This is a genomic window from Binatus soli (SeqCode) (assembly GCF_050015535.1).
GTDB classification, from domain to species: domain Bacteria; phylum Desulfobacterota; class Binatia; order Binatales; family Binataceae; genus Binatus; species Binatus soli.
Window position 1 is genome coordinate 1 of sequence record NZ_JBEKBF010000004.1, and the last position, 57671, is coordinate 57671.

Here is a 57671-nt window from a genome sequence, read left to right on the forward strand (position 1 = left end):
TTCCGCTTCCTCCGAATGCGTATCTGCTTTCGATCTCATCTCCGCTCCTTTTGGGGTTAAGATGAGCCAAAAACCCTCTCTTCCTCAATCGCTGCAAACTGTCCAACTTGTGCTGACGGGGAACAGCCAGGACGAACCTCGATGCGTTAGCGATCGCCTGCGCTACAGGGCGAAGCTGGCTATAGACATCCTTATCCTAGGTGTCAAAACGGAAATTCCGGCTTGGTTCGAGCGGACGACGCGCGAGTGAAGAACAAAGTTGTTGCGGACAGTGTCTACCGCTTCAAGGGTCTAGAACGTCCTGTGGTGATCGTTACGGACCTTTCGTTGCGTGGCCAGGAAGATGAAGTGACGCGGCGGGCTAAGATGAACGTGGCAATCACACGAGCTCAGTCGTTTCTGCGTATCATTGACACCTGGGAAGCGATTCGGAGGGAACCAGAGCTCAACGGCCTTTGCTCTTGAGAGAACCTGTCGATTCTTCGGCGCGAAACAATCGCGATAGGCGATTAGCCCGGATTTCCGTTTTCTAACTAATATGAAAACATTTCATTGACAAACAGTTGCGATTTCTCTACCAGTCGTGGACAGAACATCTCACGCACAGCCGGGACAAGCGGTTGAGACTCGCCGCGCCAATTGCGGCGCGACCCCATTCGGGACTCTAACCGGGAAGGAGCTTCGATGAGTACCCATTCAGCGCCTTGCGGGAGTCTCTTCGGCGGCCGCGGAATTGGACTGGCCGGCGGCATTCTGGTCGCAGCACTGCTGGGGCCGATCGCATTCGCGCCGGCTTCGGTCGGCGCCGCCGCCATCACGCCCGTGATGACATGCGCAGATCTGGCCAGCCTGTCGCTGGCCAAGACCCAGATCATAAGCGCGTCCGAGTTCATTAGCGCCAGCGGCAACTACTGCACTGTCATCGGGGTGATCGACAAGCGCGTCAGCACCCAGGATCCCGACCATTTCACCTACGGTATCGGATTCGAGCTCAACCTGCCCGATAGCTGGGTTGGCCGCTTCGAGATGGAGGGCGGCAGCGGCACCGACGGATCCGTCACAAGCCCGCAAGGAAGCGCCGGCACCGAACTGAGCCAGGGCTGGGCGGTCGCCGCGGATGACGGCGGCCACGAGGACGCACCCATAAACCCCGCGTTCGACTGGGCCGACGACGACGACAGCAATAAGGGAGGCACGGCTCATTTCGGCATCGATGAGCAGGCACGGGTGGACTACGGATACAAAGGCATCGAGCGGACCACGGCCATCTCCAAGCAAATTATCGCGCGATACTATGGCCAGGGTCCCCGATACTCATATCTGTGGGGCTGTTCGAATGGCGGACGCGATACGATAGTCGCGGCGTATCGAGACCCGGAGATGTTCGACGGCCTGGTGGCGGGAAATCCCGGCTTCGACCTGCCCCGCGCAGGGATCGCCGAGGCTTGGAACGAGCAACAGCTTGCGCCGCTCGCGACCGGCATGGACAGCAATGGCCAGCCTTTACTGCCGCCAACATTCCCGACGCAAGATCTGGAGGTTGCCTCGGCCGCGATTCTCAGCGCATGCGACGGGCTCGACGGGCTCGTCGACGGCATCATAGACGACTACACGGCATGCACTAATAAACTGGTCTACCCGGCGCTGGCGGCGTACACATGCAGCCCCGGCGGCGCCCATGGCAATACGCCGCACGGCGGCCAGTGCCTTACGGCGGCGCAGGTGGCCGCGCTGAAGCGGATCTACGCGGGTCCCACGAACTCGCATGGCAAGCCGCTCTACTCGAGATGGTTTTGGGACGCCGGCATTTGGGATCCGCTCTCGGAAATTGTCTTGGGCTGGGGAGCCTGGAACGTCGCTATCCCGCAATTGCCGCCGACCACCAACACGGCCAAAAACCTCACGCAAGGGGCCGGGGGGATTGCCATGGTCTTTACGACGCCACCGGTGGTGACTCCTGTTGCAGGTCCCGACTCCCAGGAGGCCTTCGCCTTCAACTACAATTTCGATACCGACGCGCCGAAGATATTCGCGACCACGTGCGGCTATCTGAAGAGTTCAACGGATTTCATGACCGGGACTCCCTCGGGGCCGTCCCCATTCCTTTTCCCGTTCCGCCATCGCGGCAAGATGATCATGTACGACTCGGTAAATGACGGCATCTTCTCGGGCGTTGACCTGATTAACTATTACAACAAGGTGAACCTGGCGATGGGTGGCCATGCGCAGGACTTCGCCAGATTGTTCATGATCCCGAACATGGCGCACTGTGGCGGCGGGCCGGCGACCGACAGCTTCAGCGCCAACGTCCTGACCGCGATTACGAACTGGGTGGAGGACGACAAGGCGCCGGATAAAATTATCGCCGCGAACACCAATACCTCTTCGCCGTTTCCCCGCGGTGCGCCGTTCGATCCCCGCGTTGCACAGAACTTTCCGACCGGGGGAACTCGCCCGATTTGCCCCTATCCGCAGCAGACCCGCTACAATGGTACCGGCGCCACGAAAGACGCGGCCAACTTCGTTTGCGTATCTCCCCCGTCCGCGGCGCCGCCACCTTGATCACGATGACGGTCATGGCCACGGTCATAGAGGTGGCGATGATTGAGTTGTAACGGCCGCGACAACCCAGCGATACTGAACACGGTGGCGGGCGACTGTGCCGCCCGCCACCGCTTTGCGAAGCGCAGTCCTGTCAATCGGCGCTAAATATGCTCGCATCGAGTGATAACGCCTAACGGAAAGCAGCCGGATATTGCGCGCTGCGGCGAAGGGCCCACGGAAGGCGCACCTAATGCGCTGTCGATTTTGTAAAAGATGAAAAAAGGTGTTTCACCAGCGTGTTCATTGATATCGACGACAACGAGCTGTTCCAGTGAGGCAGGATGAGATTGTCGGAGGACGCGGGCTTACGAAATTGCCTCCTTTGAAATTCCAATTGGCATAAAATTAGAGAGCGATGAAGAAAGCACTTATTGTTGTCTTGATTGTGGTCCTGAGGGGCGGGGCATGGGCGGCGACCTCCTCGCCGGGGAACGCGGCGCCGCTGAGAGTGGTCATTTACGTCGACCCGCCGTTCGTCGCCAGAACCTCGACTGGCTTTGGCGGCTTTGCAATTGAGCTATGGGAAACGATTGCGGCGGCGAAAGGCTGGAAGATCGAATACGTGGAAGCCAAAACGCTGCCGCAACTAATAGACATGGTGAGCGAAGGTCAGGCGCAGGTAGGGGTGACCGATCTTTTTATCACCAGCAGTCGTCTCAAGAAAATAGATTTTTCCCAGCCCTACTTTGAATCCGGCCTTCAGGTGATGGTCAACTCCAACCGGGGAGCCGGCCTTGCTGAACTTTTCAGGGGCCTATATGAATGGGGCCACATGCGAATCTTCGCCATCGCGTTCGGCGCCATGATTGTAGCGACACTTGTACTGGCGATTTTCGACCGCAGACTGGACCCCGAATTTCCCCGTGACTGGCTGAGCGGATTGGCGGAATCATTCTATCACGTCATGTCGACGTCCGCGGCCGGCAGTTCATCTCACAAACGTTTGATACCCGGACCTATCGGCCACTTGCTGGCAGGGATCTTTCTGGCGTCCGGCGTGATCGCGATCGCTTACATCACATCGAGTATGACCAGTGTGATGACGATCGACAAAATCCGCGGTCATATAGTCAGCTTTCAGGATTTAGCGGGAAAAAAGGTGGGTAGCATCGCGGGCAGCACCGGCGAGGCCTACTGCGAATCCGCAGGGCTTGACACGCAGACTTTTGACGCCCTCCAGGGCGCCGTTCAGGCGCTCACGGAGCGCCGGATTGATGCGATCGTGTACGATTCGCCCATCTTGCGATACTACAACAAACAGCATCCCGAGCTGCAGCTCAACGAGGTTGGCTCTGTGTTCGAGCCCCGGCAATACGGATTTGCTCTGCCGTTGAACAGCCCGATTCGCAGGGCGATCGATGAAGAACTGCTCAAACTAAGCGAAGATGGGTACACGAACAGCCTCAATCGGAAGTATTTCGCTGATACCAAATAGACTAGTCAAAGGGCCGTGCGCGCGGCTGGCGCGGGAGCAAGAGAAAACCTGTTGCCCCGCTTGGGGCGTGAAGCGCCGCATCTGCGTACGGCTCGACAAATTAAAGCGCTCGAACTCGTTGAGGGTCGATTTCCAGGGTGCGCGAGTGACTTCCGATGGTGGTTTGATTCTGGCGCGCGAGCTTGACGAACGTCTGGGCTTGAGCGCGCTCATGCAGCGGCACTTGACCGATTCGCGCCGGGGCAAGAACACCCAGTTGCCGCTGGCCGATCTGCTGCGGCAGTCGATATAGAGCCGATTGGCGGGGTATGAGGATGTCAACGACGCCGAGCGCCTCTCCCAAGATCCGGCCTTCCGGCTCATCGGGTCACAGAAGATATGGGAGCGCGCGGCGGCGTTGACTTCGTGCTTGCACTCGTTTGAGACGGTGTCTCCACGCGCGTAAAGTAACTATTTGTTTCCACTTCCGATGACAAAGGAGTTCGTGCAGTTGAATAACATTACCATTGTACGGCCGCTGTTCCTGGTCCTTGCCCTGACGCTGCTCGCAGGATTCGGCGGCTCATTCGGTGCCAATGCAACAGCGGCGTCAACTCCCGCTCCGCTGAGCGCCGACAACCTCAACCTGATCTTCGTGGTAAGCGAGGATTTGGCTTACCAAGCTCCCGGGGACCTCAATCCAGCCACGGCAAACCTCACCAATCGGGGTCTACAGCGGTCGCTCCGGATGGCCACGTTCCTGCGACGGCGCGTACTGGGGAGCAAGAATGTAACCGGCATCTATGTGCTCGAACCGATGACCCATTTGCAAACCCCCAGCAATTACCCCGATATGGCGGCGCCTGAGACCATTCAGCAGTTCGCCCTTCTCAACCAGATCACTCTGTCCAGCGTGCTCCCTCCCGAATATTTCCCATATACCGGCAACAGCTACCCACTCAATGTATCGTATGCGCCAGGGTCGGTACCGACCGGAGTTGCTACGCCGACAGCATACTGCCCGAATTGCCAGGGTCTCGATTTCAACGATCAGGAAGACAACAACGAAACCCTGGTAGCCGGTATTGTCACGGCAGAAGTACCGGGCTTTTATGTCTTCTCAGCGCCTTGGGAGACCACCAAGGCGCTGCTGGCAAATATCAACGATATCGAAGATTATAACCTGAGTCTTCCGGCGAGCTATCAAGGGCCGAACTATATTTATGCGATCTCGATCACGCCGTCGGGAATCCCGCGCTTGATCACCTACAACAGCCATGTAAACCCGGGTTCGAAATACCCTGCGCTGCCCGCGCCGAAGCCGAAGATCGGCACTCAATGCACGGGACAGGCGCCTTTTAGCCTTGACGTGACCGGCGGCGATGACCACGCCGTGGTTCCCCAGGGAATCAACACCAACGAGACCCTTTACATAGTTCGGCACGCAGACGCGCATCCGCTGCCATATTGGAGCGACGGCAACTATGTCTGCGCGGGGCAATGGCGCGCGCTGGATCTCCCGAACGCGCTGCGCGGCAAAGTCAACCCCGGCGTGGTCTATTCGAGCGACCCCGCTCAGACCAGCCTAGGCACAGAGGGTTTCTCGTGGTCGGGTGTTGCGCCGCCATTGACTGTCGAACCATATGCAATCGCCAATAACCTGCCCTTTGATCTGGCCGCGAGCTTCAATCTCTCCGACGAGAATGCGTGCCAGGAATCCAGCGATTTTTTCTTCGGTACTCACCTCACAGACGTCACCAGCCCCGGCCTTTCCAATCAGACCGTGCTATTGGGGTGGTCGTATCAATTCATCCAGCCGATGGTAAATTCGTTGATCTCGAGCTATTTCCCGCCCAACACCTGCTCACAGGTGCCCAGCCCCTGCCCACAGGCGCCCGCTTGGCCGAGTACCGACTACGACACTGTCTGGACGGTGAAGCTTGACGCCGAGGGCAACTTGACGGTGAACAATATGAAGTGCGAAGGCATCGACTCCGCGAAGCTGCCGGCCACGTGTCCTCACTTCTGACCGTCTCTACGGCGGCGGTGATTTATGAGGGCAACACACAAGCGCAAGGTTGAAGGGTCGGTCGGCTACGCGCGGCGCAACTTCATGGTGCCGATCCCTCATGCGGCCAGCTTCGCTGAGCTCAACGCGCAGATATAATCACGCGCCGAGTCAGGCATCGGCGCGTGATTTAGAAGACCATTGAGCGCGTCATTCCCAATGGTCAACCGCGACCGTGACCGCTCTCATGTCCGCCGCCTCCGTGTCCACCACCCGCATGCGCTGCAGATGCACGGCCATTGCCACCGACCGAACGACCACCACCGAATGAACGACCACCAGCGCGTGCATTGCCACCGACATTATGTCCGCCGGCGAACGCATGTGCGCCGCCATAGACGCCATGATTCAAGCCACGGTCGGCATAGAAGCCGTGATTCCAATCATGGCCACCGCCCCATCCGCCATTCCCGCCCCAAAGAGCAGGTTCATACACAGGGTGTCCGCCGCCATACGCGTACGACGGACCCAAGCCGATGCCGGAATATGCACGAGGTCCGTATCCGCCACCGTAGCCGTATCCGGGAGCCAAGCCGTAGCACCCTTGAAGCGCCAACATTCCAAGCGCTAGAAGAGGCGCGCCCAATGACATCAAAATTTTGCGCCTCATTTTCATTTACCTCACTTATTAAGACGTCGAATCAGAGCTGCTCGATACAGTCGCAAATGAGGGCTGAGTCGTTGCGATCATCGTCTTCAAGGAACGCGAGCAGCGAGCAAAGCCTGCGCGAACAGCGCGGAACAATTTCCTGAACGTTTATTCAGATTGTCAAAGCAGGAATTCCTTTACGTTCTCCATCCCGGAGGAAAACGGGCGCCGCATCGTGGGTTAGGCTCGCCTGACCAGGTGAGCGCGCGGCGCGGACATCAAACGGTGACAGTGGTCCCACGATAGTAATGCTGCAAGATTTCTGTGTAAGTCTTGCCCTCATTTGCCATGACTGCCGCGCCGATCTGGCATAGGCCGACACCGTGTCCCCAGCCGGCTCCTCTCAAGAGAAAGCGGCCAGACTCTTTGTCTACGACGAATGCAGAGCTGTAAAGATGCGTGCCCGATAAAGCGCGGCGAATTTCCAGTTCTTTACCGATGATGATGTGGTCGCGTTCCCCGGTGATCTTCAGCCGATATATTCGGCCTGAAGGTCCGCGCGCGAGCGCCTGCACGTCGCGAATCGGACCAAGATCCGCGCCAAGCCTGGATCTGATCAGATCGGCGAGTTCTTCGGGCGTGTACGCGACCCGCCAGCGATAGAAATCTCGGGTCTCCTGATCGAATCCCGGGAGAACGCGTGAGAGAAGCTCCGAATCGTCCGCATTGCAGTAAGCCGGCGGGCTTGAGCGTATCCATGTCTCAGGACTGTAAGAGCATGATTGCGCCGGACCGTCGTAGATAGATTCAAGATAGGGAATATCTTCATCTTCCCAAGCGGTCGCATAGCGCTCGGTTATTCCGCCGCAGCATTTGGAAAACCGTGCGTCGCAGATAGTGCCCTTGTAACGGAGAAACTCGCCGGCCGTGGCGCGAACCGCTTCGGCTGCGGCTGGAGAGAATGCTTTCGTGATGCCCTGATACCGCTGGCAGTGGTCGTCGGCACACACATCGAAATCCGGATGCGCTTCGCGGCCGTACCAGCGAAGGATTTCGTGAGAATTGAGACGCTGCCCTCTCCCGGAGCGAGAGGGATTTGCTTTAGGAAACCACAGCCAGCTGCGCGAAATCACCGCGTGAGCTTTCAGCAGTTCGAGCGGACAGAACGCGCTCATCTCGGATGAAATCACGCTCGTGACGTAGTCTTCGAGCGGAACATCATTGATCACCGTCAGCCCGGCCTCTAGTTTCATGAGGCGAAAAACCCCGCGGAATACCTGGCGCTCCTTGCGTTCCCAATGAAATCCGATTCCGATCGTGACGTCGTTCAGCGCAAACGCGCACGATGCCAGATCCGACGGAGTGAGCGTAACTTCAGAAATAAATCTGTAGCGCCCGGGGGTGTATGGCTTGCCGGAAGTATCCGTAAACGTACCCGTCAATTCGACTTCGGCAGCGGATTGTCCTTCGATCAGCCCTACCAATACGTTCAACGCTCACTCTCCAGCTTGCCGGCGATTTCCTGAAACTGACCGTCAGGTAAAGTGACCTCTCGAAAAATTGCGGCGATGGCGTCACCCGTGATTCTATCGAAATGCTGTGCCAGCGGCACGACAAATATTCCACACAAATCAATCGATGCCGGACTGACCGTCAGTTCGCCCCTATGAAAGACCTCTGGCCGGTGTTTTCCTCGCGGAAACAGATATGTGACCCACTCCCCTCTCTCATGAAAGACCGCGATGTTGACCAGCGGTTCTGCCCGTTTGCCCGTCGTTTCCGCGAGCAGATCGATGGCACGATCCATTCGATGGATCAAAGCAGATCGATCCCGCCCACGAAGCAGGAACACATTTCTTCCGTAATTTGGAACAGTGACGCCAGTCAGTCCAGCGGTGTCCTTCTCGATCGGAAACAATCGTCGCGAGCCTGCCTGAAAGTGCATGTGGTCTGGTGCGGATGCTCCGCATTCCGGACCGTTATAGACGACGAAATATCCAGGGAGGGCTGCAGCAATGTCGAGCATATTTCCGAACTGGTTAGCGATGCGCTGCAAGCCGTGTTCTCGGTGAGCGATTGTCAGGTGATGATCCACGATTGGAAACGGATTGCAGTAGATCGTGAAGTCCTCATCGAACCGCAGACCCTCTTCCTCCGAAGGCAGATTCCCCGCACATAGGAAGCAGGGACGTTTCGCAACCGACTCCCGGTCGACCGACGCCGTTGTGCTAGCCATACGATGGGGAATGTGACGGATGAAGATGTCGAACCAATCGATCCGTACCGGCCGTGTCTTCGCCCGCGCAAGGCCTTCAACGCCTTTCGCGAGCTGCGGCCATGCCCGCGCCTGCCGTTTGAACAGTTCTTCTATTTCGTGGATCATTCCCGCATCCGAACCTGAATCTCGATAGTTCGGAGCCAGTCCTTGTACAGATCGTATCGATTCGCAACCTCGAGAGGCAGCGCGCTATCGCTATTGCCTTCCCAACGGCGGCAAAGATAGAGGGACTCGTAGATCCGGGCGATCTCGTAGTCACGGCTGATCCGCAACGCTACGGCGTAATCCTCGCCATAGCTGACATTCGGAAATCCGATACGGCGCAAAACCGAGGTATTGAATGCGCGCGGCGCGCCGAGACCATTGACACGGAGTGCATTGTTTCTTCCGTTCTCGCGACTCCACTCGCGATGGTCGATTAGACCGGGCGGAATCTCTTTCAAGGAAAAATCGACCATCGTGTAGGAGCCTATGACCATCGCATAAGGTCCGGCTTCAATTTCTGCAACAATCCGGCGAAGGACGCCTTCATTGATGTACAGGTCGTCAGAATCAAGTTGGATGGCGTATTGTCCGCATTCCCTTGAGTAAATCGCCTCGTTCCAGCACCCGCCGATTCCAAGGTCCCGGCTTTCGGGAACGATGTGCTTAACACGCGAATCGCTAATAGCGCGCAGGATTTCTGTCGTGCGATCCGTCGAATGGTTATCAACGACGATCACATTGAATTCGAAATCGGCGCTCTGGACGAGGGCGCTTTGAACGGCGTCGAGAATTGTCCGCTCGCGATTCCGGACCGGGATCATGACGCTGGCTTTTACTGGAAATGTTTCCGCTGCGGCTGGAACTTTCTCGAAGTGCGGCTGCAACCAGGCGCCGATTCGTTTGAGATGCGCCGTCGCGATGCGCTCCATTTCGATTTGGTAATCGCGATTGCGCGGATCCACATAATCGAATTGCTTTTGACCCGTCGGCCGCGCATCAATCATCGACGCGCTGTACAACGGTTCGGGAATCCGCACGATAGCGTGTTTTTCCGAAATCCTTAACCGTAGGTCGTATAGTCCTCCCCATTTCCAGGTGCTGTCGATTCCTGACTGACGCGCAGCCCGAACCGACACACCGACTACCGGGCCAAAGTCGAAACTGTCGCGGATGCTCCCGCTTTGATAGTCGATACGAGGATGGCTTACTGCGTCGGCATAAACCCAGCCGCCGCCGGTTTCACGTATGACCTGCGCCATTCGATCGAACATGCGCGGTCCGGGCTCGATGTTTACGCGCGGATCACCGAGAAAGAGGACATCGGAATCGGCAGCGTCGAGGAGTCGTTGAATACTTGCGGACGAGTAGTCCTTTGGATGGACGATGTTCACACTCCACCCCGCCGCGTCATCTTAGCTACTGACTGCAATGCGTCGCGTCACCCTTGCGGCCGCACGACAATGACGCCAGCCATCCGATTTGCCTTCAGAAACTCGCTCAATTCCTGTTCCACGACAGAGCCCTGGCTGCGCGACGCGTGGCGCATGAAAACTTTTTTGCCATCGCGCACGATGATTCCAGCATGAAACACATCGAGATTCTTGCGTGTCGACGCAAAAAAAATCAGGTCACCGCTTTGCAGATGCGGTTCGAGCCGTGGTACTGCCGGCTTCGGTACACATTTGACGCGAGTCCGCTGTGCAGCGAGTCCAGGTACAACATTCAGAACGCGTTCCCTGCTGAGTATCGGGACAGTCGGCATTGAAACCGGCCTGATTATCCCTTCGCGTACATTGTTGCGAATCCAGAGTGTCATATAGTGATTCCGCCGTTCCCATTGAATGCGGCCTCGTTCATACCGAATCCTTCGCAGCCACTCGGTGAAGTCATCAACGTTGGAAGCGCGGGCGAGCGCTACAATTGTTTCAATGTACGTGACACAGTCGAATCCATCGAGGGAAGCCGTGAACACTTCGACTGTGTCGGCCGATCCAATCAGCGGATTTGGTTTGTAGGAATGTCCAAGGAAGTGGCGGGAAAGAACGTCAATTCGGCTACCGGCGGAACGATCATGCTTCGTTTCCGATAGAAGCTGCTCCACGCGCCGCCGGCTGAGACCTCGTGGTTGCGCGTGCTTCATCAGAATTTCACTCTACCACGCGCTTTCGACCTGTTCAGGCGTGGCCCATTTCGGCCTGATCCGGATCGAGGACCTACGACTCGGGGCCTGGCGGCTCTATTAGCAGTGCGAATCCATCGGCATCATGAAAATCCGGTTTGTCGGCCGGATGGCGAAGCGCCCAGTACGAAAGCCCATCGCTCGCCTCGATGACCGCCGAGAGCCCGATACGGAGGGAAGCACGCGGGTGGATGGCAGACAGGCCATCGAGCCGGACAAGGGTGTCCAGCTCAAGCCGACTGCCAGTAGAGCGCACGGCAATGTGCGGGCGCATCATTTCGTTCGCAACAGGACCGCCGTTGCGATAGCCGCTAAAGGCGTAGACGGCCCAATCCCCCGACGGCGCGAAGTTGAACTCGTGGTACTCCGGTTGCCCTTCCACCGCGATGAAGGCCTCGAAGCAGGTGTGGCGCCAGAGCTGTGTAGCGATGCGCGGCATGCCCGGCGGAGAGACCTGGATTCGGGGAATATCTCCGTCGAGGCGGAAGGTCATCTGGAGTTCAGCGCTGGCCGAGCGGCGTACGAGCACCCCAATGGCGTGCACCGTCTCAGCGCGTGTCGACGGGTAGCACCTGAGATCCATCCAGCGTTCGACAGTCATGACAGGCTCGGTGGCCGCAGCGAGATTGCTCTCCGATCGCAATATCGAGTCAATCGTGTTCGTGTGCGGAAAGCGTGGCGTCCGATGATACGACGCCAGCAGACAGCTTTCCCAGTTCGGTTTCGGAAGTTGGGCTACGCTTTTCGGTCATAGACTTGCGCCGAACACAGCGCACAGGTTCAGGTTGCCTGAATCTGCGCCATTCGCCCGCTAACGTCAAACATCCTCTCCAGGCTTTGAAGTATTCGGTAGTCACAGCCGTCACTGGACCACAACGATAGAGAGAGGCAAGATCCGATCTGACGTTCCAATGCGGAGGCGTCTTACCTATGATTGTCCCGTTAAAAAGCGATGATCAAAATCGTGAAATGTGCGACGATCGCAGCCGCTCTGGTCACGCTCGGCGTCGCGCGAGTCGGCTTGGCTGCGGAAGTGATTGACACTGCAAAAATTATCGACCTCACCTACACCTTCGACTCCCGGACCATCTACTGGCCGACCGAAAAGGGCTTCGTCCATCAGTTCGAGAAAAATGGCGATACTCCTGAGCATTACTTTTACGCATCGGCAAATTACGCGGCGCCCGAACACGGCGGCACGCATACCGATGCGCCGCGCCATTTCAACCGCAATGGGATTACGCTCGACCAGGTTCCGCTCACCGATTGCATCGGACCCGCCGCGGTGATCGATTTTTCCGCGCGCGCCGCCAAGGACCCCGACGCGATGCTCAGCGTCGATGACATCAAGGCATACGAAGCCGCTAACGGCCGGATTCCCGACGGTGCGATCGTCGTCGCGCGCTCGGGATGGGGCAAATATTGGCCCGACAAAAAACGCTACATGGGCACCGACAAGCCCGGCGACGTTGCCGGCCTGCACTTTCCGGGCTATTCGGCCGAGGCCGTGGATTTTATTTTGAAGAACCGACACGTCGTGGCAATTGCGATCGATACCGCGAGCATGGATCCCGGCAACTCGAAGGATTTCCCGGTGCATCGGCTCTGGCTCGGCGCGAACAAGCCCGGCTTCGAAAACCTGGCCAACGCGGAAAAATTGCCGGCCAGGGGCGCGACGGTATTCTGCATCCCTATGAAAATCGGCAGCGGGACCGGCGGGCCGACCCGGATTTTTGCCGCGATGCCATAACCCTTGCGGCAACCGGAGAAGATGAATATTCGTTTATAACGCGCGACAATTTCGGACATGGGTAGGAATTCCATGCTAAACTCCATGTCGGAAGTGGTTGATCGCCCACGCAGAAGGTAGAAAACTAGCGACGGCCAAATGAACTCGCCCGCTGTTGGCGGGGAATGCCGCAGCCCTTGGCAGGCATGAAAACAAACTGCTCCCTGTGGAAGGAGGAAGCTCGTGCGGACAAATGTGGCGTCGATAATTAAAGGTCTGCTCGTGGCGATTGCGATCGTGGCGGTCATGGGATGCTCGGGAGAGCCACTCTCGACACGTGAGAAGGGCACGTTCATCGGCACGGGACTCGGAGCCGCAACCGGCGCGATCATAGGTGCCGCTGTAGGTAACCCGTTGGCGGGTGCGGCAATCGGCGGCGGCATCGGCGCACTTGGCGGATACGTGGTCGGCAACGAGATGCAGAATCAGGAAAACGCCAACGCTCAAACCCAGACGCAAATTCAATCGCAGCAAAAGCAGATCCAAAATCAGCAACAGCAGATTCAGAAATTGAAGAGTCAGAGCGAGACCGAATAGCGGGCTGAGAAGGATTATGCGCAAACATGCAATTGCGACAGGTACGTTCGCCGTTGCCGCGCTTTTCCTTGCCGCCGGATGCTCCGGGTCGCCGATGTCCACGCGTGAGGAAGGCACTCTGGGCGGTGCGGGAATCGGCGCGGCCGCCGGCGCGATTATTGGCGCCGCGGTCGGCGCACCGCTGGCAGGCGCTGCAATCGGCGCCGGACTCGGAGGAGTTACAGGCTTCGCGGTCGGCAACGCGATGCAGAACGATCAGAACGCCAACCAGCAGACCCAGGCGCAGATCCAGCAACAGCAACAGGAAATGGAACAACAGCGTCAGCAGATTCAGCAATTGAAGGCACAGCAGGAAACCGAATAGCTCGGCTGACGTATCAATTATTGGACGATGGAGATTCTCATTATGCGCAAAAGTGTTGGAATAATCATGAGTTTGGCGCTGGCGGGAACGCTCGTTCTTGCAGGATGCTCGGGGCAGCCGCTCTCGACTCGTGAAGAAGGCACCCTCGGCGGCACGGCGTTGGGCGCAGGTGGCGGTGCGCTTATCGGGGCGGCTGTCGGCCATCCTCTCGCGGGTGCCCTGATCGGCGGTGTTCTGGGCGGTGGTACGGGCTATGTAGTCGGCAATTCGATGCAGAATCAGGAAAACGCCAACGCACAGACCCAGCAGCAGGTGCAGCAGCAACAGCAAGAAATCGAGAATCAGCGTCAGCAGATTCAACAGCTCAAATCGCAGTCGGAAACCGAGTAATCGGACAGCGAGATCGGCCGAAAAGGGCGGTGCCGCATTCGGCGCCGCTCTTTTTCTTTCTCAGCCGGCCTGATTCACGCAGGCTTGCACAGCTTGCATGCCCTCAGCCCGGCGTGTCCCGCGCACTTGGCATCCGCGAAGATCAGCATCTTTGCTGGATCCGCGCGCCGCGCCGCCGAGCAGTCGGGTCGGCAGAAGATTCCGGTGCGTCGATGCCCCATCACGGCGCGCGACGGCAATCGCAGGTCGCGCCCGACTTCGAATCCCTCCGCGCGCAGCAGCTTAATTTTGTTATCCACGCCGCCGCCGTAATTGCCGATCGTTCCGTCGGAGCGAATCACACGATGACATGGCACGAAGATCGGCACCGGATTCGACGCCATCGTGTTGCCGATCGCGCGCTGGCTGTCGGGCTGTCCAACCGTCGCGGCCAGCCCGTGATAAGTGATCACCGCGCCGGGCGGGACTTTTCGAAGCGATGCGTACGCGCGGCGCTGGAAGTCGCTCTCGACCAGGCTCAAGTCCACCGGATGCGCCATCGCACTGAAGTCGCCCTCGAACACCCGATCGATTTCCGCGCCGATCCGGCGGGCACTCGCTTCATTCTCGATCAGGTCGAACTTCTTGCGCAGCATCGCGAGCGTTCGCTCCGCTCCGTCTATGAAAAGAAAGTGAATCGCCGCGAGGCCGCGGTCGCTCTCCGCGATCAGCAGACGGCCAAGTGGCGACGAAATCACCCCGACCCGCGCTTGCGGTCGCCGCAGGAGCTTCATCGCGCGCTCGATGCGAGGCCGCGTCTGTCCGATCATTGCGTCGAGCATCCGGTCGTCGATCGGCGCACTCTCCTTCACTTGCGTCGCCATTCGATTGGTCTTCATCTTAATTACTCGTCCAGCCTGAGTTTCTTCAGCGCCTGATAGACGCTTGCCCGCGCGCTCTCGGCCGAGCAGTTCAGCGCCACACCGATCTCCGTATATTCAAGCCCCGCGAACTTGCGCATCATCAATGCCTGACCCTGCTTGCCGGGCAGCCGCGAGATGGCTCTCTTCAAATGAAGCGCGCCCTCGGGTCCGCCATTGAGGTGATTCGGCGCGTTATCGGCCGGCATTGCGCCGTCCGCAGTCTCGTTCGCGATCACACGCCCGCGGCGCATCCTGTCCCGCGCGCGATTGCGGCACAGGTTCGATGCGATTCGAAAAATCCACGGCCGCAGTCCGTCTTCCGATTGAAGCCGGGGGTAGGAGCGATAGGCGCGCAGCCACGTCTCCTGGAACAGGTCCATCGCATCCTCGCGATCGCCGGTCGAGCGCATCAGGAAGCGCATGATCTCGCGTTCCATGCTTTTCACCGCCTCTTCGAACGGCGGCGGCAACTTGAGACTGAACGTGGGCATCGTGTTTTGTCAGGCCAGGCTGGCCAGCGAAGTCGCCAAGTACCACAGCGTGATTGATCCGAAAACCGCTCCGACGATCTCTTCGAGGATGCACGCCTGCGTGAGGCTCGCGCCATCGCCGATCTCACGCTCTGCACCGCGCGCCGCAACTTCGGTGAAGCACGCCTCATCAACCTGGATAATCGGTATCATGGTTTTATGCTCCTGATGACTACAACCCCGCTCGAGCCGGTTCGTGAATTGAGCCGGGTCGCGCCGATGCCGCCGGTCTGCAACCGGTTCGCTGCATTTGATGCGGGCCGCGATCCTGCCATGATCCTGCTGGCGCGGAGCCTCGACTACTCAGCGATCGCGCGGAGGTCTCTATGGATGCGACTGTCTGGATCGCGCTGTGGGCAGGTTTGTTCCTGGCCAGTCATCTGATCATATCGTCGTCTGCCGTTCGATTTCGGTTGATCAGTGCGGTCGGCGAGCAGCGCTATCGCGGCATCTATTCGCTAATCGCGTTCGCGACGCTGGGACCGCTGATCTACGAATTCGCGCGCAACAAGCACGCCGGCCCCTTGCTTTGGGCTTTGCGGGCGGCGCCCCCGATTCGAGGGCTTGCGTGGTTGCTGATGTTGGCAGCGCTCATTCTGTTGGTCGGGAGTTTCATCACTCCGAATCCGGGCACAATGGGCGCGCCGGCGGGCGGGAGTGAACCGCGCGGACTCCTCAAGATCACACGGCATCCGTCTTTTGTTGGATTCAGCCTGTTTGGAATCGCGCACATGCTGATGAACGGACGGGCCGGCGACGTGATTTTCTTCGGGCTGTTTCCTGTGCTCGGAATCATCGGCGGGATGCATCAGGACCGGCGCAAGATTCGCGAACTTGGCGATCGCTATCGCGAGTTCGTCGCGAAGACATCGTTCGTGCCGTTCGCGGCGCTAATCGGCGGGCGCGTTCGATGGGCCGGCGATGACATGCCGTGGGCGGCGATTGGCGTGGGCGTAGTACTGGCCGTTGCAATCGTCGCGCTGCATCCGATGATCTTCGGCGGCCATCCGCTTGGTTAGGCGGGTCGCGCTGGCGTTTTCACGGGTGGCGGGAGCCTGAACAGGCGGGCGGCGTTCGCAATCACCTGGGCGCCGAGCGCAGCGGCGTCAACGCGCCGAAGATTCGCGAGTATTTCGAGCGTGCGACTGACGTAGGCCGGCTCATTGCGCATCCCGCGATACGGCTCGGGCGCGAGATAAGGTGCGTCCGTCTCCACCATCACTCGGTCATCGGGAACGATCGACGCGGCCTCGCGAACCGATGCGGAATTTTTGAACGTGATGATGCCCGAGAACGAGATGCACAGTCCCAGCGCGAGGAACTCGCGCGCCGCGTTGGAATCGCCCGTGAAGCAATGAATCACGCCGCCGCGCGGTGGAACCCCGCTCTCGCGCACGATCTCGACGAGCCCGCGCTCTGCGTCGCGGCAATGAATCACGATTGGCAGGTCGAGTTCGGCGGCGAGCGCAAGATGCGCACGCAATGACGATTCCTGCGCTTCGGCCGGCGAGTGCATGTAATGGAAATCGAGTCCGCTCTCGCCGATCGCGACAACTTTTTTCGACGCGGCGAGGTCGCGCAACTGTGCGATTCGTTCGGGCGTGCAATCCCTAGCGTCGTGGGGATGCACGCCGACGGCGGCGAAGACATTTGGGTGACGCTCGGCGATTGCGACGGTCAATCGATCGTTTTCGATCGGTCCGATCGCGCCGACCGAGATGATCTGAGCCACGCCGGCGCTGGACGCGCGCGCGATCACCGCTTCGAGGTCGCCGCGGAACTTTGCGTCGGCGAGATGGCAATGCGTATCGACAACCGTTGTCATTGAAATTGAGCGTGGATTCCGGAGCGTGCACGGGGGTCAGGCGCGGGCTTTCTTGTCGATGCGCGGGAACAGCGGCGTCGTCGGATTTACGCGATGCCCCGGCTTGATGCCATCCCCATATGGCGCGCGCGCGAGTTTCTCATCGACATTGAGCAGGCCGAGAATCTTTTTCGACGTTACCGGCATGAACGGCTCGAGGATATCGGCGACGACACGCAATCCCTCGACCAGGTTGGCCAGGACTTGCGCGACCCGCGGCAGATTGGCGGGATCCTTGGCGAGCGTGAAGGGCGAGGTTTCAACTATGTATTTGTTGGCCGCATCGAGGGCTTGCCAGATGGCTTCCAGAGCGCGATTGAACGCGAGTTCCTCGACCAGGGGCGCCACCTGCGCCGGCAACGAAGCGAACGTGTCATGAAGCGGAATATCGAGCGCGTCGGTGCCCCTGCCCGGCGCCGCCGTGATCACGCCCTCGAAGTATCGCGCCGCCATCGAGAGCACGCGGCTGGTCAGGTTGCCGAGGTCGTTGGCCAGGTCCGAGTTGTAGCGATCGATCACGCGCTCCTCGGAGAAGTCGCCGTCGAGGCCATAGGTGAATTCGCGCAGGATGAAGAAGCGCAAAACGTCGGGGCCGATGTTTTTCTGATAGGCGACGGGGTCCTGCGTGTTGCCCGAGCTCTTCGACAGCCGCGCGCCGCCGAAATTCATAAATCCGTGGACGTTCAGATGACGATAGATCGGCAAGCCGACCGCCAGCAGCATCGCGGGCCAGTACACAGCGTGCGTCTTGAGGATGTCCTTGCCGATGAAGTGTTCGGTGACCGGCAGGATTGCGGTCAATGACGCGTCTTCCGTGTTCGGCAGCTCGCTCATGTAGGCCCATAAGGCGTCGTACCAGACGTAGGTGACGTACTTGTCGTCAAACGGCAGCGTGATACCCCAATCGAGGCGCGCCTTGGGACGCGAGATGCAAAGATCCTCGAGCGGTTCGTCGAGCATCCGGAGCGCCTCGTTGCGATAGCGCTCGGGCCGGATGAAATCGAGATTTTTCTCGATGTTTCGGCGGATGGTCTCGCGGTATTTCTCGAGCTTCAGGAAATAGTTGCCTTCCTTGATTGTCTCGACGGGCCGATTGTGCACCGGACAGATGTTGCCGGGCAGCAGTTCTTTCTCGGTATAAAAGCGCTCGCATCCCACGCAGTAGAGGCCTTCGTAGTCCTTGAAGTAGATGCCGCCGGATTCGTAAGTGCGCGCGAGCATCTTCTGCACGAACGCCTGATGCACGGGGTCGGTGGTGCGGACAAAGATATCGTAGCTGATGTCCAGCCCGGCCCATCCTTGTCGAAAGAGCGCGCTGATTTTGTCCGCGAATGCTTTCGGATGGAGTCCCATCGCGTCGGCGGCGCGCTTGTTTTTGTCGCCGTGCTCGTCGGTGCCGGTGAGGAAGGTGACGTTGGCGGGGCCGAGCTTGCGGCGCTGAAAACGCGCGAACGCGTCGGTCGCCAGCATTTCGTAGGCATGGCCGACATGGGGCGGGCCGTTGCTGTAGATGATCGCGCTCGTGATGTGGATGCGGTTTTTCGCCATCAGGAGATCGAGCATAGCGGGAGACTCGGCGCCGTGCGACTGGCGGGGGCCATCGCCACCGGCGCCCGAGCCAGGAAGAGAAGATGCAGGCGGCGTTTACACTGTTTTTTTGAGGAGCTATCCAGTGGAATTGAACCGCGAGCATCGGGGCTGCAAAATCAGCATGAGCACAACAATGCAGTCCGGTTGCGATTCTGTTAGATAATGGTCCGCATGGAGGAATTGCCGCATGATCGTCGTCCATCACCTAAACGATTCCCGCTCACAACGTATCCTCTGGCTGCTGGAAGAGCTCGGCCTGCCGTACGAGATCAAGCCATACCAGCGCGATGCGCAAACCCGGCTTGCGCCACCGGAATTGAAGAAGGTTCACCCGCTCGGCAAGTCACCGGTCATCACTGATGGCGATCGGACCATCATCGAATCAGGCGCGATAATCGACTACCTGATACGCCGCCACGGCGGAGGCCGGCTGCAGCCCGCGCCCGAGACTCCGGCCTATGACGAGTACGTGCAATGGATGCACTATGCCGAAGGCTCGGCGATGCTGCCTCTGATGCTCAACCTTTATGCCACGCGCCTGGGTGAAGCGGCTGCCCCACTGATGCCGCGCATCGAGGGCGAGATTGCCAATCACCTCGCTTACATCGATAGCGCTTTGAAGGGCCGGCAGTTCCTGGTGGGAGACACCCTGACAGGCGCTGACATCCAGATGAGCTTCGTAGGCGAGGTGGCCGGCGCGTTCGGCAAGCGTGCGCAGTATCCCAACCTCGACGCGTGGACCAGGCGCTTGCACGAGCGGCCTGCCTACAAGAAAGCGCTGCAACGTGGTGGCGCGTACAGCTTTGCGAACTGAAGACGCGCCGCTGATCACGGATGCGATAGTCGGCAATCAGATCCCGCCGCCACTTCGGGACGTGAGGCGGTAAGGACGCTTGCTACTGCGGGCGCGAGGCGACCAAATCCTCGAGGGTAGCTTCGACGACGACGCCGCCTTCTTCCTCGCGCTGGATCAGCACGGTCTGCTTGAGGACGTTCTGGCGCACCACTCTGCCGTCGCCCTTGACGCATTGCACGCGCTTGCCGACGTTGGGCAGCGCGCGCTTGAGTTCGACGTAGCTGGCATATTCGTAGCGCAGGCAGCATTTTAGCCGCCCGCACATCCCGGCCAGCCGCGAGGGATTGAGCGCGAGGCCCTGCTCGCGCGCCATCTTGACCGTGACCGCCTCGAAGTCGCGCAGCCAACTGGAGCAGCACAGCTCGCGTCCGCATGGACCCATCCCGCCCGTGACTTTGGTCTCATCGCGGGCGCCAATCTGTTTCATCTCGACGCGAACGCGCAGCGTGTTGGCGAGATCGCGGACCAGGTCGCGGAAATCGACGCGGCCCTCGGCGACGAAATAGAAGACAACCTTGCGCGCGTCGAAGGTGTAGTCGGCGCTGACGAGCTTCATCTGGATGCGGCCCTCGCGAATGCGCTCGACGCACAGGCGGCGCGCGTATGCCTCACGCGAGAGGGTTTCCCGCTCGGCCTGGAAGTCATTGTCGGAAGCAATACGGATAACAGGGCGCAGCGAGGAAAGATCGATCGTAACCGCGGGTTCGTGCGGTTCGATCTCGACCGTGCCGACCCGGGTGCCGGCCTCGCTTTCGACCAGCACGCGTTCGCCGCGGCGCAGCGCCCGGTCGCCGGCCAGGAAATTATACAAATGACCGGCCTGCTGGAGACTTACGGCGACGATTTTCGGCATCGGTTGAGAGCCTTCAAATGGATCGATGTCAGCCACTATCTTCTACTCACCCCGCATCGCATGGCCGGCGATAGTCCACCAATTCTCAGCCTGCAGGCGCGGATTAGCATTCGCTTCGACCGCTTCGGTGGCGCGCACTGCCGCGTCGATACATTTCACCACCGCATCGACACCGAGGCTGTCCGCCAGACTCGCCAATTTCGGCCTGGAGTCGGGCGGAAACGCCACGAAATCGGTCTTGAGCAGTTTGTAGCATAGTATTTCTTCGAGGAGTCTTGCGAGTAGCTCGAAATTGCCGGCGGCGGCGTCGCGGTTGGCGAAGAACTCCTGCGCGAGAGACTGTGCGCGGGCGAAATCGATCGATTTTGCGGTACTGAGGGCGTCAAGGAGTTCTTTCATCGGCGGTTCATCGCCGTCGGCGAGTGCGATCGCATTTGCAGCGCTGCCGCGAGCCAGCAAAGCAAGCGCACTGGCGCGAGCTTTATCGTCGATGCCATGCGCGGCAAGGATAGCCTCCAGATCGGCGACCTGGAGCGCAGGAAATCTGACCGTGCGCGTGCGCGAGCGGACGGTGTCGAGCAGGGCGCGCTCGCTGGCGGATACCATGATGATAATTGCGTGGCCGGGCGGCTCTTCGAGCGTCTTCAGGAGCGCGTTCTGCGCCGGGATGTTGAGGCTCTCGGCGTCGTCGATAATTGCCATACGAACCGGCGAGCGCGACGGACGGATTCCCAACCGCGCAATCAATTCGCGGACCTGGTCGATCAGAACTTCGGTACGGCCAACGGGGCGCGACACGTAGGTGAAGTCCGGATGCACGCCCGTCGCGATTTGCACGCATGCAGAACAGCAATCGCATCTCGGCGTGTCCGCATCGGCGGCGCGCGCGCGCGTGCGCTCGGTCTGCGGCGCAAGGCGGACGGGGCATCGCGCGGGATTGCAGCAGAAATTCTCGCCGGGCGATCGCTCGCACATCAGGGCGTGGACGAGGCTGGTTGCGACCAGCGCTTTACCGACGCCGCGCGGACCCGCGAACAGGTAGGCGTGCGAAGGGCGGCTGCGCAATTCGGCCAGCAGCCGGCTTGCGAGTTCACGATGCCCGCGGATCGAATCTATCGGCATGGGGATTCAGTCATCGGCGGGCGAGCAGCTCGTCCACGGCGTGGCGGATGTCGGCGCTGACGGCGGCAACCGGACGGTCGGCGTCGATCACGACGACCCGCGCGGGCTCGGCCTTCGCGATCGCGAGAAAACCGTCGCGCACTCTGCGATGGAAGTCGGCGCGCTCGCCCTCGAAGCGGTCGGAGCCGCGGCCGGTTCCCATTGCTCGCGCGCGGGTGCGCTCGAGACCGGTCTCGACGGGCAGGTCGAGGACAATAGTCAGGTCGGGCGTCACGCTGTCGCTGGCGAGCCGGTTCAGCTCGCCGAGCAGTTTGAGATCGAAGCCGCGGCCGTGGCCCTGGTAGGCGGTGGTCGAATCCGAATAGCGATCGGAAATCACGATTTCGCCGGCGGCGAGCGCGGGCCGGAGTTTTTCGCGGACATGCTGCGCGCGATCGGCAAGGACCAGCAGCAGTTCCGCGGCTACGTCCAGCGAAACCGCGGGATCGAGAAAAATCGCGCGAATCGTTTCGCCGGCCCGCGTGCCGCCCGGCTCATGGGTGACCGTTACGCGGCGGCTGCCTTTGCGCAGCACGTCGCCCAGGATTGCGGCCTGGGTGGTCTTGCCGCTTCCCTCGACGCCTTCGAGCGTGATGAATACACCGCCTGCCATCAGTTAGTTGGATCGCAACGTTGCGCGTCCTTATCCGCCAAGATACCAGCGCGTCAGTTGCGGCTGGAAGAGAGCGAAAACGCCGGCCGCCAGCGCCAGATACGGACCGAACGGAACTTCGGTGCGAAGTATCGAGACGTCTGCTTCCTCCGGATCGGTCACCGGGTCGCCGAGCGGAGCGGGGGAAGTCGCGCCGCCGCCACTGAGCGCGAACGCGATTCCGCCGATCGCGCCTATTACCGAACCGAAAAACAAAGTGAAGAAAACTCCCGGCCAGCCCAGAAATCCACCGACCATCCCCAGCAGCCACACGTCGCCCAGGCCCACACCCTCGCGCCCGCGCACGAGCTGATAGAAATAGCCGGTGCCATACAGGATGCCGCCGCCAAGCGCGATTCCGACCAACGAACTCCTCCAGCCGACCTCCGGCATCATCAGCGACGCGGCGATGAATCCCACCAGCGTCCCGGGCCAGGTAATGACGTTCGGAATCAGCCGCCAGTCGTAATCGACGATCGCGACGACCCACAGCGCGGCGCATAGTACGAAGCGCGCGATCGCGTCGGGGATCGGGAAGGCGAGGTAGAGATAGAGGGCGATGATGGCGAGTCCGAATTCGGCGAGGAAATGGCGGAACGGAATCGGCGCGCCGCACATCAGGCATCGCCCGCGCAATCCAAGGTAGGCGAGAATCGGGATGTTCGCCCACCATGGAATCGCGCGCTCGCAACTCTCACAAAATGAGCGCGGCGTGACGATCGAAAGATCGCGGGGGAGCCGATACGCAACCACGCAAGCGAAGCTGCCGACGCACGCGCCGAAAAGGAAGAAAATTGCGGCGCCGATCCCGCTGGGCAAATCAAGTGTCATAGCGTCATCGCCTCTTCCAATTGCGACCTCCGATTGTCAATAAATAACATACACGTTGGAGCGCCGAGGATTGACTCGAGGTCAGCGCTGGCATTTCGGACAATAGAAGCTGGCGCGCTGGCCCACGATCACGTTTTTGATCGGCGTCGAGCATGTGTAGCACGATTTCCCCTCGCGGCCGTACACGCGCAAGCGCGCGGCGAATCGCCCGGGCTGTCCGCGTGAATCGCGATAGCTGCGAAAGGTCGTGCCGTTACTGCCGATCGCGGCGCGAAGGATAACCGGCGCGGCCGCCGCGATTTTTTCGATCTCGATTCGCGTCACGCGGCCAGCCCGTCGCGCGGGACGCACGCCGGCGCGAAATAGAATCTCCGATGCGTAGATATTGCCGATACCGGCGACGATTCGCTGATCCATTATCAGGTTCTTGATCGCCAACTTCCGGCCGCGCGCCTTCGCAGCGAGGTAGCCGGCGTTGAATTGATGCGACAACGGCTCGGGGCCGAGACCTTTCAGTTCCGCCGTGGAAGCCAGCGCGGCGCGCTGCACGAGACGGACCATGCCGAAGCGCCGCGGATCGTTGTAAACCAGGCGCGAGGCGTCGTCGAGCGAGAATTCGAGATGGTCGTGGCGCGGATCGAAGTCGTCAGCGCGGAAGCCGTCGTGGCGATGAGTCAAACTGCCGGACATCCCGAGGTGCACAATCATCACGTCGTCGCCGTCGAGCTCGACGATCAAATATTTGGCGCGGCGCGACAGCTTCACAATTCGCCGGCCGGCGATCGCCGCGGCAAAATCCACGGTGACGCCGCGGCGCAGCCGTTTCTCGCCGATTCGAACGCTCACGATCGTTCTGCCCACGGCGGTGCGAACGAGTATCCGGCGCAATGACTCGACTTCCGGTAGTTCAGGCATCGCGGGTGACGATCCTGCCGGCCAGTTCGATCCGCAGCGCGTGCGCGAGTCTTAAAAAATCGCGTACGCCGAGCTTCTCGGCGCGCGTGGCTGGATCGATCGCCGCGCATCCGAGCGCGCGCGCGATCCGCGTGCTGTCGATTCCCAGCGAATGGCTGAGCGCATTGCGAATCGTCTTTCGCGGCGCAGAGAACGAGGCGCGCACGGTTTCGAGCACGTCGCGTTCGTCTCCGGCCGCAAACGTTTGCGGCGCCCGGGGCGTGAAAGCGAGAACTTCGGCGTCGATTTTGGGACGCGGATGGAAGCTGCCGGCGGCGACGCTGAAATGCAGATCGATCTTCCAGTACAGCGCGTTGAATACGCTGAGCGCCCCATACGCATCGTCGCCGGGGATCGCGCGAATCCGCGCGGCGACTTCGCGCTGAAACATCAGGACCATCCTCGAAATCATGCGCGCGTTGTCGCTGAGCCGGCGCAGGATGGCCGCCGCGACATTGAACGGAAGATTGCCGATTACCTTGACCGGTGGATCGGTGAGGAGTGCCGCGAAATCGATCGCAAGAAAGTCGGCGTTGATAACGCGAACGTTCGCGTTGCCGCCGTCTGCGAAGCGCTCCTGGAGCCGGGCAGCGAGGCGCGGGTCGAGTTCCACCAGCGTCAGCGAGCGTAGCGGCCGCGCCGCGATCTTCTCGGTCAGGATGCCCAGCCCGGGACCTATCTCGACTACCGGGTCGGTTTTGGACAACTCCGCCGCAGCGACGATTCGATCGGCGACAGCGCTGCTGGTTAGGAAATTCTGGCCGCGCGATTTTGCCGGCCGCACACCGGCTCTCGCCAGTGCCGGTGCAGGACGCGACGGCGTTTCAATTCCGCCGCCGACGCCGGCGCGTTTAAGTTTGCGGCGCGCGTGCGATTTTCGTGCAATCGTCATCTGCTCCGAATTCAAAGCGCAAGATTGGCTTCCGCGTCGATGCTAAGCGGGTCGCGCTCACCGCGGATCAGACGGTAGCCGCCCGCGAGCGCTATCATCGCCGCATTGTCGGTGCAATATTTGAGCGCGGGCGCGACCAGCCGGCGGCCATCGGCCGCTGCCGCCTCGGCCAGCCTGTCGCGCAATCTCGAATTTGCCGCGACGCCGCCGGTCAGCGCGATGGTATCCGCGCCCAGCTCGCGCGCGGCGGCGATGGCCGGCTTCACCAGCATATCGACAACAGCTTCCTGAAAACTCGCGGCGAGATCCTCGGGCCGCTCGGCACGGCCATCCTCACTGGCCAAAAGAGTTGCGACCGCCGTCTTCACGCCGCTGAAACTGAAATCCATAGGCGCGCCCCTGACGTGGGCGCGCGGGATTCGCACGCGCTTTCGATTGCCGCGGCGCGACATCTCATCAATTGCGCGGCCGCCCGGATAGCCCAGTCCCATCAGCTTGGCGACTTTGTCGAACGCCTCGCCGGCGGCGTCGTCGCGAGTGCGTCCGATTCGGCGGTAACGCCCGAAATCCTCGACCGCGAACAGCGCAGTGTGACCGCCGGATACGACCAGCGCCAGGTACGGCATCGCGATACGATTTTCGAGCAGCGGCGCCAGCAGATGGCCCTCGATATGATTCACGCCGACCAGCGCAACGCCGCTCGCCTGCGCCAGACCCTTGGCGAACATCAAGCCGACCAGCAGCGAGCCGACCAATCCCGGGCCGCGCGTGACTGCGATTCCCTCGATGTCCACGAGGCGGCATCCCGCCGCGTCCAGCGCGCGCTCGATGACGGGCCCAATCGTGACGACGTGACTCCGCGACGCGAGTTCGGGAACAATGCCGCCGTAAGCGCGATGGATGTCGTCCTGATTGGCTACCGTGCTCGAGCGAATGTCGGCGATGCCCGGTGCGGTGGTTTCGAGCACCGCGGCGGCAGCGTCGTCGCACGAAGATTCAATTCCGAGTATCAGCATCGCGAGCTTGTTCAGGATGACACAAAAACAGGATGACACAAGAAAACGGACGCGCGGGCTACTTCTTTACCAACCCCTTCTAACTAAGTTGCCCCGCGCGTTCAGTCTGCTGGAGCAGGCGGCGGTGCGGGCGGCGGCGGAGCGGGCGCTTCGTCGGGGGGCGGAGCAACGTCGGGCTCTGCGGGCGCCGGTTGATCGAGATCCGGGGGCGGCGCTGGGTTGGCATCGGCCGGCACGGACCCGGACACGCGCGTAACGCCGACGCGCGCAGTCAGGTTGCCCGGACTTGCGGCTAGCGCCTTCTGATAGGCGGCGGCGGCCTCGGCGGATTTACCCGACTGCTCGAGACTGAGCCCTTCGAACGCGTAGATTTCGCCGAGCCACGCGGAATTCGAGGCGAGCCCGATTTCCGCGCGCTTGAAGAACGTCTGCGCCTGCGCGTAGTCCTTGCGCGCGACGTATGCGCGGCCCAGGTAGAAGTACGCGTACGAGTTGCTCGGATCGATCGAAATCGCGTGCGCTAGTTCGCGAATCGCGTCGTCAGTGTGGCCACGGTCGAGCTCGACGCGCTGCCGTTCGGTGATTCTCAACGATGCAGCACGAGCGGGAGTTGGCGCCGTATCGATCAGCGGCGTCAGCGACGAGTCGCTGATTTGGGGCGTCGTCGCGATCGAACCCACGTCGATCGCGGGCGCGATCTCGGCCGGCGCTGCTGCGGAAGGCTGTGAAGTGGGTGATGAATTGGCCATCGGCGCCTGGCTTTCGGCGGTCGTCGGCTGTGCTGCCGGCACCGCGATCCATTCGCCGGAATTAGGACTTGTCTCGGCGGCGGGAGATGGCGCCGCGCCGGGAGACGCTGACCCGGCGGGAGATGGCGCCGCGCCGGGACTAGGCGTCGCGAGATCCTGCGCCGGAATCGATTCTTCTTCGAGCTCTGCCAGGAGTGTTGGCTGGCGCTGTGATGCGGTCGCGGAAATCGGCAGCATCGACAGAAATATTGCGAAAGCGAATGGGCGGAGCGAACTAGTCATTAGGATCAGCTACGGGATTCGGCGCCTCGGGCATCTTGTGGTCCGCAGCCGTCAAAGACGTCACCGAAGTATGATACGGGCAGTCCTTTGTTGGCGCCATCCCTTGCGGATACACGCCCATCATCGTCACCGGGCAATAGGGCGTCGCTTTATAGCCGGTAGTCGGATCGACCTTTACCTCGACGATTCCCGGCGGAGCGGTGAAATCGAGCGGCGGGCGCGACGCGGTCGCCGCTTTCATAAAAGCGGTCCACGCCGGCAGCGAAGCTTGCGCGCCGGTCAGCCCCAGCTCCTCCTTTTGATCGAAACCCGTCCAGACCACTGCCAGCAGGTTCGGCGTAAAGCCCGCGAACCATGCGTCCTTGGCGTCGTTGGTGGTGCCGGTCTTGCCTGCCGCCGGCCGCGTGAAACCCATCGAGCGCGCGCCCGCGCCGGTGCCGTGATTGATCACGTTTTCGAGCATGAACTGCATCATGTACGCGAGTTCGGGGGAGATTACCTGTTCGGCGGCGAGTTCGTGACCCTCGATTACCTTGTTGTTTTCATCGACCACGGCGGTAACGGCGTAGGGTTGGATTTCCATCCCGTCGTTGGCAATTACGGCGTACGCGCGCGCGACCTGCATCGGCGAGACTTCGATTCCGCCGAGCACGATCGACGGGTAGGGCGGCAAGTCGCCAAAGCCGAGCTTCGACGCCATCGCGCGGATTCGATCCAGTCCGACGCTGTTGGCCAGCCGCGCGGTCGCGGAGTTGAGCGACTCGCCGAGCGCGAACTCGAGCGTGACGTGGCCGAAGAAGCGGTCGCGATAGTTATTCGGCGTCCAGCTCATGTCGCCGTACTGCCAGGTGAACGGCGCGTCCTCGATATAGCTGGTCGGCAGGAACTTCTCGGCTCCTCCTGACAGGGTCTCGTCGAACGCCGCCAGGTAGGTCACCGGCTTGAAGACCGAACCGGGCTGACGTTTGGACTGAGTAACGCGATTGAACTGGCTCGAGCGGTAGTCGCGCCCGCCGGCCATCGCGCGAATCCTTCCGCTCTGCGGCTCGAGAGCGACGAGGCACGACTCGAGGCGCTCCTTGGTCTCGCGGCGGGCAAGCTTCGGATGCTTGACTTCCAAATCGCTGAGATTGTGCGCGATCGCATTCTCGGCAAGCTTTTCCATGTGTACATCGAGCGAGGTGAAGATTCGCAAACCTTCGCCGCTGAGCACCTGCGGCGGATAACGCTCGGCCAGTTCTTTCTTGACGAAATCGACGAAGTAGGGCGCGTCGTTGCCCTCGGCATAAACTTCCCGCGGATGCAGCGGCTCGCTGACTGCCGAATCGTAAGCGGTTTTGCCGATGTACCCATCCTGGAGCATCGCGGCCAGGACCTCGTCGCGTCGCGGGCGGGCGGCGTCGGGATGGTGCAGCGGATTGAGCCGGTTGGGCGAACTGATCAAGCCGGCAATTGTAGCCATTTCGCCAATAGTCAGATCGCGCGGGTCCTTGGAGAAGTAGTACTCAGACGCTTCCCAGACGCCGTATATACCTTCCTGGCCGCGCTGGCCCAAGTAGATATCGTTAATATAGTTCTCCAGGATTTCATCCTTGGAGTAGCGGCGCTCCGCGATGTACGCCATCATCGCTTCCTTGAGCTTGCGCTGGTAGCTTCGCTCGCGGGTCAGGAAGAAGTTCTTCATCAGCTGCTGGGTGAGCGTCGAGCCGCCCTGGCGCACGTGCCCCGAGGTAAAATCGATGTACGCGGCCTTGATGGTGCGGACCAGGTCAACGCCGTGATGCTCGTAAAAGCGATGGTCTTCGGCGGCCAGAATCGCATTGATCAGCGTGGGCGGAATCTGGCTCAGGCGCACGAGCCGGCGCTGCTCCCATTCGCCCTCGAAGATGCCGCTGATGAGTTCGGGTTCCAGCTCGATCGAGAAGATCGGTTTATGGGTCACGAAATCACCCATCGATTCGATCGTATCTCCCTTAAGAGTCAGCTCGACGAATTCGCCGCCGAAGTTGCCGTACGGATACGCGAAGCTATGCAGAAAGATGTCGAGCTTGCCGCGCTTGCGACTGAAGCTGTACTCGCCGCGAGAGGCGACGTGGTCCGAATCGACGGGATGGTAATTCAGGCGCGCGAGGCGCTCGAAGAAACCGAGGTCCTTGAGATCCTGGCCTGGGTAAATCAGCACCGAGTCGGAATAAATGCGCGACGGGATGTCCCATCGCTTGCCCGAGAACCGCGCGACAACTTCATTCTCGAGCTGATTGTAGTAGCTGAAGAACAGCCACAAGGTGGGAGGGATGGCGAACAAGATGAGCGCGCCCACGCCGATGAGCGCGAATTTCAGGATTCGTTTCGGGGACATCGGGAATGCGTCCCCGGCTCAGGCCTCCGGTTTGACGGTCACGTAGATAGTGGCGTCGCCGCGCCTGACTAGCAGCAGGACTATTTTGCCCTTGGCGCTTGTCTTCAGCGCATTTTGGTACGAGTCAACGTTCTTGACGGCCGCGCGATTGACCTCGAGGATCACGTCGCGAGCGCGAAGGCCGGCCTCGTCGGCGCGGCTGCCGGACTGGACCGACGAAATCACGACGCCGCCGGACGTATCGAGCCCGAGTTCTTTGGCGAGATCGGGACTCAGGTCCTTGACGTGGAGGCCGAAGGGCGAGACGGCGCCGAGGTCGGGCTTTCCCGGTTTTTCAGCCGCCACGATTTCGGGCTCGCGGGACTGCGTAATCGTGACCGGCAGATCGATCGTCTGCTTGTCGCGAATCACCTTGAGAATCCCTTTGTGGCCCAGGTCGGCACGGCCGATCAGCAGCGGCAATTCCCGCGAGTCGCTAACCGGTTGATTGTCGAACGCGACGATTACGTCGCCCCGCTTGACGCCGGCCGCCCTGGCTGGTCCGCCGTCGAGCACCTTGGCAACCAGCGCGCCGCGTGAATCCGCAAGGCCCAGCGACTCGGCCAGCTCAGGCGTCACCTTCTGGATGTACACGCCGAGCCATCCGCGCACGACTTTGCCCGAACTCTTGAGTTGCGGCAGCTCTTCCTTGACCAGTTCGATGGGAACCGCGAAGCCGATTCCCATGCTGGCGCCGGTGTGCGTGTAGATCGCACAATTGACGCCGACCACGTCGCCGCGCAGATCGATCAGCGGACCGCCCGAGTTGCCGGGATTTATCGACGCGTCGGTCTGGATGAAATCCTGGTAGTTGCCCGGGATGAAGCGTCCCTTGGCGCTGACGATTCCGGCCGTCACGGAATGATCGAAGCCGAACGGGTTGCCGATCGCCATCACCCATTCGCCCACCTTCAAGTCGTCGGAGTTGCCCAGCGGCGCGACCGCCAGGTCGTGCTTCGCATCGATCTTCAGCAGCGCGATGTCGCTCTTCTCGTCATGCCCGACAATCTTGGCGACGTAATTGTGGCCGTCCTGCGTGGTCACGGTGACCGTGCCCGGATTCTCGACGACGTGCTCGTTGGTCAGGATGTAGCCGTCCTTGGTTATGATGAAGCCGGAGCCAAGCGCCTTGGAGTGCGGCGAGCCGCCGAACTCCTCGAAAGGATGCGAGTGCGGTGGCGCGAGAAAGCCATGCGGAGACTCTTCGGGCGATGGCTCGGCGCCTTCTGCGGGTTCGTCGGGTTCGTCGGTCGAGATGTTCACGACGGCGGGGCTGAGCTTGGCTGCGAGCTCCACGAAGTCCGGCATCGACTGGGCTTTCGCCACGTGAGCGGGGTCGGCAAGCTCGGTCCAGAAGCGCGCGGGCGGCGCGGAATCCGCCGCGCGCGCCACGATGCCAGAGGCAATCAAAGTGAATGTCGCGGTAAAAATCGCGACGCCAAGAAAGACGATGGGTCGGGAAAACTTATGCGTCATGTGTGATTAAGCGAAGACGGCCGCTCAACGGCCCGGCGGTCTCGCTAATTCAACGTACTTCATTTGCAGACTGGAAAGAATCTCTTTGAGCAAGGCTTGTTCGTGGGGATCGAGGTTCCCCCGCGTCTTGTCGCGCAACATTATGATGATATCGATCATCTGCTGCGCCGAAATCAGGTCGTGCGTCACCTGACCGCTCGCCGGGTCGGGTAATTCGCCCAGCGCCGCCAGGGCCTGCTCTGACAGGCTCCATAGAAACGCCGCGAATGTCAGCTCGAGAGGCGCTTGGCTCGAATGGTGGCTCGCCGCGTGCTGCGAGGGGGCGGCTTGCGGCTTGGAGATCGACTCTGGCCCCGGCGCCTCGGGCTTGGATTTTATTTCCAACGCTTCGCCGCTCTCAGATGGCGCCTCGTCGCCTGCCTTGGCCTCGCCTTCGGCGGAGAAACGCCGGCGGTCCTGAACCTTGAATCCGCGGCCCTTTTCTTCCGATTCTTCCATCGATGGTGCCCTCACCCTTGTCCAATCTGTCCCGCAGACATCTGCTCGAGCCGGTGGATTCGCTCCTCGATCGGCGGATGCGTCGAGAACAGCCGCGAAATTCCCGCCGCGCTCAACGGATTCACTATAAACAGATGGGCCGTCGCAGGGCTGGCGTCCATCGGCATCCGCTCGTTGGCGGCCTCGAGCTTGCGCAGCGCGCTGGCCAGGTACAAGGGATTATGAGTGAGCGTGGCCCCGCTCGCATCGGCCTGGTACTCGCGCGTGCGCGAAATCGCGAGTTGAATGAGGGTCGCCGCGATCGGCGCGAGAATGCCCGCGACCAGCAGCCCCGCCAGCCCGCCTTCCTCGTCGTCGCGACTGCCAAGTCCGAAGATCGCACCCCATCGAACCATCGAGCCGATCATCATCACGGCGCCGGCCATGGTGGCTGCGATCGAGCTGGTCAATATGTCGTGATTGGTCACGTGCGAGAGTTCATGGCCGATGACGCCCTTCAATTCCTCGCGCGTGCAGATTCGCATGATCCCGCGCGTCACGGCGACGGCGGCATGATGCACGTTGCGGCCGGTCGCGAAGGCGTTGGGCGTGTCGGAATCGATAAGGTACAGGCGCGGCATCGGGATTCCCGCCGAATGCGCCAGCTCGTTGACGATCGAGTAGAGTTCCGGCGCCGATTGCGCGTCGAGTTCCTGCGCTCCGTAAGCGCGCAGCACAATCTTGTCGGAGAACCAGTAGCTGAAGAAGTTCATCACCGCGGCGATAACGAAAAAGATCACGACGCCGCGCGAACCTCCGATCAGCCCGCCGATTACCATCAGCAGACCCGTCATCAGACCCAGCAGCAGCGTCGTCTTGAAGAAGCTCATAGCCCCTCCCTCGCGCGACTTACATATGTTGTCCGATGATGCATGCCCTTCTCAGTGTATTATCTTTGACGCTGCTCCACAAATTTTGACAACCAACGCGGCGACTTCATCGGCCTCGATGGAATCGATGGGGTTGCGCCTGAGAATGCCGATTTGTCCACCCGCGCCCGGCGCGACAGGACGCCATCGCGCGGGATCGGTCGGCCCGAAGATAACCACACCGGACGCGCCGGCCGCGGCCGCCAGATGCGACACGCCCGAGTCGTTGCCTACGAAGGCCGATGCGACGCGCGCGATCGCCGCGACCGTCGGCAAATCGAGGTGCTTCAGGATCGGGACGCCGGGCTCGCGAAAGATCGGTTCCAGCGATATTTCGGCGGGACCGAGAATGACCGCGACGCTCGAGCGATTCGATTTCGATAGTATCGACGCGAGCGCCGCGAATTTGTCAGCCGGCCAGTTCTTGCCGGGACTTCCGCTGCCGGGAAAAATCACAATCAAATTCGAGCCGCCGCATTTCGATTGTACCAGCGCACGCGCGGCTGCCGCGAGGTCATCCGGGGTCGGTTCGAGCCGTGAATCCACCAGCAGAGCGGTCTCGTCAATTTCAATTTCAATTTCAGTTGCCCGCAAGTAAGCCGCCGATACGTGGCCGTCACCGCCGGGGCGGAACGGATGAAACGAGACGTGCCCATCGGTGGCAGCCGCCAATCGCGCGCGAAAACGCCCGTCGTCCGAGGCGAAGAACGAGTAGATGCGATCGAAATCCGCGAAGAATCGACGCGCATTTGCGCTGACCGGCGTTTGCTCGGATTCTGCGCCCGGTTCCGTGAATAGTTCGCCGACCTCGCGAGCGTCTATCGAATGACCGCGTGCGACGACGGTTCTTCCGGCTGCGAGCCGGGCCAGTTCCAAGCGCGCCATCAGCTCGACCGAGGCGCCGCGGTAGCGCCGCGAAATCGCCCCAAGCGCGGGCATCAAGCACATGAGGTCGCCGAGCGCGCCCGGAAAAATGACCAGCACGCGACGGATGGATCGGCTGGCCTTTTTCTCCAGGGTCATCGAGGAAAGTGTATCACCAAGGCGAAACCTGGGTTTCGCGCGGTCCTTCCGATCACCCCTTTTTCTTTGGCGGCGGCGCGGGCGTCTCCGCCGGCTCCTCGACCGTCGCGCCGGGCGGCAGCGCGACCGGCTTGGCCGCCAGCTTTTCGCGCACCTTGGCTTCGATCTCGTCCGCCAGCTTCGGATTCGCCTTGAGCAAATCGCGCGCGTTCTCGCGTCCCTGCCCGATTCGTTCACCGTTGTAGGAGTACCAGGCGCCGAGCTTCTCGATGATGCCGTGCTCGCTGGCCATATCGACCAGTTCGCCTTCCTTCGAAATCCCAGTGCCGTACAGGATGTCGAACTCGGCCTCGCGAAACGGCGGCGCAACCTTGTTCTTCACCACTTTGACTTTGGTCCGCGAGCCAATCACTTCGGTCGCGTTCTTGATCGTGCCGATTCGCCGGATATCGATTCTCACCGACGAATAAAACTTAAGGGCGTTGCCGCCGGTGGTCGTTTCCGGATTCCCGAACATCACGCCAATCTTCATCCGGATCTGGTTGATGAAAATAACGATCGTGCGCGAGCGTGATATGATCGACGTAAGCTTGCGCAGTGCTTGCGACATCAGGCGCGCCTGCAGGCCCATCTGCGGCTCGCCCATCTCACCTTCGATTTCCGCGCGTGGCACCAGCGCCGCCACCGAGTCTATTACCAGCACGTCGATCGCGCCCGATTGCACCAGCGTCTCCGTGATCTCCAGCGCCTGCTCGCCGTTGTCCGGCTGCGAGATGAGCAGATCCTCGACCTTGACGCCGAGCTTGCGCGCATAGGCCGCGTCGAGCGCGTGTTCCGCGTCGATAAACGCGCAGGTACCGCCCGTCTTCTGCGCTTCCGCGATACATTCCAGCGCCAGCGTCGTCTTGCCCGACGATTCCGGGCCGTAGATTTCGACCACGCGCCCGCGCGGCAATCCACCCACGCCCAGTGCGAGGTCGAGTCCGAGCGAGCCGGTCGATACGACCGCGATATCGGCCGAAATCGCCTGCTCGCCGAGCTTCATGATCGAGCCTTTGCCGAACTGTTTCTCGATTTGGCTCAACGCCAGGTCGAGCGCTTTACTTTTGATCTCTATCGCCATCGATTATGCCCATGCGGGATTTCTTTTATCGCGGTGCGAATCTTGTCACAAACTGGCGTCGATAGCTCTATCCGCGCCGGCCCTCGTGTCCACAGGGGTGTTAAGAAGGCAACCCCGGTGTTACCAAAAGAACGAAAAGCGGCACCGCGGCCTGCTAACGCGCCTGGAACAGAAATGTCGCCAGCGCTTCGTAGCTGGATCCGTCGGGCCCCAGATGGCTGCGGTAGAGCGTGATCGATTCGATCCTCGAGACGCCGAACTCGCGGTCCCGCGCCGCGTATAATGCCTGCCGGGTTTTGCCCGCAACCGGCTGATCGCCAACCCGCCCGATCGTCAGATGCCCGCTCCAGCGCCGCTTTTCGCGCTCGAATCCATAGTCAGCCGCGACCGTCTCCAGCCGTGCGGCAAGCGCGGCAAGCGCCCCCGGTTCCACGCTATGCAATCCCACCCAAATCGTGCGCGGACGCTCGAGGTCGGGGAACGCGCCGACTCCCGCCGCGGCGACCTCGAATGGCGCCGTCTTTGTCGCGAGCTGATGAAGCCCGGCGGTGAGCCGCTCCAATCGATGCGAATCCACTGCCGGTCCGAGAAACTTGAGCGTGATATGCAGATTTGCCCGCGGCACCCATCGGACGCCGTCGCGTGGATGCTTCAGATCGCCGATCGTCTCCGCCACCGACTCCTCGACCTGCTCGTTCATCCGGACTGCGACGAACGCGCGCACTCCCCGGGCTTCGCGATCCACGAAGTCGTCGTGGAGATGCGCTCGTGCCTGACCTTCCACCCAATGCGTCATTCGATCCTGATTGAAATTAAGTTGAGCTGCCTGATCCTTCTTCCAAGGTCGAGCAGTCGTAGAAAAATTCGAGCTTCTTGGGCATCGTCCGATTTCCCCCCGCTCATAGTAGCTCAGTCAACCGCGGCGGGACCATCACTTTTGCGCACTCTCCAGTCCATCCTTGCCATCGATCTTGATCAAGTCCGCGCGCACGTACCCGATGAACGCCTGCGCCTCGATCCGCAACGGCAGATGGCGCTCATCCGCCGATATCCACAACACCGTCCCGTGCGCCTCGCTGCGCAGCGCGCCGTCGCTGACGTACCAGACGTCGGGCACGATGCGCCACGCGTCGAAGTCGCCGATCGAGAGGTGAATCTTCTCCCGCTTCTCGACCTCGAATGCGAAAACATAGCGCTGGCTGCCGCTGAACACGTCGAACGCATAGGTCTTGCCCGGCTCGAAGTTCTGCGTCAGCGCCATCATCGCGCCCGATATCGGTCCCCACGGATCCGACGCGATGAATTCCTTGCTCTGCGTTCCTTTGTGATTCTTCTTCGTCATCGTGACCATCTGCGCGGGCCGATCGATGGTCACGTCGTAGTAATTGAGCCGCGATTTTTCGTGTTGGACCAAATAAACACCGCTGGTGTGGAGCGTGTCATCGGCCATGCTCTCCCGCATGTAGTCGCGCATTTTGTAGAACAGATCCGCAAACGGGTTGGTCTCGATCCAGATTTCCCCGACCCATCGCGAAGGACCTTTTGGCTGTTTGTGGAATTCGAGGCGCGCGTGCGCCGCCGGAATCCCAACCCACGACGCTTGATAGATCAACTGCTCGCCGTCGTGAAAGGGTATCGGCCCCGGTTTGTACGCCGGCACCTTCGCCTTGACCTCGGGCGGCAGCGCCATCGGGGTCGGCGCCGGTGTGGGAAGATGGCGATGCTTGTGTGGGGCCGCCGGCTGATCCTGTGCCGGCGGATCCGAATACGATGGGCCCGATGCCGGTATCGGCGCCGCGACAGCGCCCGCGCCGGTGGCGGCCATAATGAGCATGAACGCGGCGATTACAATGCTCGCCGGCGCGCCGCCACGAACATTTACGCGCCGCGGCCCGGCGGCGTGCTTCCTTGCAATATCAGTCATGATCACCAATAATTCTGGCCGATTGCGGAGGTGCGGGAAATGACTATCACGCGAAATTTATTTGCTGTCTTCGCGCTGGGCGTCGCGCTTGCCGTACCACACCTCGCCTTTGCGCAGTATGGCGGCCAGGGACTGGGCAGCGCTCTCAGTTCCAATCCAATGTCGCATCAGGGGCAAGTGAAACCCGGCATTGACGATATGGCGAATCGCGCGGCCACGGAAACGCCGTTCAAAGTCATCAAAGACGTAAAGCTCGGCCTCAAGGACGCCGACCCGGCAGTGCGCGTCTCCGAACTGGTGAAACTCCGCTACCTGCAGGATCCGGAAGTCAACCAGATCCTGATGAACTCGATGTCCGACCCGGACGCGCGCGTCAAGATAAAGGCCGTCGACATCCTCGGCGCGCGTGAAGCCAATGAGTCCGTGACGCCGATGTCCTCGATGCTCTTTCTGCGTTCCACCGAGCCCATCGTCAAGCTGCATCTGGTGGCGGCGCTTGGCAGGATTGGCGATGCGCAAGGCGCGATGCCCGTCATGCAGTATCTCGGCGAAGATCAGGACGAGCGCGGCCGCGGCACTGCCGTCTTCGCGCTTGGCGAAATCGGAAGCGACAAGGCGGTAGGGCTGCTGAACACGGTGGTTGCCGAGGATCAAAGCCAGATGGTGCGGCGGCTTGCGCAGGAAGCGCTGCAAAAGGTCAGCGGCCAGATGCCGACCGAGCGCGCCAAGAAGGTGGCTGCGGATTCGAGCAAAGAGAACGAGCCGACCGATCAGAAACTTGCCAAGCTGCGCGAGATGGACAAGAAGATGGAGGACATGGAGCGCTGACCGCGCATCGTATCTCCCTGACTTTAGGCGGCCGTGCGAAAAATCTCCGCGCGGCCGTTTTAGTTCCCGCCGTGGCAGCCGGCCAAGCTGCCGCCTCCAGCATCAACATCCAGTTATCCAAGGTCTCCTGTTGGATTATCTTCTTCCTTACTAAGGTGCAGGGGGCTGTGGTAGAAGAGCACGGGGGCTTCGATGGCCGATCATCCTGTTTTCATCTCATACGCGCGCAAGACGAGCGCGGCACTCGCCGAAGCCCTGCACCGGGAGCTGGGCGGCGACACCGGGCTTGCGTTCCTTGATACCTCCGACATCGAAACGCTGCAGAAGTTCCCCGCCGAAATTTCCGACGCGTTGCTCGCCGCGAAAGTCGTCGTAGTCTTCGCCGACGAAACGTACTTCACGCGATGGTACTGCCTGCGCGAATTTGAAACCGCGCTGGCTCCCTTCCATGCGCTTGTTCGCCGCAACGCCCCTGAGGCGGAGAAAGACCAGGCGCTTATGCACCTCGTGATAGCTCTGCCGGAAGCCGACGTATCACGCCAGTTGGCGGATCGGCTGCCCCCTTCGCTCAGGCATACGAAATGGCCGCAAGCTTCTAATACCAAAGGCCTCGCAAAAGCGGTCCGGAAAAGGCTCAAACGCGCCACGCTCAGCTTCAAGAGAGATTTGAGCCGCATTCTCGGTAAGTCTGAAGCTGAAACGGTCGGGAAACGGTTTCGTGAACAGGCGGCGTTGCCCTCACCCGCGAGTCTTCGCGGCATCACCCTTTTCCCCACCCAAATGCCGCGTTCGCTCGACGAAGGCTTCAAAGGAAGGGCGGACGATCTCTGGCGGCTTCACCATGAGCTATCGACCGTGGCCGCCGGCGATGCGCCCCGCAGCGTTGCGATCGAAGGCGGCGGCGGCTTCGGCAAAACCCGTTTGGCGCTCGAATATTTTCATCGCTTCGGACCGACTTCGTATCGGGGCGGCCTCTTCTGGCTTGACGCCAACGTCGGCGGCGAAGAGATCGAGTCTCGCCTTCACGGGATTCTGCGAGCCATCAAGCCGGATACCCCTGACCTTAAGGCGTTTCGCGAGAGCGGGAGAAATGCGCGGGAGGAACTTGCGGCCGCGTTGCAGCAGTTGCCGGGGGAAGCCGGCGTGCTCTTTGTGGTCGATAATATTCCCGATCCCAGCCCTGGCGACCGGCCAAAAAGCCTCGAAGAATGGTGCCCCGGAACCGGAGTGGTCACCGTTGTCTCGACCTCCCGCACCACAGCCGGCTCGCAAGGCGCAAACGTTCATCCGCTCAATCTTGATGTGCTCCCGCTTGAGGCGGGCGTGGATTTGCTTACGTATGGCAATCGACGGGCGGCGCTTGACGACAAGCAGTGGCGCTCGATTGCGGAATGGGTCGGCCGGCTGCCGCTCGCGCTCGAGCTGCTTCGGAGTGCAATGCGGATGGTGGCAATTTCGCCGCGTGAACTATTCGGCTTAGCGAACGAGAATCGTGGAACCACTGGAGAGCTCGACCACCTGATGGGCGTACTACACAATCAGGTTCCGGCAGGAGCGCTGCGCGGGATTACGGAAGCATTCGACAAATCCTACAGTCTTCTGCCTCAAAATGCCCGGCAGGCCGCGCGGCTCCTGGCGTGCCTGGCGCCCCAGCCGATCCCGCTTGATGTGCTCAAAGTGATGGGCGCTAAACCCAGTTCGGGTGCGGCACGCACGGCGCTGGTAAGTCGCTCGTTTGTAACCCGGCCCGAGACCTTGGATGGCGCGGACCAGCCATTTGAGATTTTTGGGCGAATGCACAAATTGCTCGCGGATTTTATCCGGGCAAAAAGCCCCGACGGTCCAGCCGAGCTTCGCCGCGCAGCCAAGGCGCTGATCGATGTCATGGATTCCGATTCGTGCCGGGATCCGGCCAAATGGCCGCTGATGAATGCATCCCTACCACATGCGGAGCTGGTGTTCGAAAGACTTATCCGGGGCGGGGAAAAGGAAGACGCCGAGCTTGCAGTCGATGCCGGGTTGCGAATGGGTACCCTGCACGATGAGCAAGGAGCGGCCCAAAAGGCTCGCAAGATTAAGGAGCAGACGCTGGAGCTGGCTTCGAAACGTCTGGGCACTGAAGAGCCTCTCACGCTCACTGCGATGGGCAACCTCGCCGTGACGTTTCACGCCCAAGGCGACCTTGAGGGCGCGCGCAAACTTCAGAAAGAGGTGCTCGACGCCCGCACCCGTATCCTCGGTGGTGAGCACCCCGACACGCTGAGCTCGATGAACAACCTCGCCGAGACGCTCCTCGCGCAAGGCTACCTTAAGGGCGCGCGCAAACTTCAGAAACAGGTGCTCGACGCCCGTACCCGCATCCTCGGCGGCGATCATCCCGACACGCTCACCGCGATGAACAACTTCGCCACAACGCTCAGCGCCCAGGGCCACCTTAAGGGCGCGCGCAAACTTCAGGAACAGGTGCTCGATGCCAGCAAACGCATCCTCGGCTGCGAGCATGCCAACACGCTCGCCGCGATGAGCAACCTCGGCGCGACGCTCTATTCCCAAGGCAACTTTGGGGGCGCGCGCAAACTTCAGGAACAGGTGCTCGACGCCCGCACGCGCATCCTCGGCGGCGAGCATCCCGATACACTCACCGCTATGAACAACCTCGCCTCGACGCTCAGCGACCAAGGCGATCTTGAGAACGCGCGCAAACTTCAGGAACAGGTGCTCGACGCCAGCACCCGCATCCTCGGCTGCGAGCATCCCGACACGCTCGGCGCGATGGGCAACCTCGCCGCGACGCTTCACACGCAAGGCGATCTTCAGGACGCGCGCAAACTTCTGGAACAGGTGCTCGACGCTCGAACACGCATCCTTGGCGGTGAGCATCCCGACACGACAGTCTCCGCGTGGAACCTGTTTTTGACACTGCGCGCCCAAGGCAAAACTAAACGAGCGAACACAATTCTTGAACGGAATCTGAAGTGGCTCATAAAACGCGCCCCCAAGACGCCTAGCTATGAGCAGCGCGAGGTTCGCGAGCGACTAGAAGAGTATTTGCGCAAGCCGCGATGACTGGGGGTCAATCGCACTGTGCGCCTATTTCCTGGCGATCCACTCGCCGGCCATCACGCCGTCGCCGCACCATTTCCCGTCCGCGACCACTGCGGTTCCATTGACCATCACATGCTCGATCCCGACCGGGGCGAGCGCCGGCGTTCTCGAATCCGCGGCGCATCCGATCGTTTCGGGGCTGAATATCACCAGGTCCGCCGCGTATCCCGGACGAACCAAACCGCGCGCGCCCAGCCGCATGCGCTGGGCCGCCATCCCGGTCGCCTTGTGAACCGCGTCTTCGAGCGTCAGCAGTTTCAACTCACGCACGTAGTGCCCGAGGATTCGCGGGTAGGTGCCGAAGCTGGCGGGATTTTGATGCCCATGCGAAGTCAGAATCGTGTCCATCTCGAACAGGTTCAGCGGATGCTTCATCGCTTCCCGCAACGCATGCTCGTCGCCGTAGTCGTCGCCGCTGTATAGATGGTTCAGCACGCGCGCGCGCGTCCCGCTCTCACGGGTGATAGTCAGGTACGCGTCGATCGGATCGAGCTTCAGTTCATCGGCGATCTGGCCGAAGAACTTGCCCTCGAGATGACTGAGTTCGGGCTTGACAGCCCACATGAGCTGAACCGAGTCGGCGATAAATGGTGCGAGCGGCCGGAACCCGGCGCGCAATTTCGCCCAACCGTCCGATGAATCGAGCAAACGCTCGAGTCCGGTTTGCGCCCACGCGGGAAAAATAACGCGAATCGTCGTGTTGCCGCAGGTGTAAGGGAAAGTGTCGAACGCGATATCGACGCCGGCGTTTTTGTGACGCTCGACTTCGGCAATAGTGTCTTCGACTGTCGCCCAGGTGCGCTGGCCAACAAAAATCAGATGCGAAACCTGCAGCGGTACGCCCGCCTCGCGCGCGATATTGGCCATCTCACGCACGGCCAGGATGTTGTGGGGAAACTTGCTGTCGAAGAACAACGAGCGCTCCGAGTATGCGCGCAGATGCGAGGTCAACACGCCGCCCGCAGCGGCCGCCACCCGCGCCAGCGCAGCCAGCTCGGCCGGCTTGGCGATCATCCCCGGAAAATAGCCAAGCCCGCACGACAGCCCCACTGCGCCATCGGCCATCGCGCCCTCGACCATCGCCTGCATTGCGCGCAACTGATCCGCCGACGGCTCTCCCGCGTCCGAGCCCATCACGCTCAGGCGAATGCTGCCGTGCCCCGCCAGATGCGCGACGTTGAGCGCGAGCCCCCGGCGCTTGAGATACGCGGCGAAGCCCGCCACGTCGTCCCATTCCCAATCGAACTTCCGCTCGGCGCATAGTTGCCCCGACTCGTCGAGCATCCGCTTCCGCTCGCGCATCACCGGCGCCACCGAGAAGCCGCAATTGCCGCCGACAAACGTGGTCACGCCTTGCAGCAGAAATGGCTTCAGGATTTTCCCGTGATCGGCAATCGGCAGAACCCAGTCGGAGTGCGAATGCATATCGATGAATCCCGGCGCGATCGCGAGCCCGGTCGCATCGATTTCGCGCGCCGCGGACGCGCTCGCGGCGTCGCCCGGATCGATCAGGGCGGCTATTTTGCGATCTTTGATTGCCACGTCGGCCCGGTAGCGCGGCGCGCCGCTGCCATCGACGACGACGCCGTTGCGGACGACTACGTCATATTCCATGAACGCGATTATTCGCGGATCGTGGCGCCCGGCGCAAACCCGTCCGCCGGTTCACACCTTGATCAATCCATCGACATGGCCGCTGGAACGTGGACGCTGCGGAAATACTCGAATTAAGTTCTTCCGTCTCCTCTGGCACCCTCACCTCGACGCGCGGCCCCACGCCTCGATGAGCCGCTCGAACGCCTTGCGCAACTCGGGGTCCTTCAACTCCGGCAGCTCGATCGATTTCCGCGTCGCGCGCGACACCGTGCGCAGTTTCGGCCGCTCGCGCCTGCTGAGCCGTCCCTGCACAAATCGCAGCTCACGTACGACGTCATCGCCCAACCTCTCTGTCACGCGCGCGAGAATTTGCGACTTCATCAGGTTCAGTTCTTGTATCCACATCGCACCCGACACTTTCACGACTGCGGTGTGGAATTTCAGCGAGACGATTTCGGTGCGCCTCGCGATCGCCTCGCCGACGATCTCCGGCCATGCTTTCGCGAGCCGCACGATCGCGAAGTGACCTTCGCGGTCGATGCGATCGAGCAGCGGCTGCATCGCGGCCCCGATCTGTTCCGGAGCCTTGTGGCGTCGAGTCGGCATGAGCGCTTCACGATAGCGCCACTCGCATCGCACGCATACCGACTGCCGGGCCAGCGCCTCTCGGCGTGTCACCCAAGCCGCCGGATTCGACCATAATTTCTATTAGGATAACTAATTTGAAGTCGTGGGCCAGTCATAAATTTTGAATATAAGCGAACATTTAACAAAAGTTATCAACAACCTTATATATTGTTTATGAACAGATTGTCCTACACTACCTGTAGGGGGTCGGGGCTTGACAGGCTGTACGGGTCGCGCGCATATTGTCGCCCACGAGTCGCTTAGAGACTTCTAAGTTGAGTGCGGGCTTAACGCGCATGTAACTGAGGTGGGGAGGATGCGGTGATGGGCGGGGGAGCGATAGATCTGGAAATGGATTCGAAGCCGAAATTAACCGACCGCGCACCAGTTCCCAACGCTGCGCCCGCCGACTCTGCCGCGCCCGGGCGCGGTATTATGCTCGATCGTTTCTTCACCACCGCCGGCGTCGATCCATATTCCGAGGTCGAATGGGATCTCCGCAGCGCCGTCATCTCGGGCGAAGACGGCCGCGTAGTCTTCGAGCAGAAAGACGTCGAGGTGCCGCGCGGATGGTCGCAGACTGCGACCAACGTCGTCGTCTCGAAATATTTCCGCGGCCCGCTCGGAACGCCCCGGCGCGAGACCAGCGTCCGCCAGCTCATCTCCCGCGTCGTCGATACCATCACCGGTTGGGGCGAAAAGCAGGGCTACTTTGCCGGCGCCGACTCGCGCGAAACCTTCCACGCCGAACTCAAGTACTTGCTCCTCAATCAGAAGGCCTCGTTCAACAGCCCGGTCTATTTCAACGTCGGCATCGAGGCCAAGCCGCAGTGCTCCGCATGCTTCATCCTAAAGGTCGATGACAGCATGGACTCGATCCTGAGCTGGTACCGCAACGAAGGCATGATCTTCAAAGGCGGCTCCGGCGCGGGCGTGAACCTGTCCGCGCTGCGCTCCTGCCGCGAGAAACTCTCGTCGGGCGGGACCGCGTCGGGACCGTTGTCTTTCATGAAAGCCGCCGACGCGAGTGCCGGCGTCATCAAGTCGGGCGGCAAAACGCGGCGCGCAGCCAAGATGGTGGTGCTCAACGCCGACCATCCCGACATCGTCGATTTCATCAAGTGCAAGGTCGAAGAGGAAAAGAAGGCGTGGGCGCTGATCGAAGCCGGCTACGACTCCTCGCTCGACGGCCCGGCTTACGGCTCCGTGTTCTTCCAGAACGCGAACAATTCCGTGCGCGCCACCGATGGATTCATGCAGGCGGTTCTCGATGACGCCGATTGGCAGACCCACTTCGTCAGGTCCGGCGAGGTCGCCGAGACCCGTTCCGCGCGCAAGGTGCTCCACATGATCGCCGAGGCCACCCACGCATGCGGCGACCCCGGGATGCAATTCGACACGACGATCAACCTCTGGCACACCTGCCCGGCCAGCGGACGAATCAACGCGTCGAATCCGTGCAGCGAGTACATGCATCTCGACAACTCGGCCTGCAATCTCGCCTCGCTCAACCTGATGAAGTTCATCGACGATCGCGGCGAGTTCGACGTGCGCGCGTTCCGCCACGCGGTGGACGTAATGATCACGGCGCAGGACATCGTGGTCGATAATTCCTCGTATCCGACCGACGAGATCGCCAGGAACGCCAGCGCGTACCGCGAACTCGGGCTCGGCTACGCAAACTTGGGCGCGCTGCTGATGGCGCTCGGGATGCCCTATGACTCCGACCAGGGCCGTAGCTACGCCGCCGCGATTACCGCGCTGATGACGGGCGAGGCCTATCTCCAGTCGGCGCGAATCGCCGAACAAATGGGTCCGTTCGCCGGCTACGCGACCAATCGCGAGCCGATGCTGAAAGTGATCGAGCGCCACAAAGCCGCCGCCTACAAGCTCGATCCCTCTTACGTTCCGCTCGACCTGCTTCGCGCCGCGCGCGAGTCATGGGACGACGCGCTCAAGCTCGGCAGTTGCGCCGGCTATCGCAATTCGCAGGCTACGGTGATCGCGCCGACCGGCACCATCGCATTCATGATGGATTGCGACACCACCGGCATCGAGCCGGACATCGCGCTCATCAAGTACAAAAAGCTGGTCGGCGGCGGGATGCTGAAAATCGTAAACAACACGGTGCCGCGCGCGCTCAAGCGGCTGGGCTATGACTCGAAGGAAGTCCAGGAAATCGTCGAATACCTCGACGAGAACGAGACTATCGAAGGTGCGCCGCAGCTTGCCGACGCGCATCTCGCCGTCTTCGATTGCGCCTTCAAGCCGCGCGCCGGCGCGCGCACGATTCATTACAACGGGCACCTCAAGATGATGGGCGCCGTTCAGCCGTTCATCTCCGGCGCGATTTCCAAGACTATCAACATGCCCGCGGAAGCGACCGTGGACGAAGTCGCGGAGGCTTACGTCACCGCCTGGAAGCTCGGCCTCAAGTCGGTCGCGATTTACCGCGACGGATCCAAGCGCGTGCAGCCGCTCAACACGGGCAAGAAAGAAATAGAGAAAGCGGTGGACGCGGTGGCGTCGATCGCGGCGGCCGCGGCGGCCGACGATCGGATGCAGCGGCGCAAGCTGCCCGACGAGCGCAAATCGATCACCCACAAATTCGATATCGCCGGCCACGAAGGTTACATCACCGTCGGCATGTACGAGGACGGCACCCCGGGCGAAATTTTCGTCACGATGTCCAAGCAGGGCTCGACGATCTCGGGCCTGATGGACTCGTTTGCGACGGCGATTTCGTTCGCGCTCCAGTACGGCGTTCCGCTCCAGTTCCTGGTGGACAAATTCTCGCACATGCGCTTCGAGCCGTCGGGCTTCAGCAAGAATCCACAGATTCCGTACGCCAAGTCGATCGTCGATTACCTGTTCCGATGGATGGCGTCGAAGTTCCTCGGCGAGGAAGCGCGGCGCGAAGTCGGAATCATCGAGTCGGAGAAGAACCTGTCGGCAAAGTCCGACGCGGCGCACGCGCCGGTGGCGACCGTCGCCAGCCTGCGCGACGGCAAAGACGGCGGCCTTCGCCAGGCTTTCATCAATCAGGCCGACGCGCCCCCGTGCCCGGATTGCGGCAGCATAATGGTGCGCAACGGCGCCTGCTACAAGTGCATGAACTGCGGCACCACCAGCGGGTGCTCATAAGGAAGGAGTTTCAAGGGTCCCGGAGAATAGGTGGGGGAGGTTTTCGAGAGACTGGCGCGATGAGGTGGATGCGAACGGGTAGGTAGGTACAAGAGGCGGCGGCGAAAAGTTTCAGCCAGTCCTCGGAGAAATTGAGGATGATGAGTTCTCCGGGGCCCACCTTGAATGCAGGCGCGGCAAGGGCTGCGCCCTAAAAGGTTGTGGTGAGGCGGCGGATGTGGTGACGGCAGGGGGCTGGGAGCAATCCCAGCCCCCGAATTCTTCGGCGGTGGTGCGACGGCCACCTCTCCCGTATAACGGGCGAGGTATTGGACACATTTGGACGTAGTCAGCGGGAGGGACGGTTGCCGGTTGATGCGGCTTCATCAAGCAACCGCTGCAAACGATCGGCGGGAGAATCGCGCCCGGCGTGGCCATCGTGGCCGGTATTCAAAGCCCAGGCCGGCACAACGCGCGTATGCGGTGGCTTGAACTCCGAGGGGAGCAAACGCTCGCGAGCCGACCACTGATCGAAGCTGCCGGGACTGCTCGCCAGCACGCGAAATCGCATGGAGCCGGTTGCACAGGCACAACCCGAGTCGCAAGTTCCGTAGAGCTCGCCCGGTAACTTGACGACCAGATCAAGCGGGCGCGTCACCCCGGGCACGATGTCTACGGGGTCCTTCATCCCAACAATCCAGAAGCTGTGGATCACGTCGGCGGAGGCAAGCTCGAGCCGGACGTTGGTAGCACTGGGAAGGTACAAAACATCGCTGGTCTTGATGCCGAGAGAGGGATAATCGAATTCCCACCACCACTGATGCGCGACCACTCGGACCGTGAGCGCAGGCCGGGTCACGCCACGACCGAGGGTTTGACCGAGAAAGAACGCTCCGGCACAGATGCACGCCAGACCCATCAAGCATTCGACGAATGGCATTGACGATTTCATGCGTTCACTTCCTAAAGTGTACCCGCCTAGTTGGCGCCGTCGCCAGCCGCCAGCGGTTCGCGCGCCGCGGCTCGTTCCACGTCGCTCGCGACCCGATCCGGTTCGGCCTTTTGACCTATGTACTGAAGCAATGCACGACCGTTCGCATCGACCAGGAAGAATTCGAGAACGTGATCGACCGTTCCATCGGCTTCGCGCTTTCGAATCACATTGAATCGCGCCATCACGTCTTCGATCTGTTCGGGCGTTCCAGTCAGGAACAGCCAGCCGCTAACGTCAGCCCCCTGCTTGTTCGCATAGGCGAGAAGCTGCGCCGGGTGATCGTGTTCGGGATCGACCGTGATCGACACGATGCGGGCCTCGGTTCCAAGCTTGGGTCCGAGTCGATTCGCGACCTGTTTCATCTGAGCCGTGAGGAGAAGACACGGTCCGGGACAGTTGGTGTAAATGAAATCGAACAGCACCGGTTTCCCTTTCAGCGAGGCCAGGGAAACGTTCCGGCCATGCTGATCGACCAACGTGATGTCGGGCAAGCAGTCGGAGGTATTGCGCACCTCGAATCCTCCGCGCTCATCAATATCCTCTGCATGCCGGCGGCAACCAATTAGAGTCACCACGCCCACGAAGACAACCAGCATCGTCAAAGAGAGGCTTGTACTGAGATTCTGCCCCTTGAGATTAAGGTTTAGCGTTGGGGTCACCTCGATTCCCTGAAGTCTGCGTCGCAGGGTTCTCCGGCAGCAGCGGCAGCACCGCATCCGATAGACTCTTCCCGGTAACCGGCGTTTGGTCGGGGGTGAGCTTCGCGCGGATGACTCCGCTGCTATCTACAACGAATGTGACGGGCAGAACGTTGGGCGGACCGAAATCGTTGACTTTGGCGTCATCCTGCATCGCCGCCGGATAGCTGAACGACTGCATGACCTTGAGCACATCGGACCGATCGTGCGGGCGGTCGGCGCTGAGACCGATCATCTCAAGCCCTTGGCCATGATAGCGCCGATAGAAGGCGTCGAGCGCCGGCATTTCCTCGCGGCAAGGCGGACACCAGGTGGCCCAGAAATTGACGACTACGACTTTCCCGCGCAACGCACTTAGATCGAATACCTGACCGTCCAGTTCGGGCACGACCAGCGCCGGCGCGGCGTCACCGACAGTCGCAGAGGCGAGCGCCAATGCAGCCGCACACAGGATCATGCCGACTCCTGCTGCAGCAGACCACAATATGGTTCGCCTCACGATTGCCTTCCTACGCTTCAGAAGCTGTAACTCAGAATCACCTTGGCTGCCCAGGGCGTGGTCAGCTGATAACCCCTCATGTTTTGAAAAATTGGGACCTCAATGTCTGCGTAAGCCCGGATGACCCCGAGTTTGGTCTCGACTCCCGGTCCAATGATAAAGCGGGTGTAGCCGCTGTCGGCGGGATCTGCGGCCGTTCCTGTGTCCCTGGTACGGTCAGAGGCGAGAAAGGTGAGCATCGGAGCGAGTTCCTTGAGAGGACCGACTTTGCCGAAGTCGTAGTAGGTTCCCACTGCACCATCGACTTCCCTACCGGGCGTGTAGTGGTCCTGTCCCCAGAGCGGCAAATTGTAGTTGACCTGCACGTACCAGTTGAAGGGGCGCTCCCTGAAGGTCAACGGCAGCGTCCCCAACTGCTTCGGTAATGTTCCGAGGTGATAAGCCCCCATCAGAAGATCAGTGCTTCCCGTGCCAATCTGCGTGTCCCGATCGAAGGGTGGATAATGCCAATCGCCGCTCGGGGCCTTGACTCCCATCAGGAGTCCGGTCGACATGTCCTCCGACAGACCCGTATACATCCCTTGGATCCGGATATCGCCTATGGAGTTGTTCTGGTACCAATGGATGTCGTCGTTGTTGCCCCCATAAGCACCCTTGTATTGGCGCACCCAATAGGGCACCTCGAGCATCGCTCCCCAACTCCGATTGAACATGTACTGTGCGCCAAATTCCATGAAGTCTGTTCGTATGTACTTGTCGTTATTGTAGAAGGCGGAGGCTGGCTGGGTCGCGTGGAAGTTTATGTACTGATCCATGTATTCATATTGTGTCCACACCTGGCCTCCGGCCCCCTCAGGAAACAGTGCTGCGGTATCTACCTCAAAGACTCCACACCCGCATGCACAGGCCCAGACCAAACCGGGCGTCAGCCCGATGAGGAAAACAGTCGCCACCAACAAGCGTCTGCACGTTTTTCCGGCGTCACGCAGAGAAATGGCCGCTCCAGCCAAAAGGACAAGCTCAGAAATCCGTCGCACAGGACATCTCCCAGCGGACACGTTGTGATGCGCCGCTTGCCTGAAGGAAAAAAGACCGGCGCCGCGACATTTGCGGCGTCGCAAACCCAAATCAGGGAAACATGGTCGAACGAAGGTCTTTAGACGGGGCGCTTTGGGGGCGGGGTGTCGGGGGCGACCTTAATATCGACTAGTCGCACCGCCTCCTTCACGGCGGTCGCACCCAGAGCGCGGAGAACGAACTCCGGCAAGACCGTCGCAGGGCGTGCAAGCAACGTGTTCGACACACGGTCGAACATTTGAAGCGGCTGGCAAATGTTGATGGTCAATTCCGGACGGCTCGGTCCGGAGACGACGACTAACCCGGGATTCGAGGGGACGCTGGCCAGCAACATGACGATCGCCACGATTAGACTCAGGTCCCGCAAGTCCGCCTTTGAAAACAACCGCCTCATACCGCAGCGACCAGTTCTAAAGCAATCCTCGCTCGCGTTCAAGATCCGCTGGCGATAGCCTCTCGACGGCGCACGGCTTCTCGATCGACGTCATGCTTTCAATTTTATCCGCGCAGCAAGCGGGTAACCAGAAATATTGCGAGCATCCCCACACAGGTGGCGACGCCAACCAATGGAGAGTCGTGCTCGCGAGCTTCCGGCAGCAGATCCGAGGCGCCGATGTAAAGAAAAGAACCGGCGAAAAATGCAAGCAGCCACGGCAGGAGTCCTGCCCTCAAATTGAACATCAGCGTCGAGGCCGCACCAAGAACCGGTGTCAACATATCCACTATCAGCCAGAAAACGGCGCGTCTGGGCGAATTTCCATGCGCAAGAACGACCGTCACCGTGTTCAGCCCGTCGCTGAAATCGTGCGCGATTATGCCGAAGGCAATTAAGAGTCCCATCTTAACGCTCGTCTGAAAGCCGACACCGATCGCAACGCCGTCCAGAAAACTGTGAAAGGCCAAGCCGCCCGCGGACATTGCGCCAAGCTCCGGCTCATGAGCTCCCACTAAGTGAGGGTGTTCGCGGGCGCGGTGCATGGCCGTGTAACGTTCAAGTCCGAAGAAGGCAAGGAATCCAAGCGCAGTCATCGGCATGTACGATGAACCGCGGTCGAAAGCGAAGACTTCCGGCAGTATGTCGAACAGAGCCACCGCCAACACCGCACCGGAACTGAAGCCGAGCAGCAAATGAAGCCGGTCGCGCAACCGAATGGCTGCCATACCGCCCAACCCGGTGGAGATGAGCGTGACTAGAGCAAGAAGTATTGGCGCGAATCGCATGGGTGGATTTGCTCAGAGTTCAATACCGCCTAACTCGAACAGCAGCATTCATTCTCCAGGCCAGTTGTAACCAAGGTAGTTCCGCTCACCGCCTTCTACCCGGGCGAAGACTAACATCAAAACTATCTGGCTCTGCACCCGAATCAGCCCTACATCGTCATCAACGATATGCCGAAACTCGAACGGCTCCGACAAGACTTCCCCGGCCTCTACCAGCAATAGTCCGCAAGGGCAAAAGAATCGGTGTATACCAGACCCTTTGTATTGATCCAATCGAGTTTTTGAAAAGTGTCGCCGAGCAGGAGAGAGTCCGATTCAGAATTATCGCGGCGCGATCATGCAGCGGCGTCGCCGCGAATCTCGATTTGACGCATCTCCTCGGCGCGCGTGCGGGCCTGATCGGCGGCACGGCGCGCTGAGTCCGATGCGTGGTAGAGATCCAGATCGGCGCCAAATTCGCCATCAGCGACCGGGCTGAGCGCGGCATCGGTATAATGCTTCGACGCCGGATCGTTCTCGATCTTGCGTCGCAGCCGTTCCAGCCGCCAGAAGAACCAAAGACCGGGCACATAGGTCGCTGACATCTCGCGCGCGCGCCGCATAAAAAACCTGAGCGCGTTCTCGCGCGGAAAACCAGGACGGCGCTGCGTGCGCGGCTTGCGGCGAATGACCCCGCCTTGCAGCGGATGGACCCGCTCGTAGGCGTGACTCCCGTAGAAATAGAAAATCATCGAGGTCATCCGCCGCGTGCGCATTCCGCTGGCGACGGCCCGCTTGATCAGCGTCTCGATGTGCACCGGCGAATAGTACAGGCGCCATGCCCGCTGGTAGATATCCTGCCACTCGGCGGCGCTCATCCGCGGATGGTCGGCAGTCGCATGCTCGGCGTCATACTTGTTGGTATCCGCTTCCATTCGCTCGCCGCGCAGGTACATCTCCTGGTGATCCCTGGAGCCGGGCAGCGGCGTCAGCATGAAGAACTCCATTATGTCGATCGGGAGTTCGCGCTGGATGATCTGGATGTCGCGCTCGATGCTCTCGGGCGTGTCGGACGGGAAGCCGAGGATGTAGCCGGCGTAGGTCAGAACCTTGGCGCGCTTCCACGCCTGGAGCATCTTGCGGTACTCGGTGATGCGATTCTGACCCTTCGATGCGCCCTTGAGGCTGTCGGGATTGATGCTCTCGAGCCCGATAAAAACTTTCTTGCACCCCGCGCGCACCGACTTCTCCACGAAGTTCGGGATTTTGTGGCACATGGTATCGACCTGCATGATGATGTTTATCTTCAGCCGGTCGCGACGCTTGAGTTGGATGATACGGTCGAGGATCGCTTCCCAGTTCCGATTACGCGCGAAATTGTCGTCGGTAATGAAGAAGCTCCGCACGCCCTGCGCCGCGTGCGCGCGAATCAACTGCTCGATGTCGTCGGCACTGCGATGCCGTGACTTGCGCCCCTGCACATTTATGATCGTGCAGAAGCTGCAGCTGAACGGGCATCCGCGCCCCGCGTCGAAGCATCCGAGCGCCCCGGCATAGCGCTTGACGTACTGAATTGGAAGAAACGGAAGCGGCTCGCCGTCCATCGCCGGCAAATCGGCAATGAAGTTGTAAACCGGCGGGAGACGATTCTCGAATGCCGCGACGAGCAGCTCATCGAGCCGGTGCTCAGCCTCGCCCGCGAACAGCGTGATCCCGAGCGCGAGTGCGTCCCTCATCTCGGGCGGCATCTCGGGAAGCATCGCGAAGCATCCGCTGACGTGGAATCCGCCGATCGCGACCTGGATTCCGGCGGCGCGCAGTTCGCGCGCGATATCAACTGCGCGTGCAAACTGATTGGTTTGCACTCCGATCAGCAGCACGACGCCGCGGTTCGAGTTGCGCTTGAACCGGCGAATTATCGAACGCACCGGGACTCTCGCGTTAGTCTCGTCGCGCGCCGCGATTTCAAGATCAACGTCCTCGCCGAGGACGGCCCGCACCTGCGCGTCGAGCGCGAGGCCGTAGATGCTCGACAGCGAGCTCGACGGCACGAAGCCGCGCCACCATTGGATGAGATAGCCGTCATCGTCGTAATGCGACGGCTTGATCAACTCGACAAGAAATCTGGTGCGACCCACTTCATTCATGATTTTTTCCGGGCAAACTCCACCTGACTCTATTGGTTATCCACAATTCTCGCTACCTGCCGCGCCGTCTTCGTCTCGCGCGGAGGATCTTCGATATTCTAGGTGATTGGATCGCGTCGATAGAAAGAGTAGGTATTGCCCTGATACGAGTTGGCGGGCGCTCCTATCCGGGCATCGATAGGACGCGAATCATAACGAGCGGCTACAGAAAGGCGCGAGCTGCACCTAGCAAGCGCGCCAAAGGAGCGAATCTTGGACCTGGATAAATTAGTGGCAGAGTTGAAGGAGGAAGCCGACAGGCTCGGTCGAGCTATTGCGGCGCTCTTGGGATCGGCCTTGTCAGGGGGCGGCAAGAAGAAGAGCGTCGGCAGGCCAAAGGGGACCGCGTCGAAGAGCCGCAAGCGCGGAGGCCTGACGCCGGAAGGCAGAAAGCGGTTGTCAATCGCGATGAAGAAGCGTTGGGCAGAGCGCAGGAAGATGGGTTTGTAGCGAACTGCCGCAGATCACCTGTCAGGGCCGCGCATGGCTGGATCGATAAGCTTCTAGCGCGGCGCGGACCCGTTCCGTTTCCGCGACCATGGAATCGATCGCTGTTTGAAGGCCGTCGGTTTGTTCGTGCCTAGCCCGGCCTTCGATCTCACGCGATAACTCCATCAGGCGCACTGCGCCGAAATGACTGCAGCTGCCCTTGACCGCGTGCGCGGTCGCTGCAATTTCGGCGCGGTCGTCGTGGCTCATCTGCAAGCCGATCGCGCGTACGCGTTCGCTCAAGTCGGCAAGGAATACGTCGATGATTTCGGCGACAAATTGCTCGCCCAGATCATCGCTTTCGGCGAGCTGGGTAATCGCGCGCATGTCGATCGCGGGAACGCTCGTGGTTTCAATGCTCACTCTTTTTCACCCGGTACCTGGTTCGCTCAAACCCACCAGACGCGCACCACACGCTTCCGTGCCTGATCAATCCAAGTTGCGTGCCGCGGCAACGCAACGGCCTGCGAAGCGTGACCGACGCCGCCAATGATTGGCTGTGGCGGGCAGTCGCGCGCCTCATCAACTCCTGGGAATTTTGAACGTCGATACCCGTCCGATGCGCGAGCCTCGAGAGCCGTCAGAATCGCACCGCAGTGTCATTTGTTTGCCGCTCCGGGATTCGGGATGCTCACTTTGCGCGTGCGACTGCGCGCGGTTCGATCAGCGCCATCAGCCGGCTTGGGATAGCGCTGCGGAAATCCATCGAGGCGCCCGACACCGGATGGCAAAACTTCAGCTCGCACGAATGGAGCGCCAGCCGCCGGGCGGGATCGCTGGTCGCGCCATATTTACGATCGCCGACGATAGGATGACCCAGGCCAGCCATCTGCACGCGAATCTGGTTTTTGCGGCCGGTTTCGAGCATAAGTTCGACGAGCGACCTGTCCCGGCATGTTCGTAAAACGCGATAGTGCGTGATTGCCGGCTCTCCACCCTGCTCGACGCGATGCATCCTGAATGACCTGCTCTCTACAAGATTGTCCCGGATCGTTCCCTGGGACTTCGAGGGCGCGCCCTCCACGACGGCAAGGTATTTTTTGGTGACGCTCTTCCAGTTCTGCTGAAGGGCCGCCTGGATCGGGCGACTTCTTGCGAACATCATCAAACCAGAGGTCTCGCGGTCGAGTCGATGCACGATGAAGGCCTGTTGCAGCGGCGATTTTGTGAGCGCCTTCAGATGTTCGTTGAGGATCCGATGCGCGGTTCTCTCTTTCTCGCCCTCCGATCCCATCGAAAGCAGACCCGCTCGTTTGTCGACTACGACCACCGCATCGTCGAGATAAATAATTTTCAGGCCATGGCGCTCAAGCGACGCGGCGGGGATTTGCTTGCCCGTGGCGATAGTCACAACGTCGCCCGGCTCCAACTGGGTATCATGCCTGACGGCGGTCATTCGCTTTACGGTCACTGCTCCGAAGCGCAGTAGATCCTTCGCCTGTTTGCGCGACAGTCCGAGCGGAATGCCGATCAGATACGGCAGCAGTTCGCATCGCGACGAGACATGAAACTGACGGTCATGCGTAGGCATTGCGGTAGTGATCTCAAGATTGGGCGACTGTGTCGATACGCGTCAGCACGGCAGATCGGTGGTGCTATGGGCGACAGTTCGGATCTGAGCGAATGACATCTTAAATTAACGAATCTAATAATTTTGCCAAGGCTTCCACGAAGTCGCGCAGATGTTCTCTTTGTTACGAAAGATGCGATCGAACCGGCACGTCGATTGCACCGCGTTCTTTTGCCGTGAAAGATGAATTCGAATCGCCTTTAGCCAGCCCGGACGCGTTTGATTCGCTAATCTCGAGACTTCATGAAATCCGTCGGTCGCTGATCAGGCAGGAAAGCGACCTTCACGAGCGCGTATCGACCGTCCATCCCGCTTACCGAAAAAGCGCTATCAATTTGATCCATTATCTGGCGCTTCGACGCCAGGATATTCGGACACTCCAAGACGAACTCGCGGTTCTCGGTCTCTCATCGCTCGGCAGGACGGAAGCTCATGTGACGAGCACGCTAAATGCCGTGCTCGTCGCTCTCCATCATCTGGCAGGGCGGAAGATTGAAGCGCAGGCGCCGTCGGAATGTCCGGGCTTTCGCGAGGGCAGGTCGACCCTCGCGGCGCATACCGAGGCGCTACTCGGTCCTGCGCCGGAGCATCGCGCAGTCCGCATCATGGTGACGATGTCGGCGGAGGCTGCAGATGACTATTCGTTGGTGCGCGACCTCGTTTCCCACGGAATGAACTGCATGAGGATAAACTGCGCGCATGATACCCCGGAAATCTGGGGCCGGATGATCGATCATCTGGAGCGCGCGCGGCAGGAACTGGGTTTGCCCTGCCGTATTCTCATGGATATTGCCGGGCCGAAGCTCCGAACTGGGGCGACAGAACCGGGGCCGCAGGTGGTCGTGTGGCATCCCGGGCGCGATAGTTTTGGACGCGTGACGGAACCCGCGCGAATCTGGCTTACTTCTGCGCAGCCGGGCCACCCTGCTCCCGCGGGTGCGGACGCGGCATTGCCCGTCTCAGCGCAATGGCTTGATGAGGTCAAAACCGGAGAACGCATTCACTTCAAAGATGCACGCGGGAAACGACGAGTTCTCGAAGTGGTCGGCACCGGCGAGGCGGGGCGATGGGCTCAATGCAGCCAGACCGCATACGTTACTCCGGGAACAGTTTTGCTGCGCGTCGACGTGGGCAACGACGCGAGGCGCGAAGCGCAGGTGGGAGATTTACCGCGCCGCGAGCAAGGAATCCTGCTTCGCAAAGGCGACTTCCTGATGCTCACGGGTGAACCCATCGTGGGCAAAAGCGCTTCGATCGATTCGGACGGACGGACGCTCAGTCCTGCGACGATCTCGTGCACGCTGCCGGAGGTTTTCTCGACGGTTCGCGCGGGCCAGAAGATTTGGTTCGACGACGGCAAAATAGGCGGAATCGTGAGAGAGGTCGAGCCTGACACGCTTCGCATCGAGATTACCGAAGCCAAACCAAGCGGGAATCGTCTCGGCGTCGACAAAGGAATCAATCTGCCCGATACGAAAATCGAGCTGCCTGCACTTACGCCGAAAGATCTCGAAGACCTTAAGTTTATCGTTCGACGCGCGGACCTGGTCGGGATGTCATTCGTGCGCCATGAGCGCGACATCGTTCAACTTCAATCGCGACTGCGGGAGCTTGGTGGCGGTCATTTAGGAATCGTGCTGAAAATCGAGACGCGCCAAGGCTTCGAGCGTTTGCCTAACCTCATGCTCGCTGCGATGCGGCAGCAACCAGTGGGTATCATGATCGCACGAGGAGATCTGGCGGTGGAGTGCGGGTATGAACGGCTGGCGGAGGTTCAGGAGGAAATTCTGTGGATCTGTGAGGCGGCGCATTTGCCGGTCATATGGGCAACGCAGGTCCTCGAGTCTCTCGCCAAAAAAGGTCAGGCATCTCGCGCAGAAATCACTGACGCGGCGATGGGAGAACGTGCGGAATGCGTGATGCTGAACAAGGGGCCTCACATTGTCGCAGCGGTCAGCGCGCTCGACGACATCCTCCGCCGCATGCAGGACCACCAGTCCAAGAAGTCGTCGCGCCTGCGCCCGCTGCATTTGAGAGCGACGGAAGAATCGGAGAAATTGTAGCTTTCGTCCCGCCGATCCATCTCCGCACTACATCGCAGTCGATCAGATGGACGCGTGAGCCTGACTCGGGCGAGGTAAACCGGCGAGCTTCATGCCGAGGCTTGCGGCCCGCGTTCTGGTATTCTAAAAAACGGGCGACGCGCGAACGCGGTGGCTCGCTGTTCGCCGCATCGCGTGTGCGGATTTTTTGTTTGCGCAGTTTTTTTCGCATCAGTCAGCCGGTGGCCGGGTCATCCGGATCGAGAGGCAAGTTTTTTTGAACCTGGTATTTTTTCGCGCGCCTAAAGGACCGCCAGCCTCTTTCGCGCATCTCGACGAGCCGATCCGTGCGGAACTGTTCAGCGTCGAGCGCCTGGAACAGCATGGCGAGACGCTGGCGGTTGCGCAGCGCATCACGGCCTACCCCGGCCGCGGACGGCCGATGGCGGCGCGCGTGCGCGACAACGGGCGAGCATTGCTCGCGGCGTATCGCGGCATCGCAGGCGCAATCCGCGAGGAACGCGCGATCACGCCGGCCGCCGAGTGGCTGGTCGATAACTTTCATGTCGTCGAAGAGCAGATTCGCGAAATTCGCGACGACCTGCCGCGCGGATTCTATCGGCAACTGCCCAAACTCGCCGATGGCCCGCTGGAAGGGTATCCGCGCGTCTTCGGGATCGCGTGGGCCTATGTCGCGCATACTGACAGCCACTTCGATCCGCAGACGCTCGCCGGGTTCGTGCAGGCTTACCAGCGCGTGCAGCCGCTGACGATCGGCGAGCTATGGGCGGTCGCGATTACGCTCAGGATCGTGCTCGTCGAAAACCTGCGGCGCTTGGCTGAACAGATGGGCCACAGCCGTGCGGAACGCCAAAAGGCCGACCTTCTGGCGAACAAGCTGCTGGGATCGAACGGCCGCGCCGCGGAGCCTGTAGAGGCAGTGTTCAAGGATTTGGAT

At 60.7% G+C, this 57671-nt stretch carries 55 protein-coding genes (1 of these 55 running past the window's edge); 18 read left to right on the top strand and 37 right to left on the bottom strand.

Annotated features, from left to right (window positions below):
- The 6 genes from ABR989_RS03800 to ABR989_RS03825 form a co-directional block, all read left to right on the top strand.
- Positions 1–250: hypothetical protein (locus ABR989_RS03800; protein ID WP_428125834.1), on the top strand; the 250-nt coding region annotated here is incomplete at its 5' end.
- On the top strand, positions 247–465 hold the full coding sequence (locus ABR989_RS03805; RefSeq protein WP_428125835.1) for an ATP-binding domain-containing protein: 219 nt from the start codon (positions 247–249) through the stop codon (positions 463–465). The genes ABR989_RS03800 and ABR989_RS03805, both read left to right, overlap by 4 nt.
- A gap of 219 nt (positions 466–684) precedes the next feature.
- Positions 685–2562, top strand: a complete 1878-nt coding sequence (locus tag ABR989_RS03810; RefSeq protein WP_428125837.1) for a tannase/feruloyl esterase family alpha/beta hydrolase — start codon at positions 685–687, stop codon at positions 2560–2562.
- A gap of 397 nt (positions 2563–2959) precedes the next feature.
- Complete coding sequence (locus tag ABR989_RS03815) at positions 2960–4039, top strand: transporter substrate-binding domain-containing protein (RefSeq protein ID WP_428125839.1); 1080 nt, start codon at positions 2960–2962, stop codon at positions 4037–4039.
- Entirely contained in the window at positions 3990–4331 is a 342-nt protein-coding gene (locus ABR989_RS03820; RefSeq protein WP_428125840.1) for a transposase, read from the top strand. The genes ABR989_RS03815 and ABR989_RS03820 overlap by 50 nt, the downstream gene beginning before the upstream one ends.
- Before the next feature lie 192 nt (positions 4332–4523).
- Positions 4524–6047, top strand: a complete 1524-nt coding sequence (locus ABR989_RS03825; protein ID WP_428126076.1) for a hypothetical protein — start codon at positions 4524–4526, stop codon at positions 6045–6047.
- 189 nt (positions 6048–6236) lie between these two features.
- On the opposite strand, the gene ABR989_RS03830 is transcribed toward ABR989_RS03825, so the two are convergent.
- From ABR989_RS03830 to ABR989_RS03855, 6 genes are all read right to left on the bottom strand, one after another.
- Positions 6237–6431, bottom strand: coding sequence for a hypothetical protein (locus ABR989_RS03830; protein ID WP_428125841.1), 195 nt, complete (start codon positions 6429–6431; stop codon positions 6237–6239).
- 522 nt (positions 6432–6953) lie between these two features.
- Entirely contained in the window at positions 6954–7928 is a 975-nt protein-coding gene (locus ABR989_RS03835; protein WP_428125842.1) for a SpoIID/LytB domain-containing protein, read from the bottom strand.
- A gap of 236 nt (positions 7929–8164) precedes the next feature.
- Positions 8165–9058, bottom strand: coding sequence for a DUF4922 domain-containing protein (locus tag ABR989_RS03840; RefSeq protein WP_428125844.1), 894 nt, complete (start codon positions 9056–9058; stop codon positions 8165–8167).
- Entirely contained in the window at positions 9055–10329 is a 1275-nt protein-coding gene (locus ABR989_RS03845; RefSeq protein ID WP_428125845.1) for a glycosyltransferase family 2 protein, read from the bottom strand. The genes ABR989_RS03840 and ABR989_RS03845 overlap by 4 nt, the downstream gene beginning before the upstream one ends.
- Positions 10330–10376: 47 nt before the next feature.
- On the bottom strand, positions 10377–11078 hold the full coding sequence (locus tag ABR989_RS03850; protein ID WP_428125847.1) for an N-acetylmuramoyl-L-alanine amidase-like domain-containing protein: 702 nt from the start codon (positions 11076–11078) through the stop codon (positions 10377–10379).
- 73 nt (positions 11079–11151) lie between these two features.
- On the bottom strand, positions 11152–11718 hold the full coding sequence (locus tag ABR989_RS03855; protein ID WP_428125849.1) for a DOMON-like domain-containing protein: 567 nt from the start codon (positions 11716–11718) through the stop codon (positions 11152–11154).
- 351 nt (positions 11719–12069) lie between these two features.
- Here ABR989_RS03855 and ABR989_RS03860 point away from each other — a divergent pair, with 351 nt between their 5' ends.
- From ABR989_RS03860 to ABR989_RS03875, 4 genes are all read left to right on the top strand, one after another.
- Positions 12070–12867, top strand: coding sequence for a cyclase family protein (locus ABR989_RS03860; protein ID WP_428125850.1), 798 nt, complete (start codon positions 12070–12072; stop codon positions 12865–12867).
- A 222-nt stretch (positions 12868–13089) separates the two neighbouring features.
- Positions 13090–13443 (top strand): YMGG-like glycine zipper-containing protein, encoded by a 354-nt coding sequence (locus tag ABR989_RS03865; RefSeq protein WP_428125851.1) that lies wholly within the window; start codon positions 13090–13092, stop codon positions 13441–13443.
- A gap of 16 nt (positions 13444–13459) precedes the next feature.
- Positions 13460–13807 carry a YMGG-like glycine zipper-containing protein gene (locus ABR989_RS03870; protein ID WP_428125852.1) on the top strand — a complete coding sequence of 116 codons (348 nt, stop codon included), beginning with the start codon at positions 13460–13462 and terminating at the stop codon, positions 13805–13807.
- A gap of 42 nt (positions 13808–13849) precedes the next feature.
- Complete coding sequence (locus ABR989_RS03875) at positions 13850–14197, top strand: YMGG-like glycine zipper-containing protein (RefSeq protein ID WP_490338418.1); 348 nt, start codon at positions 13850–13852, stop codon at positions 14195–14197.
- A gap of 74 nt (positions 14198–14271) precedes the next feature.
- Here ABR989_RS03875 and ABR989_RS03880 read toward each other — a convergent pair whose 3' ends face one another.
- Genes ABR989_RS03880 through ABR989_RS03890 form a run of 3 tightly spaced genes read right to left on the bottom strand, consistent with a single transcriptional unit; the run spans position 14272 to position 15782 of the window.
- Positions 14272–15075, bottom strand: a complete 804-nt coding sequence (locus ABR989_RS03880; protein ID WP_428125854.1) for a methylated-DNA--[protein]-cysteine S-methyltransferase — start codon at positions 15073–15075, stop codon at positions 14272–14274.
- A gap of 5 nt (positions 15076–15080) precedes the next feature.
- Positions 15081–15590 carry an RNA polymerase sigma factor gene (locus ABR989_RS03885; protein WP_428125856.1) on the bottom strand — a complete coding sequence of 170 codons (510 nt, stop codon included), beginning with the start codon at positions 15588–15590 and terminating at the stop codon, positions 15081–15083.
- A gap of 9 nt (positions 15591–15599) precedes the next feature.
- Complete coding sequence (locus ABR989_RS03890; RefSeq protein WP_428125858.1) at positions 15600–15782, bottom strand: hypothetical protein; 183 nt, start codon at positions 15780–15782, stop codon at positions 15600–15602.
- Between the two features lie 173 nt (positions 15783–15955).
- On the opposite strand from ABR989_RS03890, the gene ABR989_RS03895 reads away from it, so the two are divergent.
- On the top strand, positions 15956–16648 hold the full coding sequence (locus ABR989_RS03895; protein ID WP_428125860.1) for an NnrU family protein: 693 nt from the start codon (positions 15956–15958) through the stop codon (positions 16646–16648).
- Here the strand turns inward: ABR989_RS03895 and ABR989_RS03900 are convergent.
- On the bottom strand, positions 16645–17454 hold the full coding sequence (locus ABR989_RS03900; RefSeq protein WP_428125861.1) for a TatD family hydrolase: 810 nt from the start codon (positions 17452–17454) through the stop codon (positions 16645–16647). The two genes, ABR989_RS03895 and ABR989_RS03900, sit on opposite strands and share 4 nt — an antisense overlap.
- 36 nt (positions 17455–17490) lie before the next feature.
- A complete protein-coding gene (gene metG / locus ABR989_RS03905; RefSeq protein WP_428125863.1) occupies positions 17491–19041 on the bottom strand; it encodes a methionine--tRNA ligase in 1551 nt (516 codons plus the stop codon).
- 229 nt (positions 19042–19270) lie between these two features.
- Between metG and ABR989_RS03910 the strand changes: the two genes are divergently transcribed.
- Entirely contained in the window at positions 19271–19897 is a 627-nt protein-coding gene (locus ABR989_RS03910) for a glutathione S-transferase family protein (protein ID WP_428125865.1), read from the top strand.
- An 82-nt stretch (positions 19898–19979) separates the two neighbouring features.
- Here ABR989_RS03910 and ABR989_RS03915 read toward each other — a convergent pair whose 3' ends face one another.
- The 16 genes from ABR989_RS03915 to ABR989_RS03990 all read right to left on the bottom strand — a co-directional run bounded on the left by ABR989_RS03915 (position 19980) and on the right by ABR989_RS03990 (position 36679).
- A complete protein-coding gene (locus ABR989_RS03915; protein ID WP_428125867.1) occupies positions 19980–20828 on the bottom strand; it encodes a PSP1 domain-containing protein in 849 nt (282 codons plus the stop codon).
- 6 nt (positions 20829–20834) lie between these two features.
- A complete protein-coding gene (locus tag ABR989_RS03920) occupies positions 20835–21914 on the bottom strand; it encodes a DNA polymerase III subunit (protein WP_428125868.1) in 1080 nt (359 codons plus the stop codon).
- Positions 21915–21924: 10 nt separating this feature from the next.
- Positions 21925–22566 (bottom strand): dTMP kinase, encoded by a 642-nt coding sequence (tmk, locus tag ABR989_RS03925; protein WP_428125870.1) that lies wholly within the window; start codon positions 22564–22566, stop codon positions 21925–21927.
- A 30-nt stretch (positions 22567–22596) separates the two neighbouring features.
- On the bottom strand, positions 22597–23436 hold the full coding sequence (locus tag ABR989_RS03930; RefSeq protein ID WP_428125871.1) for a prepilin peptidase: 840 nt from the start codon (positions 23434–23436) through the stop codon (positions 22597–22599).
- Positions 23437–23517: 81 nt separating this feature from the next.
- Entirely contained in the window at positions 23518–24351 is an 834-nt protein-coding gene (gene mutM, locus ABR989_RS03935) for a bifunctional DNA-formamidopyrimidine glycosylase/DNA-(apurinic or apyrimidinic site) lyase (protein WP_428125873.1), read from the bottom strand.
- A complete protein-coding gene (rsmA, locus tag ABR989_RS03940) occupies positions 24344–25282 on the bottom strand; it encodes a 16S rRNA (adenine(1518)-N(6)/adenine(1519)-N(6))-dimethyltransferase RsmA (protein WP_428125875.1) in 939 nt (312 codons plus the stop codon). Before rsmA ends, mutM begins: the two co-directional genes overlap by 8 nt.
- Positions 25283–25293: 11 nt before the next feature.
- Positions 25294–26298 (bottom strand): tRNA (adenosine(37)-N6)-threonylcarbamoyltransferase complex transferase subunit TsaD, encoded by a 1005-nt coding sequence (tsaD, locus tag ABR989_RS03945; protein ID WP_428125876.1) that lies wholly within the window; start codon positions 26296–26298, stop codon positions 25294–25296.
- A gap of 101 nt (positions 26299–26399) precedes the next feature.
- A complete protein-coding gene (locus tag ABR989_RS03950; protein WP_428125878.1) occupies positions 26400–27284 on the bottom strand; it encodes a tetratricopeptide repeat protein in 885 nt (294 codons plus the stop codon).
- Positions 27285–27321: 37 nt separating this feature from the next.
- Positions 27322–29688 (bottom strand): penicillin-binding protein 1A, encoded by a 2367-nt coding sequence (locus ABR989_RS03955; RefSeq protein WP_428125880.1) that lies wholly within the window; start codon positions 29686–29688, stop codon positions 27322–27324.
- Positions 29689–29706: 18 nt separating this feature from the next.
- Positions 29707–31203, bottom strand: coding sequence for a Do family serine endopeptidase (locus ABR989_RS03960; protein ID WP_428125881.1), 1497 nt, complete (start codon positions 31201–31203; stop codon positions 29707–29709).
- 24 nt (positions 31204–31227) lie between these two features.
- Positions 31228–31701: a DUF1844 domain-containing protein gene (locus tag ABR989_RS03965; protein WP_428125883.1), complete on the bottom strand. Its 474-nt coding sequence runs from the start codon at positions 31699–31701 to the stop codon at positions 31228–31230.
- Between the two features lie 11 nt (positions 31702–31712).
- Positions 31713–32570, bottom strand: a complete 858-nt coding sequence (htpX, locus tag ABR989_RS03970) for a zinc metalloprotease HtpX (protein ID WP_428125884.1) — start codon at positions 32568–32570, stop codon at positions 31713–31715.
- Positions 32571–32621: 51 nt separating this feature from the next.
- Entirely contained in the window at positions 32622–33632 is a 1011-nt protein-coding gene (locus ABR989_RS03975; protein WP_428125885.1) for a glycosyltransferase family 9 protein, read from the bottom strand.
- 52 nt (positions 33633–33684) lie between these two features.
- Positions 33685–34755, bottom strand: coding sequence for a recombinase RecA (recA, locus tag ABR989_RS03980; protein ID WP_428125886.1), 1071 nt, complete (start codon positions 34753–34755; stop codon positions 33685–33687).
- 154 nt (positions 34756–34909) lie between these two features.
- The gene (gene thpR, locus ABR989_RS03985) at positions 34910–35551 is read right to left on the bottom strand and encodes an RNA 2',3'-cyclic phosphodiesterase (protein ID WP_428125887.1); all 642 of its coding nucleotides are present in this window, start codon (positions 35549–35551) and stop codon (positions 34910–34912) included.
- Between the two features lie 135 nt (positions 35552–35686).
- The gene (locus ABR989_RS03990) at positions 35687–36679 is read right to left on the bottom strand and encodes a DUF3108 domain-containing protein (protein ID WP_428125888.1); all 993 of its coding nucleotides are present in this window, start codon (positions 36677–36679) and stop codon (positions 35687–35689) included.
- 39 nt (positions 36680–36718) lie between these two features.
- On the opposite strand from ABR989_RS03990, the gene ABR989_RS03995 reads away from it, so the two are divergent.
- Both ABR989_RS03995 and fxsT read left to right on the top strand, forming a co-directional pair.
- A complete protein-coding gene (locus ABR989_RS03995) occupies positions 36719–37507 on the top strand; it encodes a HEAT repeat domain-containing protein (RefSeq protein WP_428125890.1) in 789 nt (262 codons plus the stop codon).
- Between the two features lie 192 nt (positions 37508–37699).
- Positions 37700–40573: an FxSxx-COOH system tetratricopeptide repeat protein gene (gene fxsT / locus ABR989_RS04000; RefSeq protein ID WP_428125891.1), complete on the top strand. Its 2874-nt coding sequence runs from the start codon at positions 37700–37702 to the stop codon at positions 40571–40573.
- Positions 40574–40597: 24 nt separating this feature from the next.
- Here the strand turns inward: fxsT and ABR989_RS04005 are convergent, their stop codons facing one another.
- Positions 40598–42226, bottom strand: coding sequence for an N-acyl-D-amino-acid deacylase family protein (locus ABR989_RS04005; protein WP_428125892.1), 1629 nt, complete (start codon positions 42224–42226; stop codon positions 40598–40600).
- Positions 42227–42367: 141 nt separating this feature from the next.
- A complete protein-coding gene (locus ABR989_RS04010) occupies positions 42368–42814 on the bottom strand; it encodes a DciA family protein (protein ID WP_428125893.1) in 447 nt (148 codons plus the stop codon).
- A gap of 372 nt (positions 42815–43186) precedes the next feature.
- On the opposite strand from ABR989_RS04010, the gene ABR989_RS04015 reads away from it, so the two are divergent.
- A complete protein-coding gene (locus ABR989_RS04015) occupies positions 43187–45979 on the top strand; it encodes a vitamin B12-dependent ribonucleotide reductase (protein WP_428125895.1) in 2793 nt (930 codons plus the stop codon).
- 328 nt (positions 45980–46307) lie between these two features.
- On the opposite strand, the gene ABR989_RS04020 is transcribed toward ABR989_RS04015, so the two are convergent.
- The 6 genes from ABR989_RS04020 to ABR989_RS04045 form a co-directional block, all read right to left on the bottom strand.
- The gene (locus ABR989_RS04020) at positions 46308–46910 is read right to left on the bottom strand and encodes a hypothetical protein (protein ID WP_428125897.1); all 603 of its coding nucleotides are present in this window, start codon (positions 46908–46910) and stop codon (positions 46308–46310) included.
- Between the two features lie 26 nt (positions 46911–46936).
- On the bottom strand, positions 46937–47464 hold the full coding sequence (locus ABR989_RS04025; protein WP_428125898.1) for an SCO family protein: 528 nt from the start codon (positions 47462–47464) through the stop codon (positions 46937–46939).
- Between the two features lie 124 nt (positions 47465–47588).
- Positions 47589–48149, bottom strand: a complete 561-nt coding sequence (locus tag ABR989_RS04030; RefSeq protein WP_428125899.1) for a TlpA disulfide reductase family protein — start codon at positions 48147–48149, stop codon at positions 47589–47591.
- Between the two features lie 17 nt (positions 48150–48166).
- Complete coding sequence (locus tag ABR989_RS04035; RefSeq protein ID WP_428125900.1) at positions 48167–48964, bottom strand: hypothetical protein; 798 nt, start codon at positions 48962–48964, stop codon at positions 48167–48169.
- 760 nt (positions 48965–49724) lie between these two features.
- Positions 49725–50447 carry a ZIP family metal transporter gene (locus ABR989_RS04040; RefSeq protein ID WP_428125901.1) on the bottom strand — a complete coding sequence of 241 codons (723 nt, stop codon included), beginning with the start codon at positions 50445–50447 and terminating at the stop codon, positions 49725–49727.
- A gap of 335 nt (positions 50448–50782) precedes the next feature.
- Positions 50783–52573, bottom strand: coding sequence for a B12-binding domain-containing radical SAM protein (locus tag ABR989_RS04045; protein WP_428125902.1), 1791 nt, complete (start codon positions 52571–52573; stop codon positions 50783–50785).
- A gap of 270 nt (positions 52574–52843) precedes the next feature.
- Between ABR989_RS04045 and ABR989_RS04050 the strand changes: the two genes are divergently transcribed.
- On the top strand, positions 52844–53062 hold the full coding sequence (locus tag ABR989_RS04050) for a hypothetical protein (protein WP_428125904.1): 219 nt from the start codon (positions 52844–52846) through the stop codon (positions 53060–53062).
- Between the two features lie 21 nt (positions 53063–53083).
- Here ABR989_RS04050 and ABR989_RS04055 read toward each other — a convergent pair whose 3' ends face one another.
- Both ABR989_RS04055 and ABR989_RS04060 read right to left on the bottom strand, forming a co-directional pair.
- Positions 53084–53428 carry an Hpt domain-containing protein gene (locus ABR989_RS04055; RefSeq protein ID WP_428125906.1) on the bottom strand — a complete coding sequence of 115 codons (345 nt, stop codon included), beginning with the start codon at positions 53426–53428 and terminating at the stop codon, positions 53084–53086.
- A 304-nt stretch (positions 53429–53732) separates the two neighbouring features.
- Positions 53733–54632, bottom strand: coding sequence for an RluA family pseudouridine synthase (locus ABR989_RS04060; protein WP_428125907.1), 900 nt, complete (start codon positions 54630–54632; stop codon positions 53733–53735).
- Positions 54633–54847: 215 nt separating this feature from the next.
- Here ABR989_RS04060 and ABR989_RS04065 point away from each other — a divergent pair, with 215 nt between their 5' ends.
- Positions 54848–56734 (top strand): pyruvate kinase, encoded by a 1887-nt coding sequence (locus ABR989_RS04065; protein ID WP_428125908.1) that lies wholly within the window; start codon positions 54848–54850, stop codon positions 56732–56734.
- Positions 56735–56996: 262 nt separating this feature from the next.
- A protein-coding gene (locus tag ABR989_RS04070) for a glycoside hydrolase family 94 protein (protein WP_428126077.1) crosses the window boundary here: on the top strand, positions 56997–57671 show its 5' portion. Its footprint extends 8130 nt past the window's final position; only the first 675 of its 8805 coding nucleotides appear in the window; it begins with the start codon at positions 56997–56999; its stop codon lies beyond the right edge, outside the window.

What these genes read in the sequence shown, in the direction of transcription:
- ABR989_RS03810 (WP_428125837.1), top strand. Translation starts at nt 685, where the DNA reads ATGAGTACCCATTCAGCGCCTTGCGGGAGTCTCTTCGGCGGCCGCGGA.
- ABR989_RS03815 (WP_428125839.1), top strand. Translation starts at nt 2,960, where the DNA reads ATGAAGAAAGCACTTATTGTTGTCTTGATTGTGGTCCTGAGGGGCGGG.
- ABR989_RS03820 (WP_428125840.1), top strand. Translation starts at nt 3,990, where the DNA reads ATGGGTACACGAACAGCCTCAATCGGAAGTATTTCGCTGATACCAAAT.
- ABR989_RS03830 (WP_428125841.1), bottom strand. Translation starts at nt 6,431, where the DNA reads ATGGCGTCTATGGCGGCGCACATGCGTTCGCCGGCGGACATAATGTCG.
- ABR989_RS03835 (WP_428125842.1), bottom strand. Translation starts at nt 7,928, where the DNA reads ATGAAACTAGAGGCCGGGCTGACGGTGATCAATGATGTTCCGCTCGAA.
- ABR989_RS03840 (WP_428125844.1), bottom strand. Translation starts at nt 9,058, where the DNA reads ATGATCCACGAAATAGAAGAACTGTTCAAACGGCAGGCGCGGGCATGG.
- ABR989_RS03850 (WP_428125847.1), bottom strand. Translation starts at nt 11,078, where the DNA reads ATGAAGCACGCGCAACCACGAGGTCTCAGCCGGCGGCGCGTGGAGCAG.
- ABR989_RS03855 (WP_428125849.1), bottom strand. Translation starts at nt 11,718, where the DNA reads ATGACTGTCGAACGCTGGATGGATCTCAGGTGCTACCCGTCGACACGC.
- ABR989_RS03860 (WP_428125850.1), top strand. Translation starts at nt 12,070, where the DNA reads ATGATCAAAATCGTGAAATGTGCGACGATCGCAGCCGCTCTGGTCACG.
- ABR989_RS03870 (WP_428125852.1), top strand. Translation starts at nt 13,460, where the DNA reads ATGCGCAAACATGCAATTGCGACAGGTACGTTCGCCGTTGCCGCGCTT.
- ABR989_RS03875 (WP_490338418.1), top strand. Translation starts at nt 13,850, where the DNA reads ATGCGCAAAAGTGTTGGAATAATCATGAGTTTGGCGCTGGCGGGAACG.
- ABR989_RS03880 (WP_428125854.1), bottom strand. Translation starts at nt 15,075, where the DNA reads ATGAAGACCAATCGAATGGCGACGCAAGTGAAGGAGAGTGCGCCGATC.
- ABR989_RS03885 (WP_428125856.1), bottom strand. Translation starts at nt 15,590, where the DNA reads ATGCCCACGTTCAGTCTCAAGTTGCCGCCGCCGTTCGAAGAGGCGGTG.
- ABR989_RS03890 (WP_428125858.1), bottom strand. Translation starts at nt 15,782, where the DNA reads ATGATACCGATTATCCAGGTTGATGAGGCGTGCTTCACCGAAGTTGCG.
- ABR989_RS03895 (WP_428125860.1), top strand. Translation starts at nt 15,956, where the DNA reads ATGGATGCGACTGTCTGGATCGCGCTGTGGGCAGGTTTGTTCCTGGCC.
- ABR989_RS03900 (WP_428125861.1), bottom strand. Translation starts at nt 17,454, where the DNA reads ATGACAACGGTTGTCGATACGCATTGCCATCTCGCCGACGCAAAGTTC.
- metG (WP_428125863.1), bottom strand. Translation starts at nt 19,041, where the DNA reads ATGGCGAAAAACCGCATCCACATCACGAGCGCGATCATCTACAGCAAC.
- ABR989_RS03910 (WP_428125865.1), top strand. Translation starts at nt 19,271, where the DNA reads ATGATCGTCGTCCATCACCTAAACGATTCCCGCTCACAACGTATCCTC.
- ABR989_RS03920 (WP_428125868.1), bottom strand. Translation starts at nt 21,914, where the DNA reads ATGCCGATAGATTCGATCCGCGGGCATCGTGAACTCGCAAGCCGGCTG.
- tmk (WP_428125870.1), bottom strand. Translation starts at nt 22,566, where the DNA reads ATGGCAGGCGGTGTATTCATCACGCTCGAAGGCGTCGAGGGAAGCGGC.
- ABR989_RS03930 (WP_428125871.1), bottom strand. Translation starts at nt 23,436, where the DNA reads ATGACACTTGATTTGCCCAGCGGGATCGGCGCCGCAATTTTCTTCCTT.
- mutM (WP_428125873.1), bottom strand. Translation starts at nt 24,351, where the DNA reads ATGCCTGAACTACCGGAAGTCGAGTCATTGCGCCGGATACTCGTTCGC.
- rsmA (WP_428125875.1), bottom strand. Translation starts at nt 25,282, where the DNA reads ATGACGATTGCACGAAAATCGCACGCGCGCCGCAAACTTAAACGCGCC.
- tsaD (WP_428125876.1), bottom strand. Translation starts at nt 26,298, where the DNA reads ATGCTGATACTCGGAATTGAATCTTCGTGCGACGACGCTGCCGCCGCG.
- ABR989_RS03950 (WP_428125878.1), bottom strand. Translation starts at nt 27,284, where the DNA reads ATGCTGCCGATTTCCGCGACCGCATCACAGCGCCAGCCAACACTCCTG.
- ABR989_RS03955 (WP_428125880.1), bottom strand. Translation starts at nt 29,688, where the DNA reads ATGTCCCCGAAACGAATCCTGAAATTCGCGCTCATCGGCGTGGGCGCG.
- ABR989_RS03960 (WP_428125881.1), bottom strand. Translation starts at nt 31,203, where the DNA reads ATGACGCATAAGTTTTCCCGACCCATCGTCTTTCTTGGCGTCGCGATT.
- ABR989_RS03965 (WP_428125883.1), bottom strand. Translation starts at nt 31,701, where the DNA reads ATGGAAGAATCGGAAGAAAAGGGCCGCGGATTCAAGGTTCAGGACCGC.
- htpX (WP_428125884.1), bottom strand. Translation starts at nt 32,570, where the DNA reads ATGAGCTTCTTCAAGACGACGCTGCTGCTGGGTCTGATGACGGGTCTG.
- ABR989_RS03975 (WP_428125885.1), bottom strand. Translation starts at nt 33,632, where the DNA reads ATGACCCTGGAGAAAAAGGCCAGCCGATCCATCCGTCGCGTGCTGGTC.
- recA (WP_428125886.1), bottom strand. Translation starts at nt 34,755, where the DNA reads ATGGCGATAGAGATCAAAAGTAAAGCGCTCGACCTGGCGTTGAGCCAA.
- thpR (WP_428125887.1), bottom strand. Translation starts at nt 35,551, where the DNA reads ATGACGCATTGGGTGGAAGGTCAGGCACGAGCGCATCTCCACGACGAC.
- ABR989_RS03990 (WP_428125888.1), bottom strand. Translation starts at nt 36,679, where the DNA reads ATGACTGATATTGCAAGGAAGCACGCCGCCGGGCCGCGGCGCGTAAAT.
- ABR989_RS03995 (WP_428125890.1), top strand. Translation starts at nt 36,719, where the DNA reads ATGACTATCACGCGAAATTTATTTGCTGTCTTCGCGCTGGGCGTCGCG.
- fxsT (WP_428125891.1), top strand. Translation starts at nt 37,700, where the DNA reads ATGGCCGATCATCCTGTTTTCATCTCATACGCGCGCAAGACGAGCGCG.
- ABR989_RS04005 (WP_428125892.1), bottom strand. Translation starts at nt 42,226, where the DNA reads ATGGAATATGACGTAGTCGTCCGCAACGGCGTCGTCGTCGATGGCAGC.
- ABR989_RS04010 (WP_428125893.1), bottom strand. Translation starts at nt 42,814, where the DNA reads ATGCCGACTCGACGCCACAAGGCTCCGGAACAGATCGGGGCCGCGATG.
- ABR989_RS04015 (WP_428125895.1), top strand. Translation starts at nt 43,187, where the DNA reads ATGGATTCGAAGCCGAAATTAACCGACCGCGCACCAGTTCCCAACGCT.
- ABR989_RS04020 (WP_428125897.1), bottom strand. Translation starts at nt 46,910, where the DNA reads ATGAAATCGTCAATGCCATTCGTCGAATGCTTGATGGGTCTGGCGTGC.
- ABR989_RS04035 (WP_428125900.1), bottom strand. Translation starts at nt 48,964, where the DNA reads ATGGATCAGTACATAAACTTCCACGCGACCCAGCCAGCCTCCGCCTTC.
- ABR989_RS04040 (WP_428125901.1), bottom strand. Translation starts at nt 50,447, where the DNA reads ATGCGATTCGCGCCAATACTTCTTGCTCTAGTCACGCTCATCTCCACC.
- ABR989_RS04045 (WP_428125902.1), bottom strand. Translation starts at nt 52,573, where the DNA reads ATGAATGAAGTGGGTCGCACCAGATTTCTTGTCGAGTTGATCAAGCCG.
- ABR989_RS04055 (WP_428125906.1), bottom strand. Translation starts at nt 53,428, where the DNA reads ATGCGCGCGATTACCCAGCTCGCCGAAAGCGATGATCTGGGCGAGCAA.
- ABR989_RS04060 (WP_428125907.1), bottom strand. Translation starts at nt 54,632, where the DNA reads ATGCCTACGCATGACCGTCAGTTTCATGTCTCGTCGCGATGCGAACTG.